Source organism: Synechococcus sp. W65.1, assembly GCF_047461615.1.
Taxonomy (GTDB): domain Bacteria; phylum Cyanobacteriota; class Cyanobacteriia; order Thermostichales; family Thermostichaceae; genus Thermostichus.
In genome coordinates, this window is the sequence record NZ_JANSHI010000011.1 from 1 (window position 1) to 55,984 (window position 55,984).

The 55,984-nt window shown below is 60.0% G+C and carries 53 protein-coding genes, 1 tRNA gene and 3 pseudogenes (1 of these 57 cut by a window edge); 29 read left to right on the plus strand and 28 right to left on the minus strand.

From position 1 onward, the window contains the following. The 6 genes from NW806_RS07385 to NW806_RS07410 all read left to right on the plus strand — a co-directional run. Positions 1-573: glutamine amidotransferase-related protein (locus tag NW806_RS07385; protein ID WP_414410594.1), on the plus strand; the 573-nt coding region annotated here is incomplete at its 5' end. A gap of 27 nt (positions 574-600) precedes the next feature. After that, positions 601-765, plus strand: coding sequence for a DUF2256 domain-containing protein (locus tag NW806_RS07390; protein WP_414410595.1), 165 nt, complete (start codon positions 601-603; stop codon positions 763-765). A gap of 49 nt (positions 766-814) precedes the next feature. Continuing rightward, on the plus strand, positions 815-1,291 hold the full coding sequence (locus tag NW806_RS07395) for a phosphate-starvation-inducible PsiE family protein (protein WP_414410596.1): 477 nt from the start codon (positions 815-817) through the stop codon (positions 1,289-1,291). 200 nt (positions 1,292-1,491) lie between these two features. Beyond that, positions 1,492-1,566, plus strand: a complete 75-nt coding sequence (locus NW806_RS07400) for a hypothetical protein (protein ID WP_414410661.1) — start codon at positions 1,492-1,494, stop codon at positions 1,564-1,566. A gap of 256 nt (positions 1,567-1,822) precedes the next feature. Then, positions 1,823-3,124, plus strand: coding sequence for a gas vesicle protein GvpJ (gvpJ, locus tag NW806_RS07405; protein ID WP_414410597.1), 1,302 nt, complete (start codon positions 1,823-1,825; stop codon positions 3,122-3,124). 119 nt (positions 3,125-3,243) lie between these two features. Beyond that, positions 3,244-4,809: an NAD(P)H-quinone oxidoreductase subunit N gene (locus NW806_RS07410; protein ID WP_414410662.1), complete on the plus strand. Its 1,566-nt coding sequence runs from the start codon at positions 3,244-3,246 to the stop codon at positions 4,807-4,809. Positions 4,810-4,892: 83 nt separating this feature from the next. Here the strand turns inward: NW806_RS07410 and NW806_RS07415 are convergent, their stop codons facing one another. The 6 genes from NW806_RS07415 to NW806_RS07440 all read right to left on the minus strand — a co-directional run bounded on the left by NW806_RS07415 (position 4,893) and on the right by NW806_RS07440 (position 8,789). Next, positions 4,893-5,462: a photosystem I assembly protein Ycf4 gene (locus NW806_RS07415; RefSeq protein ID WP_414410598.1), complete on the minus strand. Its 570-nt coding sequence runs from the start codon at positions 5,460-5,462 to the stop codon at positions 4,893-4,895. A gap of 77 nt (positions 5,463-5,539) precedes the next feature. Beyond that, entirely contained in the window at positions 5,540-6,607 is a 1,068-nt protein-coding gene (locus NW806_RS07420) for an S-layer homology domain-containing protein (protein WP_414410599.1), read from the minus strand. Next, entirely contained in the window at positions 6,595-6,909 is a 315-nt protein-coding gene (locus tag NW806_RS07425) for a DUF3181 family protein (protein ID WP_414410600.1), read from the minus strand. The genes NW806_RS07420 and NW806_RS07425 overlap by 13 nt, the downstream gene beginning before the upstream one ends. Positions 6,910-6,960: 51 nt before the next feature. Further along, entirely contained in the window at positions 6,961-7,419 is a 459-nt protein-coding gene (locus NW806_RS07430) for a hypothetical protein (RefSeq protein ID WP_414410601.1), read from the minus strand. A 132-nt stretch (positions 7,420-7,551) separates the two neighbouring features. Continuing rightward, entirely contained in the window at positions 7,552-8,124 is a 573-nt protein-coding gene (locus tag NW806_RS07435; RefSeq protein ID WP_414410602.1) for an anti-sigma factor family protein, read from the minus strand. A gap of 2 nt (positions 8,125-8,126) precedes the next feature. Next, positions 8,127-8,789 carry a sigma-70 family RNA polymerase sigma factor gene (locus NW806_RS07440; RefSeq protein WP_414394390.1) on the minus strand — a complete coding sequence of 221 codons (663 nt, stop codon included), beginning with the start codon at positions 8,787-8,789 and terminating at the stop codon, positions 8,127-8,129. A 169-nt stretch (positions 8,790-8,958) separates the two neighbouring features. Here NW806_RS07440 and NW806_RS07445 point away from each other — a divergent pair, with 169 nt between their 5' ends. Then, the gene (locus NW806_RS07445; RefSeq protein ID WP_414404881.1) at positions 8,959-9,681 is read left to right on the plus strand and encodes a Crp/Fnr family transcriptional regulator; all 723 of its coding nucleotides are present in this window, start codon (positions 8,959-8,961) and stop codon (positions 9,679-9,681) included. An 88-nt stretch (positions 9,682-9,769) separates the two neighbouring features. Here the strand turns inward: NW806_RS07445 and NW806_RS07450 are convergent, their stop codons facing one another. Continuing rightward, positions 9,770-11,572: an aminopeptidase P family protein gene (locus NW806_RS07450; protein ID WP_414410603.1), complete on the minus strand. Its 1,803-nt coding sequence runs from the start codon at positions 11,570-11,572 to the stop codon at positions 9,770-9,772. Between the two features lie 90 nt (positions 11,573-11,662). Beyond that, positions 11,663-12,037, minus strand: a complete 375-nt coding sequence (locus NW806_RS07455) for a rhodanese-like domain-containing protein (RefSeq protein WP_414410604.1) — start codon at positions 12,035-12,037, stop codon at positions 11,663-11,665. 182 nt (positions 12,038-12,219) lie between these two features. Between NW806_RS07455 and NW806_RS07460 the strand changes: the two genes are divergently transcribed. Further along, positions 12,220-13,017, plus strand: a complete 798-nt coding sequence (locus NW806_RS07460; RefSeq protein WP_414410605.1) for a hypothetical protein — start codon at positions 12,220-12,222, stop codon at positions 13,015-13,017. A 203-nt stretch (positions 13,018-13,220) separates the two neighbouring features. Then, positions 13,221-15,986, plus strand: a complete 2,766-nt coding sequence (gene ileS / locus NW806_RS07465; RefSeq protein ID WP_414410663.1) for an isoleucine--tRNA ligase — start codon at positions 13,221-13,223, stop codon at positions 15,984-15,986. Here the strand turns inward: ileS and cysK are convergent, their stop codons facing one another. Continuing rightward, a complete protein-coding gene (cysK, locus tag NW806_RS07470) occupies positions 15,987-16,964 on the minus strand; it encodes a cysteine synthase A (protein WP_414410606.1) in 978 nt (325 codons plus the stop codon). 146 nt (positions 16,965-17,110) lie between these two features. On the opposite strand from cysK, the gene dxs reads away from it, so the two are divergent. Next, on the plus strand, positions 17,111-19,072 hold the full coding sequence (gene dxs, locus NW806_RS07475; protein ID WP_414410607.1) for a 1-deoxy-D-xylulose-5-phosphate synthase: 1,962 nt from the start codon (positions 17,111-17,113) through the stop codon (positions 19,070-19,072). Here dxs and NW806_RS07480 read toward each other — a convergent pair. The 3 genes from NW806_RS07480 to fbp form a co-directional block, all read right to left on the minus strand. Next, the gene (locus NW806_RS07480) at positions 19,041-19,967 is read right to left on the minus strand and encodes a tetratricopeptide repeat protein (protein ID WP_414410608.1); all 927 of its coding nucleotides are present in this window, start codon (positions 19,965-19,967) and stop codon (positions 19,041-19,043) included. The genes dxs and NW806_RS07480 overlap by 32 nt on opposite strands. Before the next feature lie 100 nt (positions 19,968-20,067). After that, entirely contained in the window at positions 20,068-21,609 is a 1,542-nt protein-coding gene (gene zwf, locus NW806_RS07485) for a glucose-6-phosphate dehydrogenase (protein WP_414410609.1), read from the minus strand. 37 nt (positions 21,610-21,646) lie between these two features. Beyond that, complete coding sequence (fbp, locus tag NW806_RS07490) at positions 21,647-22,645, minus strand: class 1 fructose-bisphosphatase (protein ID WP_414410664.1); 999 nt, start codon at positions 22,643-22,645, stop codon at positions 21,647-21,649. Positions 22,646-22,901: 256 nt separating this feature from the next. Here fbp and ilvD point away from each other — a divergent pair, with 256 nt between their 5' ends. Then, the gene (gene ilvD, locus NW806_RS07495; protein ID WP_414410610.1) at positions 22,902-24,599 is read left to right on the plus strand and encodes a dihydroxy-acid dehydratase; all 1,698 of its coding nucleotides are present in this window, start codon (positions 22,902-22,904) and stop codon (positions 24,597-24,599) included. 136 nt (positions 24,600-24,735) lie between these two features. Here ilvD and NW806_RS07500 read toward each other — a convergent pair whose 3' ends face one another. After that, entirely contained in the window at positions 24,736-26,781 is a 2,046-nt protein-coding gene (locus tag NW806_RS07500) for a PhoX family protein (RefSeq protein ID WP_414410611.1), read from the minus strand. Between the two features lie 244 nt (positions 26,782-27,025). On the opposite strand from NW806_RS07500, the pseudogene NW806_RS07505 reads away from it, so the two are divergent. Beyond that, a pseudogene (locus tag NW806_RS07505) lies at positions 27,026-27,778 on the plus strand (dihydroxy-acid dehydratase); the annotation flags it as partial. A 47-nt stretch (positions 27,779-27,825) separates the two neighbouring features. Here NW806_RS07505 and NW806_RS07510 read toward each other — a convergent pair. Continuing rightward, entirely contained in the window at positions 27,826-28,233 is a 408-nt protein-coding gene (locus NW806_RS07510) for an ArsR/SmtB family transcription factor (protein WP_414410612.1), read from the minus strand. Positions 28,234-28,341: 108 nt separating this feature from the next. Here NW806_RS07510 and NW806_RS07515 point away from each other — a divergent pair, with 108 nt between their 5' ends. From NW806_RS07515 to NW806_RS07530, 4 genes and pseudogenes are all read left to right on the plus strand, one after another. After that, positions 28,342-29,058: an MBL fold metallo-hydrolase gene (locus tag NW806_RS07515; protein ID WP_414410665.1), complete on the plus strand. Its 717-nt coding sequence runs from the start codon at positions 28,342-28,344 to the stop codon at positions 29,056-29,058. A 97-nt stretch (positions 29,059-29,155) separates the two neighbouring features. Beyond that, a pseudogene (locus tag NW806_RS07520) lies at positions 29,156-29,482 on the plus strand (DUF29 domain-containing protein); the annotation flags it as partial. Between the two features lie 159 nt (positions 29,483-29,641). After that, entirely contained in the window at positions 29,642-30,223 is a 582-nt protein-coding gene (locus NW806_RS07525) for a rhodanese-like domain-containing protein (RefSeq protein ID WP_414410666.1), read from the plus strand. 65 nt (positions 30,224-30,288) lie between these two features. After that, complete coding sequence (locus NW806_RS07530; RefSeq protein ID WP_414410613.1) at positions 30,289-32,007, plus strand: SulP family inorganic anion transporter; 1,719 nt, start codon at positions 30,289-30,291, stop codon at positions 32,005-32,007. Here the strand turns inward: NW806_RS07530 and NW806_RS07535 are convergent. After that, complete coding sequence (locus tag NW806_RS07535; RefSeq protein WP_414410614.1) at positions 31,982-33,238, minus strand: hypothetical protein; 1,257 nt, start codon at positions 33,236-33,238, stop codon at positions 31,982-31,984. The genes NW806_RS07530 and NW806_RS07535 overlap by 26 nt on opposite strands. Positions 33,239-33,427: 189 nt before the next feature. Between NW806_RS07535 and trxA the strand changes: the two genes are divergently transcribed. Both trxA and lipB read left to right on the plus strand, forming a co-directional pair. Then, a complete protein-coding gene (gene trxA, locus NW806_RS07540) occupies positions 33,428-33,760 on the plus strand; it encodes a thioredoxin (RefSeq protein ID WP_414394061.1) in 333 nt (110 codons plus the stop codon). 79 nt (positions 33,761-33,839) lie between these two features. Next, entirely contained in the window at positions 33,840-34,556 is a 717-nt protein-coding gene (gene lipB, locus NW806_RS07545) for a lipoyl(octanoyl) transferase LipB (RefSeq protein WP_414410615.1), read from the plus strand. Between the two features lie 14 nt (positions 34,557-34,570). Here the strand turns inward: lipB and NW806_RS07550 are convergent, their stop codons facing one another. After that, complete coding sequence (locus NW806_RS07550; RefSeq protein WP_414410616.1) at positions 34,571-35,089, minus strand: tetratricopeptide repeat protein; 519 nt, start codon at positions 35,087-35,089, stop codon at positions 34,571-34,573. 42 nt (positions 35,090-35,131) lie between these two features. Beyond that, positions 35,132-35,713, minus strand: a complete 582-nt coding sequence (locus NW806_RS07555) for a Uma2 family endonuclease (RefSeq protein ID WP_414410617.1) — start codon at positions 35,711-35,713, stop codon at positions 35,132-35,134. Positions 35,714-35,861: 148 nt separating this feature from the next. Here NW806_RS07555 and purB point away from each other — a divergent pair, with 148 nt between their 5' ends. The 3 genes from purB to NW806_RS07570 all read left to right on the plus strand — a co-directional run bounded on the left by purB (position 35,862) and on the right by NW806_RS07570 (position 39,601). Next, entirely contained in the window at positions 35,862-37,157 is a 1,296-nt protein-coding gene (gene purB, locus NW806_RS07560) for an adenylosuccinate lyase (RefSeq protein WP_414394053.1), read from the plus strand. Positions 37,158-37,166: 9 nt separating this feature from the next. Further along, positions 37,167-38,147, plus strand: a complete 981-nt coding sequence (locus NW806_RS07565) for an aspartate carbamoyltransferase catalytic subunit (protein WP_414410618.1) — start codon at positions 37,167-37,169, stop codon at positions 38,145-38,147. 86 nt (positions 38,148-38,233) lie between these two features. Then, entirely contained in the window at positions 38,234-39,601 is a 1,368-nt protein-coding gene (locus tag NW806_RS07570; RefSeq protein WP_414410619.1) for an FAD-binding oxidoreductase, read from the plus strand. On the opposite strand, the gene NW806_RS07575 is transcribed toward NW806_RS07570, so the two are convergent. From NW806_RS07575 to eda, 3 genes are read right to left on the minus strand one after another with little or no spacing between them, the layout of a single operon-like run. Next, a complete protein-coding gene (locus tag NW806_RS07575; RefSeq protein ID WP_414394048.1) occupies positions 39,598-40,041 on the minus strand; it encodes a diacylglycerol kinase family protein in 444 nt (147 codons plus the stop codon). The genes NW806_RS07570 and NW806_RS07575 overlap by 4 nt on opposite strands. A 37-nt stretch (positions 40,042-40,078) precedes the next feature. Continuing rightward, positions 40,079-40,585 carry an rRNA maturation RNase YbeY gene (gene ybeY / locus NW806_RS07580; protein ID WP_414394046.1) on the minus strand — a complete coding sequence of 169 codons (507 nt, stop codon included), beginning with the start codon at positions 40,583-40,585 and terminating at the stop codon, positions 40,079-40,081. Positions 40,586-40,612: 27 nt separating this feature from the next. Then, complete coding sequence (gene eda, locus NW806_RS07585) at positions 40,613-41,245, minus strand: bifunctional 4-hydroxy-2-oxoglutarate aldolase/2-dehydro-3-deoxy-phosphogluconate aldolase (protein WP_414410620.1); 633 nt, start codon at positions 41,243-41,245, stop codon at positions 40,613-40,615. A 301-nt stretch (positions 41,246-41,546) separates the two neighbouring features. Here eda and NW806_RS07590 point away from each other — a divergent pair, with 301 nt between their 5' ends. Then, the gene (locus tag NW806_RS07590; protein WP_414410621.1) at positions 41,547-42,641 is read left to right on the plus strand and encodes a murein hydrolase activator EnvC family protein; all 1,095 of its coding nucleotides are present in this window, start codon (positions 41,547-41,549) and stop codon (positions 42,639-42,641) included. Here NW806_RS07590 and NW806_RS07595 read toward each other — a convergent pair. Continuing rightward, a complete protein-coding gene (locus NW806_RS07595; RefSeq protein WP_414410622.1) occupies positions 42,632-43,282 on the minus strand; it encodes an ABC transporter ATP-binding protein in 651 nt (216 codons plus the stop codon). The two genes, NW806_RS07590 and NW806_RS07595, sit on opposite strands and share 10 nt — an antisense overlap. 27 nt (positions 43,283-43,309) lie before the next feature. Next, positions 43,310-43,558: a hypothetical protein gene (locus NW806_RS07600; protein WP_414410623.1), complete on the minus strand. Its 249-nt coding sequence runs from the start codon at positions 43,556-43,558 to the stop codon at positions 43,310-43,312. A gap of 148 nt (positions 43,559-43,706) precedes the next feature. Here NW806_RS07600 and NW806_RS07605 point away from each other — a divergent pair, with 148 nt between their 5' ends. Then, positions 43,707-44,237, plus strand: a complete 531-nt coding sequence (locus tag NW806_RS07605; protein ID WP_414404904.1) for a low molecular weight protein-tyrosine-phosphatase — start codon at positions 43,707-43,709, stop codon at positions 44,235-44,237. A 121-nt stretch (positions 44,238-44,358) separates the two neighbouring features. Continuing rightward, on the plus strand, positions 44,359-46,602 hold the full coding sequence (metE, locus tag NW806_RS07610) for a 5-methyltetrahydropteroyltriglutamate--homocysteine S-methyltransferase (RefSeq protein ID WP_414410624.1): 2,244 nt from the start codon (positions 44,359-44,361) through the stop codon (positions 46,600-46,602). A gap of 129 nt (positions 46,603-46,731) precedes the next feature. On the opposite strand, the gene nuoK is transcribed toward metE, so the two are convergent. The 5 genes from nuoK to NW806_RS07635 all read right to left on the minus strand — a co-directional run bounded on the left by nuoK (position 46,732) and on the right by NW806_RS07635 (position 50,683). After that, complete coding sequence (nuoK, locus tag NW806_RS07615) at positions 46,732-47,037, minus strand: NADH-quinone oxidoreductase subunit NuoK (RefSeq protein WP_414394380.1); 306 nt, start codon at positions 47,035-47,037, stop codon at positions 46,732-46,734. Between the two features lie 81 nt (positions 47,038-47,118). Next, on the minus strand, positions 47,119-47,727 hold the full coding sequence (locus NW806_RS07620; RefSeq protein ID WP_414410625.1) for an NADH-quinone oxidoreductase subunit J: 609 nt from the start codon (positions 47,725-47,727) through the stop codon (positions 47,119-47,121). 120 nt (positions 47,728-47,847) lie between these two features. Continuing rightward, positions 47,848-49,185, minus strand: a complete 1,338-nt coding sequence (locus NW806_RS07625) for a TPM domain-containing protein (protein ID WP_414410626.1) — start codon at positions 49,183-49,185, stop codon at positions 47,848-47,850. A 282-nt stretch (positions 49,186-49,467) separates the two neighbouring features. Then, complete coding sequence (locus tag NW806_RS07630; RefSeq protein WP_414410627.1) at positions 49,468-50,214, minus strand: lipoyl protein ligase domain-containing protein; 747 nt, start codon at positions 50,212-50,214, stop codon at positions 49,468-49,470. Between the two features lies 1 nt (position 50,215). Continuing rightward, positions 50,216-50,683, minus strand: coding sequence for a YbjN domain-containing protein (locus tag NW806_RS07635; protein ID WP_414404909.1), 468 nt, complete (start codon positions 50,681-50,683; stop codon positions 50,216-50,218). A gap of 115 nt (positions 50,684-50,798) precedes the next feature. On the opposite strand from NW806_RS07635, the gene NW806_RS07640 reads away from it, so the two are divergent. Next, entirely contained in the window at positions 50,799-51,551 is a 753-nt protein-coding gene (locus NW806_RS07640; RefSeq protein WP_414404910.1) for a 5'-methylthioadenosine/adenosylhomocysteine nucleosidase, read from the plus strand. A 603-nt stretch (positions 51,552-52,154) separates the two neighbouring features. Here NW806_RS07640 and NW806_RS07645 read toward each other — a convergent pair. After that, positions 52,155-52,228, minus strand: a tRNA-Pro gene (locus tag NW806_RS07645). Positions 52,229-52,438: 210 nt separating this feature from the next. Between NW806_RS07645 and rpsB the strand changes: the two genes are divergently transcribed. The 4 genes and pseudogenes from rpsB to queG all read left to right on the plus strand — a co-directional run. Continuing rightward, positions 52,439-53,230, plus strand: a complete 792-nt coding sequence (rpsB, locus tag NW806_RS07650; protein ID WP_414410628.1) for a 30S ribosomal protein S2 — start codon at positions 52,439-52,441, stop codon at positions 53,228-53,230. A gap of 309 nt (positions 53,231-53,539) precedes the next feature. Continuing rightward, positions 53,540-54,205: pseudogene (gene tsf, locus NW806_RS07655) on the plus strand (translation elongation factor Ts); the annotation flags it as partial. 195 nt (positions 54,206-54,400) lie between these two features. After that, the gene (locus NW806_RS07660; protein ID WP_414410629.1) at positions 54,401-55,807 is read left to right on the plus strand and encodes an amidohydrolase; all 1,407 of its coding nucleotides are present in this window, start codon (positions 54,401-54,403) and stop codon (positions 55,805-55,807) included. Between the two features lie 2 nt (positions 55,808-55,809). Beyond that, a protein-coding gene (gene queG / locus NW806_RS07665; protein WP_414410630.1) for a tRNA epoxyqueuosine(34) reductase QueG crosses the window boundary here: on the plus strand, positions 55,810-55,984 show its beginning. Its footprint extends 884 nt past the window's final position; 175 of the gene's 1,059 nt are visible here — the first part of the coding sequence; its start codon is at positions 55,810-55,812; the stop codon falls past the right edge of the window.

The window sequence follows — 55,984 nt, forward strand, 5'->3', positions numbered from 1 at the left end:
GGCAACCGGGGCATCGAGGGCAAGGTGGCCACCATCCGCCACGTGCGGGAGCGGGGCATTCCCTTTCTGGGGCTGTGTTTGGGCATGCAGTGTGCGGTGATCGACTGGGGATGCCATATTGCCGGCCTGGAGCGGGCCAACAGCTATGAGTTCGATCCCGACACTCCTCATCCCGTCATCAGCTTGCTGCCGGAGCAGAAAGATGTGGAGCACCTGGGGGGAACCCTGCGCCTGGGCCTCTACCCCTGCCGCATTCTGCCCGACACCCTGGCAGCCAAGCTCTATGGTGAGACAATTGTCTACGAGCGCCACCGCCATCGCTACGAGTTCAACAACGCCTACCGCAGCCTGTTCCTCGAGTCTGGCTACGTGATTAGCGGTGTTTCGCCCGACAACCGTCTAGTGGAGATCATCGAGCTGCCCAGCCACCCCTTTTTCATCGCCACCCAATTCCATCCCGAGTTTCGCTCCCGCCCCAACCGCCCGCATCCCCTCTTTTTGGGCCTGATTGAGGCTGCTCTGCGCCGCCGTTCCCAGCTTCAACCGCTGCTGCAGTTGCAAAGTACAAGTTGATCCAAGGGTTGTTGTCTCCAGCACGCTATGCCCCGCCACCGGAAAAAGTCGGATCTGCCTAGCAAAATCTGCCTCACCTGCGGCAGGCCCTTTACTTGGCGCAAGAAATGGGCTGATTGTTGGCCAGAGGTGAAATACTGTTCCGAGCGTTGCCGCAACCATCGCCCCAGGGGAGCCCGCTCCTCCTCCTAGGCGGCCAGGACGGATAATGGTGGGGTCGAGGAGGGGACAAAAGGGCAGCATGCGGTTTCTCAAGTGGCTGTTGCACAATCCCCACGAAACCGAAGAAGAGGATCCCTTTTTGCGGGCCATCACCCGCATCGAAAGCCTGATCTCGAAGCTACTGTCAGTTTTGATGATTGGGCTAATCGTGGTGGCCGTGGTGGACTTGGCCCGCTTCTTGGTGGCTGATCTGCTACGGGAGCCAATCGGGTTTTTCTCCACCACTTTGATTGAGATCTTTGGCCTCTTTTTGAATATCTTGATTGCCCTGGAGATTTTGGAGAACATTACTGCTTACCTGCGAAAGCAGGTTGTGCAAGTGGAGCTGGTCATTGTTACCTCTTTGATTGCGGTGGCGCGCAAGATCATCATTTTTGATTTCGAGAAGCTGGGGGGGTTGGATCTGATTGGCCTGGGGGCAGCAACTCTGGCTCTGTCGGTAAGTTACTGGCTGGTGCGACGAGCTAAGCTCCCATCCAAGTTCGGTCAAGACTAAGCTTCCCAATAGTTTGGCAAAAAACCTGCAACAGCCCGCGCCAGTGGTGCTTGGCTCGGCCAAATCCTACACGGCTATGAGGGGAGCCACTGCCGGCACGATAGTTCTGGAGCTTTTCCTGCAAGAAGCTTCCCTTACTGTCAGCTTCGTCTTTTTGGGCCAACGCTCACTTCTACGATGGCTTCATCTTCCAGCGCGGGATTCGGGGCTTCATGGCCCAAGGCGGGGATCCCACAGGCACAAAGCAGGGTAGGAGGCTACTGCTGTCCCGATGAGCCGTTGCAACGTCCCTACCCCCGGGCGATCTTGGCGATGGCCAATGCCGGCCCTAACACCAACGGCAGTCAGTGACTATTCCCTACCTCCCAACTCCACCATCTTTGGCCAACTGGCCCGCAGGATTGCCCGCTAAACCCGGTGGAGAGCAAGCCCATTCTCATCTCGGAATCCCATTAGCTTGAGCTAATCTCGTGGAACAGTTTGATTGATCCTTAGCTGGGTTTTTGCAACTTGCCTTGAGGGGGATCCCGTATGGAGTTCGCTAGCCCCCGGCGAATGTCCCCCCGCATTCTGGTTCTGGATTTTGATGGCGTGCTCTGCGATGGGCGGGCAGAGTACTTTGCCTCCTCCTGTCGTGTCTGTGCCCAGGTGTGGGGCCTGGCTCCTGCGCAATTGCAGCCGTTGCAGCCAGCCTTTAACCAGTTGCGCCCGCTAATCGAGACGGGTTGGGAGATGCCCCTGTTGCTCTGGGGGCTGCAGCAAGGGATCCCGGAAGACGCTTTGCGCCAAGACTGGCCTGGCTGGCGACAGCGGTTGTTGCAGCAGGCGGGGGTTTCCGAGAGGGCTTTGGCCCAAGCGCTGGATGAGGTGCGAGATCGCTGGCTTGCAGAGGATCGGCAGGGGTGGCTGGAGCTGCACCGCTTCTATCCGGGGGTGACAGCCTGGATGCGCCAAGTACAGGCTGCCGGCGAGCCGCGCCTAGCCATTCTCAGTACCAAAGAGGGGCGCTTTATCCAGCAGCTTTTGCTCCGCGAAGGGATCCAACTGCCGCGCCACCGCATCCTGGGCAAGGAGGTGCGCGCTCCCAAGGCCGCCACCCTTCAGCGGCTGCTAACTGCAGCTCAGGTAGCGCCCGAGGAACTCTGGTTTGTCGAGGATCGCTTGCAGACGCTGCGCCAGGTGCAGAGCGTACCGGAGCTAGAGCCGGTGCTCCTGTTTTTGGCTGGCTGGGGCTACAACCTGCCGGAGGAGCGAGAAGAGGCCGCCCGGGATCCCCGCCTGCATCTCCTTAGCTTGGAACAGCTCTCCCAGCCTTTTGAGCAGTGGTTGATCCCGCCTCCTCCTTCCTCTGGTCTTGCCATCAGCCCAGCGGAACCGCAAGAGCTGAGCCGGGTCCAAGCTAGCCCTGACCGGAAACGCCTGGAAGCTGGCCTTGCCTCCCTGGTGCTGACCTTGGTGGAGCTGCTGCGCCAGTTGATGGAAGCTCAGGTGGTGCGGCAGATGGAGGCCAATCGCCTTTCGCCGGAGCAGATCGAGCGGGCCGGCAGCAGCCTGCAAGCCCTGCGGCAGCAAATTCGGCAACTCTGCGCCCTGCTGGAGATTGACCCGGCAGATCTCAATCTGGATTTAGGGGATCTGGGCACGCTTCTGCCCCGCCAGGGAGACTACTACCCCGGCCAGCCCGACGGCGAGGGATCCCTCTTGGAACTCTTGGATCGGCTGATCAACACCGGGATCGTCGTCGACGGCGAGCTCGACCTGGGCTTGGCGGACTTGAGTCTTATCCACGCCCGCCTGCAGTTGGTGCTTACCTCCAGCGCCAAGCTTTCTTAGACCCAGGGAGTGTCGATGGAGACGATTGAGAGAAGAGATGCCAGAAGCAAGATGGGGAGGCCGGAAATCGCGGTATGCTGGCTTTGGATCCCGTTAATCTCTCTTCACAGTTTCCTCCTATGGATGTTTTTGCCCCAACCGGAAACCTGCATGCCGGCGCCATTTGGCCGGAGGTGGTGGTCACCCTCACGCTGTTGCTCGTCCTGGCAGTGGATCTGGTGGGCGGGTCGGCAGCGCGCAGAAGTTTGCCAACTCTTTCCCTCTTGGGGTTGATGGGAGCCCTGGTGCCCCTGGTGCTGCAGTGGCAGCAGCCCCAGTTGGAGAGCTTCTTGGGCAGCTTTGCCGCGGATCCCGTGAGCATTCTCTTCCGTAGCCTGGTGGTGGTGACAGCAGCCCTGACGGTGATGATGGCGGAGCGCTACCTCACCCAGGCAGGCACGTCCACGGGCGAGTTCTATGTGCTGCTCCTCACGGCCACCTTGGGGGGAATGTTCCTTGCGGGAGCGATGGATTTAATCATGGTGTTTGTCTCGCTGGAAACGCTGAGCATTGCCAGCTACCTCATGGCTGGCTACACGAAGCGAGATCCGCGCTCCTCTGAGGCTGCCCTGAAGTACCTGCTGACCGGCGCTAGCAGCACGGCCATCTTCCTCTACGGCATGTCGCTGCTCTATGGCCTGTCGGGGGGGCAAACCCAACTGTCGGCCATCGCGCCCCACCTGGCCAATGCTGGCCTAGCAGGGATCCTGGCCTTGGTGTTCTGCCTTGGGGGCATTGGCTTTAAGCTGGCGGCGGTGCCCTTCCACCAGTGGACTCCCGACGTCTACGAGGGATCCCCAACGCCGGTGGTGGCCTTTTTGTCGGTGGGATCCAAAGCAGCAGGCTTTGCCCTGGCCATTCGCTTTCTGGCTACCGTCTTCCCAGCCATGACGGAAGAGTGGCGGGCGGTGCTCTCAGTGCTGGCTATCTTGACCATGGTGCTGGGCAATGTGGTGGCCATTGCCCAAACCCGCCTCAAGCGCCTGCTGGCCTATTCCTCTATTGGGCAGGCGGGCTTTGTTTTGATTGGTTTGGTGGCAGGCACGGAAGCGGGCTACGCCAGCTTGATTTTTTACCTGATGGTTTATCTAGCCATGAACCTGGGCGCCTTTCTGTGCGTCACCCTGTTTAGCCTTAAGACCGGCACTGACGAAATCAACGAGTACAGTGGCCTTTACCAGAAGGATCCTTTCCTCACCCTTTGCCTTAGCATTTGTCTTCTCTCCCTGGGCGGGCTGCCGCCACTGGCCGGCTTTTTCGGCAAGCTCTATCTCTTCTGGGCTGGCTGGCAGGCAGGAGAATACACCCTGGTGCTGGTGGGCCTGGTTACTAGCGTCATCTCCATCTACTACTACGTGCGAGTGGTGAAAACCATGGTGGTGAAAGAGCCGCAGGAGACGTCGCTTTCGGTGCAAAACTACGCCGAGACCGACTGGCAGGCAGAGGGCATGCCGGCTCTGCGAGTAGGCATGGTGTTGACCCTCGTGGCCACCATCTTTGCTGGCATCCTCTCCAATCCCCTGTTTACCCTCTCTGTTCAGGCAGTGGAGCGTAGCCCGTTTTTGGGGTTCCCGACAGCCCAGGCTTTTGCTCCCGAGGCAGCCAGCCCTGCAGCTTTGCCTAGCTACTCGGGCCGCAATTCCTAAAAATGCCCCCACCCCTCTCCCTGTAGGAGGGGGAATTAAGCGTTTCAGCCTTGCCCCGCCACCGTCTGCAACTGAGTCGAACCTCAAATACCCTCTAGGCTGACATTAAGAAAGCGGGCAATCTCGGCGGCTTGGTTTTCAATCTCGGCCAAAGAAGGCGGCTGCCCAACGCCGGTGAGGGGGATGTCACCGCGTCCTTTCACTCGCAAGTAGATAGCTCGGCGGGGGTTGAGGCCTTCTCGCAGCTCCACCCGCAGGCTTTGCACCTCGGCAAAGTCATACTCCAGACGAACTTCGCGGTTTTTGCCCGGAAAGCCCTGCCGCACCAGCGTTATCTTTTGGGTACGGCGGTTGAACTCGTTGTAGCCGCCCCCCAAGTTCCAATACAGGCTCAGCCATTGGTACAACCCTGCCAGGAAGCCGAGCACACCGTAGAAGAGCATGGCAATGCCCTGGGGAAGGAACACCAGGCTGGCGGGGTCGGAAAAGGGAAGCAAATTGCGGTGGAAATAGCTGGAAAGACCAGCCAGGGTAAAGCCCAGACCCCCTGCCGTCAGAACCACTGCCCAAAAGTAAACGCTGGGCCGCCGCGACCCAATGACGGTGTAGCGCAGCAGGTCTTCAGAGCGAATTTCGGGAACAGTTGCAGACACCGCCGGAATCCCTTTTTCCAAAGCTGGCTTCTCCCATTCTATTGGGCGGCTCGACCTCTTGCTGGGATCCCGCTACTTCAGGGTTGAGACTCGCGGGGCGTAACGATTTTCCCTACCCCTGGGGTAACTGCCGGAGGTTCAGCAGGGGAGGGTTCGGAAGTGGGGGAAGAGGTTGGTTCCGGCTCGGCTGGCAGGGGAGAGGATTCGACGGCAGGAGTTGGACTTGGGAGAGCCGAGAGCTGGGCTACGGCCTCTTGAGCCGTCCGCTCTCCAAAGGCAGACAGGGCAATTGCCACTTCCCCACGGCTAACTGGCTGGAGGGGGTTAAAGGTGCGGATGGGGCCGAAGGTGCGCAACACCGTGGAGGCATTCTCTAGGCTGCGATCTGCCACTAGGGGAGCAACAGCCTCGTCGGGGATCTGCGCCGCATCGGTAAAGCCCCAGCGCTCCTCCAGCTCTGCCCGGGAGCCCTTGATCTGGCCGGGCGGCAAATCCAAAGGCACCTTCATGCGAATTAACTCGGCTCGCGACAGCAGGCTGTTGGGGCGAAACTCGCGATTGGCATCCCCAGCAGCGATGCCGGCAGCCCCCAGGGCCTGGATGTAGCGGAAGTTGGGATCCTCCTCCGGTACATCCAAAAAAAGAGGGCGCTCCGAGGGGGATCCTATGCGGATTTGGCGGCTGGGCTCGTCAGCGTGAATGGCGTTGTTGGCTAGCACCAGCCAGCGGGCAAACTCTCCTCGACGCACGCTGCGCTGCGGCTGAAACTCGCTGCCGGCAATATCGGCAAAGATCCCCAGCCGATCCAGGTAATAGACCGACTGGGCCACTAGGGATCCGGGCTCCAGATCCGTGAAGCGGCTGCTGAGTTGAGTCGGCAGAGGTGTCAAGGCAACAGGGGGAGAGGTGGAGGGTGAGGGGAATTCTGAGAGAGGCCTTGGCGTCGCCGGTTGCTCTGCAGAGGGAGGAACAGACAGATCCACCGGTCGCACCGCCCGTTTCAGTCGTTCTCCCCACTCCGTTCCCTGACAAGCTGACAGCAGTCCCAGCAGCAAGAGCCAGGTGATAGCCGGGGACAGCGATTGTTTAGGCCGCTTGGAGTGGTGTTGCTGGTGCAATGCTTTCTCTCCCTCTACTGCGCCCATTTGCGGCTAAACTCCTCCAGCACATCCAGCAGGTTCAGCAGGCTTTGCATGGGCAGCAGATCCACCAGAGGCAGCTCTTTGCGCCCGCCCCCCACCTTCACTGGGATCCCTTGCAGGATCTCCGTGACGGCATTCTCATCCACCTTGCCTGCCATCACCTGAGGGGCCAGCCGCTCCGCCAGAACGGTATGCAGGTGGGCATCCCGCAGGTAGAGGTGCCACCGGGCTACATCGATGTAAACTTCCTTGCCAATGGCAGCGGCCAATTGCTCGATCTCGGGGTTGCTCGGCACTTGGGCCATGGCTCAGCTTCGCTACTGGTTGCCCTGCGTTGATCATAGCCTGGCCCCACTTTAGGGAGAGCTGGCGGCAGAGCGGCGCGGTAGAGGCAGGGCGAAGTTCTCTTGCAACTGCCGCAGCAGCAACAGGTGCTCCAGAGCCAAGCGATCCCGTTCGAAGCGCAACTGGCTGAGTTGGGCCTGGGTCTGGCGAATGTCCTCTACGTTGGCGTCCCAGGTTTGCAAAAGGCGGTAGAGGCGGTCTTGTTGGCTGGCAATCTGCTGGTTCAAGCGGGCTAGGCGGCGGCTAAACTCCCTATCCATTTCTGCCGCCAGCTCGGGATCGGGAAGGAGGGGCAGCTGAGCCCAATCGATGCCCAGCTTAGTCGAGGGTGGTGGAGGCGCTTCTACCTCTTTGAGAAGGGGGAAGTTGGGGAAAGGGGAAAGCTCTATCTCACCAGAGGGCGGCTGGTTTTTTCGAGCAGGAGCCTGAGAGCTGGCCGGCGGCGGAGTGGGCTGGGAAGCGGACTTCAAGGCGCTGGGGTTTGCCTGGGCTGGCCAGGATCCCAGACTGCCCAGCCAAAGACAAACTGCTAGCCCCCAAGCTTGGCAAACCGCTGTTCTCACCCTGTGTTCCTCACTTCAAGCTAGCTCAAGCCAATTAGCTCACTCCCAGCTCAAGTCGGTTGGGGAGTTGGGCAGCGACTCGAATAAAATTGAGTAGGCGTCTTGTTTCTGTCCTGGCTCAAATAGATAGCGTTGGGCAACCCAAGCAGAGGCGGGCACAATTGCCACCCGCACTGGCGGATCCTCCAGAGACACCAACGGCTGAGGGTGAAGCCAGCGCCAGCCCGCCCAGCCCGCTCCCGCCAGGGCTACTGCAGCCGCTGCCACTTGTCGCCAAGGAAAGCCGCTGCACCGCCGCCAGCCCAGAGCAACCTCTGGCCTTCGATCCAGCTTCTCGAACACACGGCTAATCAGCAGCTCCGTCTGAACGGGATCCAGGGTTGGCGCTTTGAGGTTAGCCAAACCGGCCTGTAAGGCCGACAGTTGGCTGTACAGTTGCTGCGCCTGGGGATCGCTGGCTAGCCAGTCCTCCACTTGTCGCGCCTCCTGGGGGGACAGTTCTCCATCCAGGTAGGCGCTTAGCTGCTCAAAGCGCTCCTCCACCGGCGGCAGCTCCGCGGGGGGAGGGGAGGCGGCATCCTCGCGGTCGGGGTTGAGGTTGGGGCAAAACATAGTCATTCGCCATTGAGGTAGGGCTTCAGGATGGACTGCAAGCGGGCGCGGGCCCGGGCAATGCGGGATTTAACAGTACCCAGAGATACCCCCGTAATCTCCGCAATTTCCTCATAGGCCATCCCCTGAATTTCTCGCAGCAGGATGGCTTGGCGAAAGGCCTCAGGCAGGTCGTGGACGGCTTGGTGCAATCGCTCGTAAAACTCGCAGGTGGCGAGGTGGTCGTGGGGGCTTGGGCTACTGCTGGGCAGCTCCCATTCCATCTCACTCTCTTGCGTGGAAATCGAGGCATCCAAAGAGAGGGGTTGCTGCTGGCGCCTGCGCTTGCGCAGCTCGTCGTAAACCAGGTTGGTGGCAATCCGCCCCAGCCAACTGCGAAACTTTGCTGGCTCCTGCAGATGTTTGAGGTTGCGGTAGGCCCGGATCCAAACTTCCTGGGCCAAGTCCTGGCGATCCGGCCAGTTGGGCGCAAGATGGTAGAGAACCTTATCTACGTAGGCCTGATAGCGGCGTATGAGCTCGGCAAAGGCCTCGCGGTGGGGCCGGGATCCCTGCTGACACAGCAGTACCAGCTCCCGATCGGCAAGCTTTTCTGGCAGCACAGGCTCCTTCCTCAGTGAGGCTGACCAGCACTGGCCGCTGATGTTGCTGAGGGCAGCATCCATAAGCATCCCCAGAAAGAGATCCCCTCCCAACCGGAACCTCTACTTGAGAGACGAATTCAGGACAACCGGGTTCCCTTCCTATCTTTGGCGAGAGTACCCTTGCAGGATAGCTCTTGGGCTGGCAACTGGGCTACAGTGAGCTTGCGGTAGAGTAGACGCCCGATCTGGCATGACTTCCGACGCCGCTGCTGTTCTTTCTGAGCTCAAGGCAGTGCCGACGCTGGCGGAACTTTCGGCCACGTCTTTGCAGTGGCTGGGATCCCAGGTAAAGCTGCGGGACATCCCAGCAGGGCAGGCGCTCTTGATGCAGGATGCCTGGGGCAGCGTTGTTTATTTGATCCTATCTGGCTGGGTCAAGGTGCGGCGAGCTCTGCGGATCCACACCGCCGAAGGAACCTGGGACAGCGCCCAAACCCTAGCTCTACTCGGGCCCGGCGCCTGGGTAGGGGAAATGGCGGTGTTGGACGAAGCGCCCCGCTCGCGGGATGTGCTGGCCTTAACCTCGGTGCGGGCTGCCGGGATCCCAGCGGCAACTTTCAAGACGCTGATGCTGCAGGAGCCGCGCCTGTGCTACCAACTGGCTCGCAGCCTCTCCCGCCGTCTGCGCCTAGCGAATTTGCAGGCCGACCTGGAGCAACAGAGCCCTCCTGTGCGGGTGGTGCATGCGCTGGTGCAACTGGCGGAAGCCTTTGGCGAGAAGACTGAGCAGGGAGTGCGCATCATCTACCCGCCCCTCCAGGATTTGGCCGACCTCAGCCAGGTTAACCAGGAAACAGTGGCGGCAGTGCTGAACCGCTTGCAGCAGCAGGGGATCATTCAGCCCCTGCCAGACCAACAGTCTCTGCTCCTAATCCAGTACCCCAAACTCGTAAAAGCAGCCCGCCTGCTCTAGTTAGCTGGGGCTGCATCCAGGAAACTTGCTCCTTGCAAGCTGTGGTTTGCGAGAGCTTGCGCTAGCGGCAAGACCCGTGGCATAACGGCTAGCTGGCAAGACCGCAGGCCCACTCTAGCCAAGAGGCATCCTCTTCTGAGAGACTGGCCTGGTGCAGGGCGTAAACCTGGCGGTGATACTCATCAAGCCAAGCCCGCTGTGCCGCGTCTAGGAGATCCCAATCGATCAAACGCCTGTCAAAAGGGATCCACGTCAGAGAGCGAAAGCCCATCCAGCCCTCTGGCTCGGGGAGGGCAACCACCTCGTAGAGGTTCTCCAGGCGAATCCCGCCCCAGCCTGGCTGGTAGTAACCTGGCTCGATGCTGGTGATCATGCCTACCTTGAAGGGGGTGCTGGCGCGGCGGTGGATCCCATTGGGCCCCTCGTGGACGTTCAAAAAGGCGCCGACGCCGTGGCCAGTGCCGTGGCCGTAGTCTAGCCCTGCCTGCCAGAGGCTGGAGCGGGCAATGCCATCCAAAGAGAGGCCGTAGGTATCGGGGGGGAAGATCTGGCGGGCGCAGTGAATGTGGGCTTTGAGCACCTCGGTGTAGCGCCGCTTGCACAAGGGATCCGCGGGTTGCGAGCCAATCCAGAGGGTGCGGGTAGCGTCGGTAGTGCCCCCCAGGTAGTGGGATCCCGAGTCCAACAAAAACAACTCGCCTGGCTGCAGCAGCTTCTGAGGATCCGGGGTGCCGTAGTGAACGATAGAGCTATTGGCCCCGGCCCCAGCGATGGTGTTAAAGCTCAAGCCAACCCAATCCCCTTCCTCGCGGTAGTGGGCCTCCAGGGTGGCTGCCACATCGGCTTCGCTGATGGGGATCCCTGCTTGGATCTGCCGGTCGATCCAGGCGAGCGTGCGGATCTTGGCCCGGCTGGCTTTGCGGTTGGCTAGCCGCATCTGCTCCAGCTCGGTGGGGTTTTTGACCGCCTTGAGGACATCCACGGGGTGATCCAGCTCGCGACAGGGGATCCCGTGCAGCAGCTCTTGCGTGCCCTGAGTGGTCTGCTTGGGATCCAATCCCACCGGCCCGTAGCGCTCGGCCCACTGGGGCAGTTGTTCCGGGTAAGCCTCGTAGGGCCAGAGCTCTACCTCCGCTTCGGCCAGCACTTGCCGAGCCGAGGGAGTAAGGCGCTCCAGATCTGTGAAGAGGGCAACCCTCTCCAGGGCAACCAGCGCGTAGGCGCGGAACACCGGGTTGTAGGGGATGTCAGAGCCACGCAGGTTCAATAGCCAGGCTACCTGGTCCAACTTGGTTAAGGGCAACAGGCCTACCCGCTTGCGGCGCATCTCCTGGCGCACCTGAGCCAGCTTGTCGCTGGGGGTGGCCCCGCAGAGCTGGGCAGGGACAGGATAGATGGGTTGTTTCAAAAGAGGTTGGCTAGATTCCTTGGCCAGCTTATCTAGCGGGTTTTCGCGAACCGGCACCAGCAGCACTCCCCCGGCTTGGGCGTGGGCTTGTAACTGGCGGTAGGTGGCTACGGACACCGTAAAGGGATCCACCCCCAGGCGAAAGCCAGATCCTAACTCCTCTACAATCTCCATCAGGCTGGGCTGATCCGGCAGACCGCCTTTGATCACCGTAAACAGGTTGGGATCCACCTCCCGCTCGGCCTGCTCGTGGTAGCGGGGATCTACCCACAGCCAAGCCCTGTCCCGGCTAATCAAAGCATCGCCCACCGAGCCAGTAAAACCCGTGATCCACTGCCGCCGCTTGCGATACTCCAGCAGGTACTCGTTGAGGTGCTCATCGGCGGAGGGTACCCAAAACCCATCCAAATTCTGTTCTTGCAAAAGCTGGCGCAGCTGCTGCAAACGGGCAGCAATCTCCAGGCGGGGCAAGGTTTGAGGCATGGCAGAGGCAACGGAAGAGTCCACGCTATCGGCCCTAGAGACCATGTTACAGACGTCCCCTTTCTCCTTGGGAAAGCTGAGCAAGAATTTCTAGCACTCTTCGGGAAAGCCAGCCTCTCGCCAGGCGCGGATGCCGCCGTCCATCGAAAACACGCGGCGGTAGCCCATCTTCTGCAAGTTATCGGCTGCTAAGGCTGAACGAAACCCACCAGCACAATAGAGGACAATCTCCGCCTCTTTGTCTGGGATCACCTTCTCGATGTCCCGCTCAATAATGCCTTTGCTCAAGTGAATGGCGCCAGCAATGCGACCTGCCTGCCACTCCGATTCTTCCCGCACGTCGACTAGGTAGAAGGGATCCCCTTGCCGTTGTTTCTGCCTGACTTGCTCGACGGTCAGCTCTTGGATGCGGCTTTTGGCCTCGTTGACCAAAGCCAAGAAAGCAGGAGAGTGAGGGGACGCCATGGAACCTCGCCGATGCAACCCAATCTCCAGAATAAACCGGGCTTTAGGGGTGTGGATAGTCGCTCGGCCAAGTTGGGCCGGATCCCTACCCGGACAGGCTAAACTAAGCACAGACCTGCCCGCCGGAGGCCCACAGTTTGAGCTCTCGATCCGCCTTTTCCCAACTGCTCTGGCCCCTTGCCTTGAGTTTGAGCTGGGGGATCCCGCTTGCAGGCAAAGTGCTGGCCCAGACTCCCCCGCTGCGCCTAGAAAGCGGGCTGCAAAGGCAGGTTTCTGCCCCTGCGCCAGCGGCTCTGGTCGAGTGGCTGAACGAGCAAATAGCCGCGGCTAACCGACGGGACTTGCCGAAGGTGATGGCCGGCTACAGCCCCGACTTCCGCCACCGCGACGGGTTGGATCGGCAGGGGGTGGAAGAGGCCATTCGCAAGCTGTGGGACGCGCATCCTGAGCTGACCTACTCCGCCCAAATTGTCTCCTGGCGGCAGATAGGCCCTGAGATTGTAGCTGAGATTGCTAGCCAAGTGCAGGGATCCCAGGCTTCGGGGCGGGGGGAGTTTCAGGTAAAGGCTTCCGTCCTGGTGCGCAACCGCTACCGCCCGGATGCCGCCAATCCAGGACAACTGCTGCTGGTAGAGCAAGAAGTGCTGCGGGAGTCGAGCACGCTCACCTCCGGCTCAGCACCCCCCACCGTTACTTTCAAGCTGCCGGAGGTGGTCAAGCCGGGATCCACCTACTCGCTGCAGGCCATTGTGGCCGAGCCCCTCACCCAATCTTTGCTGTTGGGCGCTGTGGCGGAGCGGCCCGTTGCCGGGGCAAGCTACCTGGATGTCACTTCGTTTGCCCTCGAACCTCTGCAGGCGGGCGGGATCTTCCTGCAGGCGGATGCCCCCCCAGAAGCGGGTGCTGAGTGGATCTCGGTGATGCTGGTTAACCAAAGTGGCCTGGTTGTCGAGAGCCGGCGCCTTACCGTTCAACCCTAAGAGATAAGGAACCCCAAGCAAGCCAGACTCCTGGCAGAAAGCCGAGGTGGCCGTCTGGATCCCTTTCCCTCAGGCCAGGGAGAGGAAGCCTAGAACACGACTGAGAACCAGGCAACGGCGTAGGATAGAAAAACGCCCTTTAGCCTGCTCAAGTTGCCGTGGACTACAAGAGTACCCTCAACCTGCCGCAGACTCAGTTTCCCATGCGGGCGGAGGCCGCTAAGAGAGAGCCCGCCATCCAGGCTTTTTGGCAGGAAGAACAGATCTACCAGCGTCTGTCGGAAACCAATCCGGGGGATCCCTTTGTCCTGCACGATGGGCCACCCTATGCCAATGGCGACATCCACATGGGCACCACCCTCAACAAGATCCTCAAGGACATCGTCAACAAGTACCACCTCCTGCGAGGGCGCAAGGTGCGCTATGTACCTGGCTGGGACTGCCACGGCCTGCCCATCGAGCTGAAAGTGCTGCAAAGCCTCTCCCCCCAGGAGCGGCAGAGCCTCACCCCCCTGCAACTGCGGCAAAAGGCCAGAGAGTACGCCCTGCACTACGTCAACGTGCAGCGGGCCAGTTTTCAGCGGCTGGGGGTATGGGGAGATTGGGATCGGCCCTACCTGACCCTATCGCCGGAGTACGAGGCGGCCCAGATCGAGGTGTTTGGCCAGATGGTTCTCAAGGGCTACATCTACCGCGGCCTCAAGCCCGTCCACTGGAGCCCCAGCTCCCAGACGGCCCTGGCAGAAGCGGAGCTGGAATATCCCGACAACCACATCTCCCCCAGCATCTACGTGGCTTTTCCCTTGCAAAGCCTCAGCCCGGCGGCGCGGCCGGTTTTAGAGCCCTTCCTGCCAGGCCTGCGGGCGGCCATCTGGACGACTACCCCTTGGACGATCCCGGCCAACCTGGCTCTCTGCTTTAACCCCAAGCTTACCTACGCGGTGGTGGAGTCTCCCCGCTTTGGCCTGCTGCTCATTGCCGCCGCTTTGCGGCAGCGGCTGGAAAAAGTCCTGGAGACTCCCTTGGAGGTCAAGGCCACCCTGCCGGGATCCGCTCTGGAATACTGCCAGGGACGCCACCCCCTCTTTGACCGCCCTAGCCTCTGTGTTTTGGGAGACTATGTGACCACCGAGTCCGGCACCGGCATTGTCCACACGGCGCCAGGGCATGGGGAAGAAGACTTCAAGACTGGCCAAAAGTACGGCCTGCCCATCCTCAGCCCCGTGGACGAGCAGGGGAGGTTTACCGCAGAAGCCGGCCCCCAGTTTGCCGGGCTAGATGTCCTCTCCAAAGAACCGGAGACCAGCGGCAACCTGGCCGTGATTAAGGCTTTGCAGGCTGCCGGTGCCCTGCTCAAGGAGGAGCCCTACAGCCACAAATATCCCTATGACTGGCGCACCAAAGAACCCACCATCTTCCGGGCCACCGAGCAGTGGTTTGCGTCCGTAGCCGGCTTCCGGGAGCTGGCCCTGCAGGCCATCAAAACCGTGAAGTGGATCCCGCCGGAAGGGGAAAACCGCATCACCGCCATGGTCAAGGAGCGCTCCGACTGGTGCATCTCCCGCCAGCGGGCCTGGGGGGTGCCCATCCCTGTTTTCTATGACGAGGAGACTGGCGAGGCTCTGCTGACTGCCGAAACCATTGACCACATCAAGGCCATCTTTGCCCAAGAGGGATCTGACGCTTGGTGGAAGCGCCCAGTAGAAGAATTGCTGCCGGAGCAGTACCGCCGCAATGGCCGCACCTACCGCAAGGGCACGGACACCATGGATGTTTGGTTTGACTCCGGCTCTTCCTGGGCGGCGGTGGCCCAGGCGCGCGGGTTGGGCTACCCCGTGGATCTCTACCTGGAGGGTTCGGATCAGCACCGAGGTTGGTTCCAGTCCAGCTTGCTGACCTCAGTGGCGGTCAATGGCTGTGCCCCCTACAAGGCGGTGCTCACCCACGGCTTTGTGCTGGACGAAAAGGGCCAGAAGATGAGCAAGTCCTTGGGCAACGTCATCGATCCCCTGGTGCTCATCAACGGCGGCAGCAACCCTCAGACGGATCCCGCCTACGGGGCCGATGTGCTGCGACTGTGGGTTTCCAGCGTGGACTACTCCGGCGACGTGCCCCTGGGCAAGACCATTCTGGGGCAGATGGCAGATGTGTACCGCAAGATCCGCAACACAGCCCGCTTTCTGCTAGGCAACCTCTATGACTTTAACCCGGCCCAGGATGCCGTTCCCTTCGAAGCGTTGACCGAGTTGGATCGCTACCTCCTGCACCGCCTAAAGGAGGTGGGCGAGGAGATCACCGAAGCTTTTGACAGCTATCAGTTCTACCGCTTTTTCCAAGCAGTTCAGAACTTCTGCGTGGTGGATCTCTCCAACTTCTACTTGGATATTGGCAAGGATCGCCTCTACATCAGTCACGCCCGCAGCCTGCGGCGGCGGCAATGTCAGACGGTGCTGTCCCTGGTGCTGGAGAACTTGGCCAAGGCCATCGCCCCAGTGCTTTCCCACCTCGCCGAAGAGATCTGGAGCTACCTGCCCTACCCCAAGCCCACCCGTTCGGTGTTTGAAGGGGGCTGGATGCGACTGGCAGAGCAGTGGCGGGATCCCCAGCTAGCTGCCACTTGGGAAAAGCTGCGGGCAGTGCGGCAGGAGGTGAACAAGGCGCTGGAACAAGCGCGCACCGACAAGCTCATCGGCGCTTCCACCGAAGCCAAGCTCATCCTCAAGGTGGCGGATCCCCACCTGTACGCTCTTCTGGAAGAGCGGGCCGCCGAGCTGCGCTACCTGTTTATCACTTCCCAGGTGGAGCTCATCAAGGCAGAGACTGAGGCGGCGGAGCTGCAGGTTGTCGTTCAGCGGGCAGAGGGCAAAAAGTGCGTGCGCTGCTGGAACTACTCTCCTCGGGTGGGGGAATTTGCCGAACATCCAGAGCTGTGTGAGCGCTGCGTAGCGGCCCTAGCTGGCGAGTTTTGACTACCTGATCAAAGGCTGCGGCAGCCGCGAGTCCGACTCTCGCTCCAGGTCGCGGAAGAGAGGCGTACTGAGGTAGCGCTCGCCAAAGCTGGGCTGGATCATCACAATTAGCTTGCCGGCGTTTTCCGGTCGCCGCCCCACCTGGATAGCGGCAGCCAGGGCTGCCCCAGTGGAAATGCCGGAGAGGATCCCTTCTTCTCTGGCCAGGCGGCGGCTGTAGACCATGCTTTCTTCGTCGTCTACGGCAATCACCTCATCCAGGAGATCCCGCCGCAACACCTCCGGCACAAACCCTGCCCCGATGCCCTCGATGCGGTGAAAGCCGGGCCGTCCCCCGCTTAGAACCGCGCTTGCCTTGGGCTCGACGGCCACTAGCCGAATGGAAGGTTTCTTACTCTTGAGAAACTCGCCCGCCCCGGTAATGGTGCCGCCAGTGCCCACCCCCGCTACCAGGATGTCCACCTGGCCATCGGTGTCCTCCCAGATCTCGGGGCCGGTAGTGCGGGCGTGGATTCGGGGATTGGCCGGATTGGTGAATTGGCCCAGCATGTAGGCATTGGGGGTGCGGCGCACGATCTCTTCCGCCTTCCAAATGGCCTCTCCCATGCCACCGGCGCTGCTGGCTAGATGCACCTCTGCCCCGTAGGCCTTCAACAGCAGCCGCCGCTCCAGGCTCATGCTCTCAGGCATGACAATGATGAGCCGGTAGCCCTTGGCCGCTGCCGCCATAGCTAAGCCAATGCCCGTGTTGCCGGAGGTGGGTTCCACCAAAATGGTCTTGCCGGGGGAAATTAAACCGGCTTGCTCAGCTGCCTCGATCATGCTGACGGCAATGCGGTCTTTTACCGAGGCCGCCGGGTTGAAGCTCTCCAGTTTAACCACAATCTCCGCCAGGCATCCCTCCGCCTGCGGGATCCGGTTGAGCCGCACCAACGGCGTGCGACCGATGAGTTGGGTGATGTTGTCGGCAATCCTCATGGGCAGGCAACCTCGAAAAGCGGGGCCTTTGTCCGATGCTAACCCTGCAGCGGGAGACATCCAGCGAAGTTTTGAAAAGACTCCAGCCAAGCCCTCTTGGAAAGCCATGATCTAGAGTGAGATCACACCGGAAGGACAGATCCCCTATGCACCTGAGTGAAATCACTCATCCCAACCAGCTCCGCAACCTAAGCCTCAGCCAGTTGCGCAGCTTAGCCCGCCAGATCCGCGAAAAACACTTGCAAACGGCTGCCAACTCTCCCGTCGGCTGTCACCTAGGGCCAGGGTTGGGGGTGGTGGAGCTGACCTTGGCGCTCTACAAAACCCTTGACCTGGATCGCGACAAGGTTATTTGGGATGTGGGGCACCAAGCCTATGCCCACAAAATGCTCACCGGCAGGTATCACAACTTCCACACCATTCGCCAAAAGGGGGGGATCTCCGGCTACCTGAAGCGCAGCGAAAGCCGCTTCGACCACTTTGGGGCCGGCCACGCCTCCACCAGCATCTCGGCAGCCTTGGGTATGGCCATTGCCCGCGACCGGCGGGGGGAAAACTTCAAGGTGGTGGCCATCATCGGGGACGGCGCCCTGACCGGGGGCATGGCCTATGAGGCCATCAACCACGCCGGCCATTTGCCCAAGACCAACCTGATGGTGGTTCTCAACGACAACGGCATGTCGATTTCCCCCAATGTGGGGGCGATCCCGCGCTATTTAAACCGCCTGCGCCTCAGCCCGCCAGTGCAATTTTTGGCCGACAGCCTGGAGGAGCAACTAAAGAACCTGCCTCTAGTTGGCTCCAGTCTCAGCCCCGAAATTGAGCGCATGAAGGAGACGGTGAAGCTGGTTACTGCTGTGCAGAACAACAAGGCCGGCATCATCTTCGAGGAGCTGGGCTTTACCTACGTGGGGCCGGTGGACGGGCACAACCTGGCAGAGTTGTTGGATGCTTTTGAGTTGGCCCATGGCCTCTCTGGGCCCGTGCTGGTGCATGTGGCCACCGTCAAGGGCAAAGGCTACCCACCGGCAGAGGCTGAGCAGGTAAGCTATCACGCCCAATCCCGCTTCGACCTGGCCACCGGCAAACCCTATCCCCCCACCAAACCCACTCCCCCCAGCTACAGCAAGGTCTTCGGCCATACCCTTTGCAAACTGGCGGAGCGGGATCCCCGCATCATTGGCATCACGGCAGCTATGGACACTGGCACTGGCCTAGACAAGCTCAAGGAAAAACTGCCGGATCAGTTTGTGGATGTGGGGATCGCGGAGCAGCACGCGGTCACCTTGGCTGCTGGCATGGCCTGTGAGGGGATGCGCCCGGTGGTGGCCATTTACTCCACCTTCCTGCAGCGGGCCTACGACCAGATTATCCACGATGTCTGCCTCCAAAAGCTGCCAGTCTTTTTCTGCTTGGATCGGGCAGGCGTGGTTGGACCTGACGGCGCCACCCACCAGGGCATGTACGACATCGCCTATCTGCGCTGCATCCCCGAGATGGTGCTGATGGCCCCCAAAGACGAAGCGGAACTGCAGCGCATGGTGGTAACCGGGATCCAGTACACCCAAGGACCCATTGCCATGCGCTACCCGCGCGACTCTGGCGTTGGGGTGCCCTTGGCGGAAGATGGCTGGGAGCCCATTCCCATTGGCAAGGCGGAGGTGCTGCGCAGCGGCGGCGATGTGTTAGTCCTGGCCTATGGGTCGATGGTCTATCCCAGCTTGCAGGCCGCGGAGATCCTCAAAGAGCACGGCATCTCCACGACGGTAGTCAATGCCCGCTTTGCCAAGCCCCTGGATACAGAGCTAATCCTGCCCCTAGCCGAACAAAGCCGCCTGGTGGTGACGGTGGAAGAAGGCTGCCTCATGGGCGGGTTTGGCTCGGCAGTGGGGGAAGCCCTCCTGGATGCCGATATCCGGGTGCCTCTTTTGCGCCTGGGGGTGCCAGACATTTGGGTAGAACATGCTACCCGTGAAGAGTCTCTTGCAGACCTTGGCCTCAACAGTGTCGGTATTGCCGAGCGGATCCGAGCCAAGCTTGAGAAGCGGCAAAAGCCAGTGGCCGAGGGATCCCGGGCTACTCTCCTGCAAGACCCATCTGGCGGTTGAACCGGTCCACAGCAGCCTGCTGTAGGGCCTCTACCACTGCCCGTGTTCGCAGGAGAACTTGCACATCTCGCAGCAGGTTATCCCGCCACAGGTTCTCCCGCAGCACCTCTAGCCGGGCATAGCTGGGATCCAAGCGCACGGCTTTGGCCCCCAGTTCTTCCGCCCGCTGGGTTTGGCCGCGAACGTACAGGGCTGTAGCCAGGGCCAGGTAGGGCTCGGCCACCGCCTCGTTCATCTCGATGGTGCGTTCCCAGCGCTCGATGGCCGCCTCCAGATCCCCTTGCTCGTAGTCCACCAGGCCAAGGTTGTTCATGGCAGGCCAGTAGGCGGGATCCAACTCCAAGGTTTTCTCATATTCCCGCCGGGCGGGATCCCATTGGTCAAGCATGAGGTAGGCATTGCCCAGTTGAAAGCGGGCGTTGGGGTTATCCGGCTGCAAGGCAACAGCCCGTTCCAGGGCCTCGGCGGCGGCAAAGTAGCTGCCCTGCCGCAAGTAAGCCACTCCCAGGGAGTAGAGGACACCCCCATCCTGGGGAGCCAGAGCGCGGGCCCTTTGCAGCACCTGCACGGCCTGGGCAGAGTTCCCCAGCTCCAGATAGACGTTGCCCAAAGCGTAGAGCAGCTCGGAAGAGGTGGGCACCATGGCCACGGCCAGTTGCAGGCGGCGCAACGCCTCTTCGGTCTGGCCAAACTGGGCTAGCCGCAGCGCGTTGGTGGCCAGTTGCAGCCCCTGGGCCTGCATCAAGTCCCCATTGGGCAGGGGCACATGGAGCAAGACCTGAGCCCGCGCGGGATCCCCTCCCCCTACCCCCAAGACAAGGGCAAGGCCCGCCGGCAAGGCTAGGCAAAACCGGAACGACAGCGACGGCATGATACCCACGCAAAACCAGGCCATGCCCATGTTAGCCGCAATCGCTGTTTGAAATGTCTGCTCTCGCCCTCTTGGCGCTTTATCAGCCCCAGTCGCTACCTGAGCCAGGTTTTGCTGCAGGAAACTAGAGACGTCGCCACCGCCGCCCAGACTGGGCCAGCAGGTCTTCGGCAGCCTTGGGCCCCCAGGTGCCGGCCTCATAGGTGTACAGCGGCGGCGCGGTATCATAGCCAGGTGGCGTCTCCCAGGCCGACAAAACGGGCGTTACCACCCGCCAGGCAGCTTCCACCTCGTCGGCGCGGGTAAACAGGGTGGGATCCCCCAGCAGGCAGTCCAACAGCAGGCGCTCGTAGGCATCTGGCGCGCTCGACCCAAAGGCTGTCCCGTAGCGAAAATCCATTTCCACCGAGCGGGTGCGGATCTCCGGCCCGGGCATCTTGGCCTCAAAACGCAAGGAGATGCCCTCGTTGGGCTGGATGCGCAGCACCAAGATGTTGGGGCTCACCTCCCGCGTGGCCGAAGGAAAAAGGGATAGGGGCACCTGCTTAAAGTAGATGGCCACCTCGGAAACCTTCTTGGCTAGGCGCTTGCCCGTGCGCAGGTAAAAGGGCACCCCTTTCCACCGCCAGGTGTCGCATTCCAGCTTCAGGGCGGCATAGGTGGGGGTCTGCGAGTTGGGGTTGACATTGGGCTCTTGGCGATAGCCGGGCACTGGCCTGCCGCCAATCCAGCCGGGGCCATACTGGGCCCGCACCGCTGCGGCTGCCACGTTGCGAGTGTCGGCCAAACGGGTGGCCTGCAGCACTTTGGTCTTTTCATTGCGCACCCCATCGCCGCGCAACGAGACGGGCGGCTCCATGGCCGTCAGGCAATAGATCTGCATTAGGTGGTTCTGCACCATGTCCCGCAGGGCACCAGCAGCGTCGTAGTAGCCGGCCCGATCCTCCACCCCTACCGTTTCCGCTACCGTAATCTGCACATGGTCGATGTAGTTGCGGTTCCAGAGAGGCTCAAAGATGGCGTTGGCAAAGCGGAAGACCAGCAGGTTTTGCACCGTCTCTTTGCCCAGGTAGTGGTCGATGCGGTAGACCTGCTCTTCCTGACAGATGCGCTGCACAAGGCGGTTCAGCTCCTGGGCCGAGGTGAGGTCGTGGCCGAAGGGCTTTTCAATCACCACCCGCGTCCTGGTTGGATCCGCCAGCATCCCCGCTGCCCCCAACTGCTGGAGGGCCTGGGCATAGAAGTCCGGCGCCACTGCCAGGTAAAACACGCGGTTGCCACGGGTGCCCCGCTCTTCGTCCAGTTGGCTGAGAAATTGCTTGAGGCGCAGGTAGCCCTCGGCATCGCCAATATCCAGGCGACAGTAAAACAGGCGGCTGGCAAAGTCTTGCCAGAGGACTTCTGGCCCCAGATCCTGGGGGGCAAACTCCTTCAGGGCTGCCCGCATCTTGTCCCGATAGGCCTCGTGGCTCCAGTCGCGGCGAGCCACCCCCACCAAGGTAAACTCCGGCGGCAGCCGTCGCTGGACAAAGAGCCGGTAGTAGGCCGGGATCAGCTTGCGGGCCGCCAGATCCCCGGAAGCGCCAAACTGCACCAGAATGCAAGGATCCGGAATGCGCTCTTGGTTGAGGCCAACGCGCAAGGGGTTTTCCGCCAGGGCCACCATAGAGTCGGCTCAGCTTGGGTGGATAGGGAGAGAGGAGCTAGGGCTGCAGAGAACCTTCCAGACAGCGCAGCACCTCTTCCACGTTCTCGCGGCTGCCAATGATGAGGGGCACCCGTTGGTGGAGAGAGTGGGGCACGATGTCCAGGATGGCCTCGGTGCCAGTGGTAGCCACGCCTCCTGCCTGCTCGGCCAAAAACGCCAGCGGGTTGGCCTCGTACATCAGCCGCAGCTTGCCCTCGGGTTTCTTCTGGGTACCGGGATAGAGATACACCCCTCCCTGCAACAGGATGCGGTGAAAATCCGCCACCAGAGCGCCGCTGTAGCGGGAGGTATAGCTACCTTGGCGATGGGCGTAGCGGATGAAGTTTTGGATCCCCTCGCTCCACTGGCAGAAGTAGCCCTCGTTGAGGCTGTAGACGGAGCCACGTTCGGGAATGCGGATGTCGCTTTGGGAGAGGATGAACTCGCCCAAGCTGGGATCCAGCGTAAAGCTATGTACCCCCTTGCCGACGGAATAGACCAGTTGGGTGCTGGGGCCGTAGAGGATATAGCCAGCAGCCAGTTGCCGGCGGCCCGGCTGGAGGAGATCTTGGTGGTCAGCCTCAGGGCGATCCTCCAGGGGCTGAAGGACAGAGAAAATGGAGCCAACGCTGAGGTTGGCCTCGATATTGGAGGAGCCATCTAGGGGATCGACAAGCAGCGCCAAGCGGCTGAGGGAGCAGTTTTCCGGCAGGCGGGCCGGCGTTTTCAGCTCTTCTGATACCAGCCGGCACACCAGGCCGGTCTGCTCCAAAGCGCGGATGAAGGCCCGGTTGGCGTAGTCGTCCATCCGCTGCTGCTCTTCCCCCTGCACATTGACGCTGCCGGTTACCCCCAGCGTCCCCTCGATCAGCCCTGCCTGGCTGAGGCGGCGGGCGATCATCTTGCCGGCCAGAGCAATGCGGTTCATCAGGGCGCTGAAGTCTTGGGCCTCAGGGGTAAAGCCGCTAAACTGCTGCAGCACATGCCGGGAGAGGGTGAGCACATCCCGCGCCATCTCGCGTTCGGCGCTGCTGGGCACTACGGGCGGAGAAGAACTGACCACCATAATCGCAGGCTTCCTCAGGATTCTTACTAGCTAGGCTGGCCAATCCCGACAGCGAGAGCCGAGAACTTACAGGGTTGCTTTAGATTTGGCCTGCCGGCAGGGTTCTCGTTCGGCTTGCCTGGCGAAAAACCGAGTAGGATAGGTTCTACTTGTTTTTTTTGAATTGGATCCCAGCGCGGGCTTATTGTCCCGCTCTTTACCTATGATGGCCAACCCTCCTTTTCCGCTGCGCAGCCAAGTGGTCACCCAGGGGGTGCAGCGCTCTCCCAACCGCGCCATGCTCAGGGCCGTGGGCTTCCGTGATGAGGACTTCGGCAAGCCCATCGTCGGCATTGCCAACGCCCACAGCACCATCACTCCCTGCAACATCGGCATCCAAACCCTGGCCGAGCGCGCTGAAGCTGCCCTCAGGGCCGCCGGCTGCATGCCTCAGGTCTTCGGCACCATCACCATCAGCGACGGCATTTCCATGGGTACGGAGGGGATGAAATACTCCTTGGTGTCGCGGGAGGTGATCGCCGATTCTATCGAGACGGTGGTCAACGGCCAGAGCATGGATGGTCTCTTGGCCATCGGCGGCTGCGACAAAAACATGCCGGGGGCGATGATCGCCATGGCCCGTCTCAACGTGCCCGCCATCTTCGTCTACGGCGGCACCATCAAGCCGGGGCATTACAACGGCCGCGACCTCACCATTGTCAGCGCCTTTGAAGCAGTAGGGGAGTACAGTGCTGGCCGCATCTCTGAGGAAGAGCTGCTGGCAGTCGAGCGCCACGCCTGCCCCGGTGCCGGATCCTGCGGCGGCATGTACACGGCCAACACCATGTCCAGCGCCTTTGAGGCTATGGGCATGAGCCTGCCCTATTCCTCCACCATGGCGGCAGAGGACGAAGAGAAGGCCGAAAGCGCCGCTCAATCGGCCAAAGTCTTGGCCGAAGCCATCAAAGCTAATATCCGGCCGCGGGACATCATCACCCGCCAGAGCATCGAGAACGCCATTTCGGTCATCATGGCCGTAGGGGGATCCACCAACGCCGTGCTCCACTTCCTGGCCATTGCCCACGCCGCAGAGGTGCCCCTGACGCTGGATGACTTTGAGACCATCCGCGCCCGCGTGCCTGTTCTCTGTGACCTCAAGCCCTCGGGCCGGTTTGTAACCACTGATCTGCACCGGGCCGGCGGGATCCCGCAGGTGATGAAGATCCTGCTCAACCACGGCTTGCTGCACGGCGACTGCCTCACCATCTCTGGACAAACAATTGCCGAAGTCCTGCGGGACGTGCCGGACGAGCCCAGCCCAGATCAAGAGGTGATTCGCCCCTGGCATAGCCCCCTTTACCCCCAAGGGCACATAGCCATCCTCAAAGGCAACCTCGCGCCTGAAGGGGCAGTGGCCAAGATCAGCGGCGTCAAGAATCCGAAGATCACGGGGCCAGCGCGGGTCTTCAACTCGGAAGAGTCCTGTCTGGAGGCTATCCTCGCCGGCCAGATTCGACCGGGGGACGTAGTGGTGATCCGCTACGAGGGCCCTAAGGGCGGCCCTGGCATGCGGGAGATGCTCTCCCCTACTTCGGCCATCATCGGCGCTGGTCTAGGAGATAGCGTGGGGTTGATTACCGATGGCCGCTTCTCTGGCGGCACCTACGGCATGGTGGTGGGCCATGTGGCTCCTGAGGCCTACGTAGGCGGCCCCATTGCCCTGGTGGAGGAAGGGGATCTCATTACCATCGATGCCCCCGCTCGCCTGTTGCACCTGCATGTTAGTGAGGAAGAGCTGGCCCGCCGCCGCGCCCGCTGGGCTCCGCCCGAGCCCCGCTACAAACGGGGTGTTCTGGCCAAGTACGCCAAGCTGGTCTCCAGCAGCAGCCTGGGGGCGGTGACGGATTTGAACTTGTGGGATTAGGCCCTTCACCCCCGGCCCCTCTCCCTCAGGGAGAGGAGAGGTTTGAGTACGACTCTTGCAGGAACAGAGACAAGAAAGCGGCAGAGATGAAGGATCCCTGCCGCTGGGTTTTATGGGCTGACGGCCTCAGAGACAACTAGGTACCGATGATCCCGCCGTCATTTTTGGTGATCACCACCACCGCCGAGCGGGGGTAGAGATTGGGGTCGTAGTCTGGCCAGCGGGAATTGACCTTGCCGGCAGCAAAGTCGTCCGCGCTGGTGCTGGCGCCTGGGTGCTGCACGTTGATGAACATGGTGCGCTGATCGGGAGTGGTGACCACACCGGTGATCTCCTGCCCAATCGGCCCGGTTAAAAAGCGGCGAATTTCCCCTGTATCCGGATCGGCAGCCAACATTTGGTTGTTGCCAAAAGGCGCAAACTCCTCTTTGTTGAGATTGCTTTCGCTGGTGTCGGTCTGGATCCAGAGGCGACGGCTGGCGTCGAACCACAGCCCATCGGGAGAATTGAAGATGTTGTCTGCGTTGAGAGGCTGCCCTGACAGGGTACGGCTGTCGGCGGAGGGGCCGGCCAAGACAAAGATGTCCCACTCGAAGCGGGTGGACTGGGGACTGCCCATCTCTTTCCAGCGGATGATGTGGCCCCACTGGTTCTTGGGACGGGGGTTGGCGGCGTTCACCTGGTCTGGTTCCCGGCGGCTGTTGTTGGTCAGGGTGAAGTAGACCATGCGGGTCTTGGGATCCACCGCTCCCCATTCGGGCCGATCCATCTTGGTGGCGCCGACGAAATCCGCCGCCGTGCGGGTGTTCACCAACACGTCCGCCTGGCTGGTGAAGCCATTCTCGGGCGTGAGGCCGTTTTGCCCAAACACCAGCGGGATCCACTCCCCTGTGCCGTCTTCGTTGAACTTGGCCACGTAGAGGGTGCCTTTATCCAACAGGTGGCCACCTGCCGTCTCCTTGCGGTAGGGCTCGGCAGAGACGTACTTGTAGATGTACTCGAAGCGGGCATCGTCCCCCATGTAGAGCACAATCGGCTGCCCTTCCACCGGCGGCTGGAACACCACGCCCTCGTGGGCAAAGCGGCCCAGAGCCGTGCGCTTCTTGGGCGTGCTGCTGGGATCAAAGGGATCGATCTCCACCACCCAGCCGAAGGTGTTGGGCTCGTTGCGGTAGTCCTGGGTGGGATCGGCGCCCGTGGGGGTGGCGTTGAAGCGGATGAACTCGTCGGCTTTGTTGCTGGCCAGCTCCCAGCCGTAGCGGGAGGTCTCGGTGCTCACGCCGTAGCGCTTGTGCTCGCGGGGCAGGTTGGGCTTTTGATCCGGCCCTTTGCTGGTGTTGGTGAAGTAGCCGGCCCAGTTTTCTTCGCAGGTGAGGTAGGTGTTCCAGGGGGTAACGCCGTGGGCGCAGTTGTTCAAGGTGCCCCGCGTCATCGTGCCATCGGGGCTGAACTTGGTCTTGACGAAGTCAGATCCCCGCACAGGCCCGTGGATCTCCATGAGGGTGAGGCCGGTAATGCGGCGGTTGAGGCGATCCCGCACCACAGTCCAGTTGCCGTCCCCCTGCTGCTTGATGTGGACAATGCTCACCCCGTGGGCGTTCAGCTCTTTGAGTACTTGATCGGGATCGCGGCTGCCGTCGGGATTGACCGGATAGTCCTCGTCGTCAAACTTTTGCCCCTTGGCGGCAGCGTGCATGAAGCGCGGCTCCACATACTCGTGGTTGATCACCAACAAGCCCTCATCAGAGCGGCCCTGCCAGGGATCCTTCCCATCAATGGGGAAGAAGTGCATGCCGTCGTGGTGGCTGCCCACCTGCATCCCTTGCTCGGCGCCGGTGTTTTCCAGCTTGAACTGTGGGTAGGTGCCGGTGATGGGGGTACCCCAGGCCAGCAGCGGTCGAGCCGTGTAGCCTTCGGGCACCACCACTTTGTCTTCTGCACTCACGGGGATCGCCTTGAAGCCCAGCAAGGAGCTGCCGCTGGCCGCTTTGGCAGATTTGGAAGCGCCGTTTAGCGCCGGCAGGCCGAAAAAGGTGGCCACTGCCGCCGCAATGCCGCCCTGCAGCACTTGGCGCCGCTGCAGGCGGGTTTCCAGAATGCTGCTGAAGGTAGGGTTGGGCGAATGATTGCACAGAGGCTCGTCCCCATGACGGAGCCGGGGGCCATGCGGATTGCTATTCACTTTGGTTCTCCTCTTCTCTTGTCTTGTCGGTCTTCTAGAAGCTAGATGTTTTACAAAAAACATCTATTCCCCGCGTGACTGTTTTCACGCATAAGGATAGGCACTACAAAACTAGTGGCTCGAAGTTAAGGAGAGACCAAGCCCAGGTTAAGCCTTGCCGATTTGGAGAATTTCTTTAGATCGACGTAACAATTTTTTTTTAACGATTTGTTGCGATGAGGCAGGGCATTGCTGCGGCTGCCTGTCAGGATCTTTTGATCTGCACCGGGCCGGCGGGATCCCGCAGGTGATGAAGATCCTGCTCAACCACGGCTTGCTGCACGGCGACTGCCTCACCATCTCTGGACAAACAATTGCCGAAGTCCTGCGGGACGTGCCGGACGAGCCCAGCCCAGATCAAGAGGTGATTCGCCCCTGGCATAGCCCCCTTTACCCCCAAGGGCACATAGCCATCCTCAAAGGCAACCTCGCGCCTGAAGGGGCAGTGGCCAAGATCAGCGGCGTCAAGAATCCGAAGATCACGGGGCCAGCGCGGGTCTTCAACTCGGAAGAGTCCTGTCTGGAGGCTATCCTCGCCGGCCAGATTCGACCGGGGGACGTAGTGGTGATCCGCTACGAGGGCCCTAAGGGCGGCCCTGGCATGCGGGAGATGCTCTCCCCTACTTCGGCCATCATCGGCGCTGGTCTAGGAGATAGCGTGGGGTTGATTACCGATGGCCGCTTCTCTGGCGGCACCTACGGCATGGTGGTGGGCCATGTGGCCCCTGAGGCCTATGTAGGCGGCCCCATTGCCCTCGTGGAAGAAGGGGATTTGATCACCATCGATGCCCCTGCTCGCCTCCTCCACCTGCATGTCAGCGAAGAGGAGCTGGCCAGCCGCCGCGCCCGCTGGGTTCCGCCCGAGCCCCGCTACAAACGAGGTATTCTGGCCAAGTATGCCAAGCTGGTCTCCAGCAGCAGCCTGGGGGCGGTGACCGATCTGAACTTGTGGGATTAGACGAGAGGGGAGTTCGGGCTGCTGGGCTTTCTCCTGGCACTACCCCCTCAAGAGCTCTCGCTGCTCAGCCTGCTGGAGTGAAGGGCCGCCAGCGGCTCCCATTGCTGGGCTTGCTGCTTAAGCCGCTTAATCAACTGCTTGCACACCACCTCGCACAGCTCAAAACAGACGGGATCTGCAATTTGGTAGTAGACACTCACGCCCTTGGGCTCGCGGCTGACGATCCCTGCCTGCGCCAGGATCTTGAGATGTTTGGAAACGTTGGCCTGGCCCATGCCAGTGGCCTCTAGGATTTGGGTGACGTTCTTGGGCCCCGAGCGCAACTGACACAGGATCTGCAGGCGGCTGGGCTCCGCCAAAACCTTGAAGTACTCCGCCACGCTGGTCAGCACTTCTGGCGTCAGGGTCAACTGGCGCTCGTCTTTGCCGCCTTTCGCGAGCTCGTCCCCATCCATAGACCGTCTTGAGGGCTGTGCTGGCTTGATTTTAACACTAAATGGTTATATAGTGTTTCCAGAGGCCCAAATTGCGTTCAGGTCTTTGCCAACAGACAGAAGGGTAACATTCTATTTCGCCAACTGTTCGACGCCGAGACGAGCACTTACACCTACTTAGTTGCAGACCCAAACACCCGCGAGGCCGCGCTGGTGGATCCCGTATTGGAGCAGGTGGAGCGGGACTTGAAGTTAATTCGAGAGCTGGGTCTGACGTTGAAGTACTGTCTCGAGACCCACGTTCACGCCGACCACATCACCGGCACGGGCAAGCTGCGCGAGTTGACCGGCTGCCAAGGGGTGGTGCCAGTCCAGGCCAAAGCCCAATGTGCCGACCGCTTCATTGGCCATGGGGAAACGCTGCAGGTGGGATCCATCACCATCGAGGCCATCGCCACCCTGGGCCACACCGACAGCCACATGAGCTATCGCGTCCATGGGGATCGCATTCTCACCGGAGACTCCTTGCTCATTCGCGGCTGTGGGCGCACGGATTTCCAAAGTGGGGATCCTGGCCTGATGTACGACCACGTTACGCAGCACCTGTTTACCCTGCCAGACGAGACGCTGGTCTATCCCGGCCACGACTACCGTGGGCACACCGTCTCCACCATTGGCGAAGAGAAGCGCTGGAACCCCCGCTTTGTGGATCTACAGACGGGCAAGCTGCGTTCGCGGGAGAGCTTCATCGCCTTGATGAACAGCCTCAACCTGCCTCAGCCCAAGAAGATCCAGGAAGCCCTGCCCGCCAACGAGCAGTGCGGCCAAGTGGCAGCCGCGGTTTAGTGGGGCAAACCCTCTTGGGTGGGAGAGCCTGGCTGTAAAGCCTGCGGGGCTAGCTAGACTTCTCCGAGCTGGCGGGTCAGAAGGGGGAGGGTTGAGAGTGGATCCAGAAAGTCTCTATGAGAAGGATTTCTATGCTTGGACTCAGCAACAAGCTCAATTTCTGAGGAAGCGGGCTTGGGAGAAGCTAGACCTGCCCCATTTGATTGAGGAGATGGAATCGTTGGGCAGGCAACAGCGGCAAGAGCTGCGCAACCAGCTGGGGGTTTTGGTGGGGCACCTCCTGAAATGGGAGTATCAGCCGCAGGCTAGATCGGTAAGCTGGCTTCTTACCCTACAGGTGCAGCGACAGGAGGTTCTAGATCTGCTGGAGGAAAACCCAAGCTTGAGGCCCTATTTGCCGGAGGCCATCTCCAAGTCTTACCTGAGGGCGCTCCAGCTAGCCCTGGAAAGACCAAGCTGCCCAGAAAGACTTTTCCCAAGACGTGTCCTTACGCTCCCGAGCAAATCCTGGATAGCCAGTTTTACCCTGGCGAGCCCAGCAGGTTGCTTGAGGAAGAAGGTTAGTTACCCGAGGAGGAAACCAATGACTGTAGCCCGACAAAATCCTACGCCTTCCGCTCAGCAGGAACGGGATCCCCGTCTCAAGGAGATCGACGCCCTGACCTTAAAGCAGTGGCTGGATCAAGGGCGGGTACAGCTCATCGATGTGCGGGAGCCGGCAGAGTACCATGACGAGCGGATCCCGGGGGCGATCAACATGCCTCTATCTACCTTTGACCCGGCCAGGGTGCCGGCCTCGACGCCGGAAAAACCGGTAGTGTTGCAGTGTCGCATGGGCAGTCGCTCCATCCGCGCTGCCTGTCAGTTGCTAGACCACGGCTGGCCGGAGGTGCTTAGTCTAAAAGGCGGGATTGAGGCTTGGAAGGCTGCCAAGCTGCCCACCACCCGCACCCGCAACGCGCCCATTTCGCTAATGCGGCAGGTGCAAATTGCGGCGGGATCCCTGGTGCTCACCGGAACCTTGCTAGGAGCCTTTGTCCATCCGGCCTGGCTGGTGTTGAGCGGCTTTGTGGGAGCTGGGCTGGTGTTTGCCGGGATCACCAACACCTGTGGTCTGGCGCTGCTTTTGGCCCGCATGCCCTGGAACCGAGGTCAGGCCCTATGAGCGGGATCCCTTCCTCTTCCAGACAGGGAATCCCGGCGCGCTACCTGCCCTTTACCAGGGATTCCTTGTGGTGGCTTCGGTATCGGCCAGAGGATCTGCCAGGGGATCTCATTGCCGGACTGGTTACAGCCACTCTCCTAGTGCCCCAGAGCATGGCCTATGCGCTGCTGGCCGGGCTGCCTCCCCAGACAGGTCTCTACGCTGCTATCCTGCCGGTCATCGCCTACGGCTTTCTAGGATCCAGCCGGGCTTTGTCGGTGGGGCCGGTGGCCATCATCTCCTTGCTGGTGGCATCGGGCTTGGAGCCGCTGGCTGAGCCGAGCAGCCCGGAGTATGGCCGGTTGGCGCTGGGCTTGGCTCTAGAAGCGGGCCTGATCCAGGTAGGGGTAGGGCTACTGCGGCTGGGGTTTTTGGCCAATTTCTTGAGCCGCTCGGTGGTAACGGCCTTTGGCAGCGCCGCAGCCCTAATCATCGCCTTCAGCCAGCTCCGCCATCTGTTGGGGGTGAAGATCGCCAACACCGAGTCCTTCTGGCTGCTGCTGCAACGGCTTTGGCAGAGCCTGGAGGGGGTAAACTGGGTCACTCTGGGGCTGGGGCTGTTGGCCATCACCCTCTTGGTGTACGCCCAGCAGAAGCTCCCCGCTCAACTGCGCCGCCGGGGGATCCCACCCCTCTGGGGCCTACTTCTCACCAAGGGCGCGCCGCTGGGAGCCGTCTTCCTGACCACGCTGCTGGTGTGGGGGTTGAACCTCTCGGAAAGAGCAGGAGTGGCGGTGGTGGGATCCATTCCGGCGGGTTTGCCCCCCCTGACCTTCCCTTGGCTGAGCTGGCCAGAGTGGCGAGCTTTGCTGCCCACAGCCTTGGCCATTAGCTTGGTGGGCTTTACAGAAAGCTATGCGGTAGGTCAGTCGCTGGCCAGCCAGCGGCGGCAGAAAGTGGATCCCAACCAGGATCTGGTGGCCCTGGGGGTGGCCAACCTGGCCGCAGCCGCAAGTGGTGGCTACCCGGTAACGGGTGGGATCAGCCGCTCAGTAGTTAACTTTCAGGCCGGGGCCAACAGCGGCCTGGCTTCGGTGGTGACGGGATCCCTGATAGCCCTGGCGGTGAGCTGGCTGATGCCTCTGTTTACCTTCCTGCCCCAGACGACCCTAGCAGCTATTGTGCTGGTGGCAGTGCTGGGACTGGTGGATTTTCACCCCTTGCTGCAGAGCTGGCGCTACGACCGCGGCGATGCCTTGGTTTGGTTGGTTACCTTTGCCAGTGTGCTGGGGATCGGGGTGGAGCCGGGGATTGGGCTGGGAGTGCTGGTGTCTATCCTCCTCTTCCTCTGGCGGGCCAGCCGTCCCCACATCGCCATTGTCGGCCAGGTGCCTGGCACCGAGCACTACCGCAACGTGCTGCGCCATGAGGTGATTACCGATCCGCGCATCCTGGCAGTGCGGGTGGATGAAAGCCTGTTTTTTGCCAACGCCGCCTACCTGCAGGAGTATCTGCTGCAAGAGGTGGCAGCGCGGCCAGCAGTGGAACAGGTGCTGCTGGTGGCCAGCGCCATTAACTTCATCGACGGCAGCGCTTTGGAGGTGCTGACTCGGTTGGTGGAACGTCTGCGCCAAATGGGGGTGGGCTTTGCCCTGGCCGAGGTGAAGGGGCCGGTGATGGATCGCCTCAAAATGGCGGGGTTTGTGGAGAAAGTGGGCGCCGAGCGCTTCTTCTTGTCCACCCACCAGGCGATGCAGGCTCTCAAATCCCAGGTGACCTCTATGCCGGCAGCCGCTTCCGGATGAGCACAATCGGCGTTTGCTCTGCCGCATTGCCCGCCGGGTTCTTGCGCAGAGCCTGCTCCACCAGCTCCCGCTCCACACCTAGGCTGGCCGCCAAGACGTTGACTTCGCCCAGGTCGTTGGCATCCACAATGGCCACCTCGTAGCCGGTCTGGGCGTGGAGCTCGGCCACCAGCTTGGCTGGATCCCGTGGTCCCAAGACAATGAACTGGTCATAGGGGGGCAAGGTGCCGGTGACATCGTCGATGAGATCCGCCTGCTCCCCCGCCAGGGCATAGAACACCCCTGGGATCCCCAGCAGCTTAGCCAGGGATCCCGCCACAAAGGCCCCCAGTACTCGCCAGGTCCCCGAACAGTCAATGAGCGTCTGCATCCCGTAGCAGCTTGAGAGGCTGGTCTTGGAGGGGAAGAAGTAGCACAGGGTGCGAGCCAGCCAGCCGGGCTGCACCTGCAGGGGATGGCGAAAGTTGCCCTGCACAATGGCTACAGCACTCTCGGAAAGGGCCACGACATCGCCGGGTTGGAAGTGGGGGCCCACGTAGCGCCGCAACACCTCAGCCAGGTCATCGCTGGGGGTGAGCAGATGGGTGGGAATGGCAGCCCAACTCACCGGCCCCTGCTGCTGCCAGCACAGCTCCGGTAAGGGATTCACTTCCTGCAGCGGCAAGATGAGGTGGCTAGTCTTGAGGGTACGCCGCTGCCGCCCGTACTGGACGTAGTCCAGCTCCAGCCAGGCCGAGCGCAAATCTGCCAGTCCTTCCCCCCCTAGTTCAATCTCGACTTCTAGGCCAGTCTGGCTTTGGGGGGTGACGATGTAAGCCTGCCAGTAGTTGTCTTGGCGAGGAGGCAAGTCGGGGTGACGGGAGCGGAGGCGAATTTGGGTATGGATCCCCTCGACGGAGCTGGTGCTGAGCAGATGCAGTCGCGGCTCCACCTGGGCCAAGGTGACCTCAAAAAGGGGGTTGAGATTGCGGGCCACGAAGTCAGCCTGGATGAGCCAGCGGTCGGGGCTGAGGCGGTTGAGGCGCCAGCTCTGCGGCTCCACCACCAAGCAGTCGGCAGGGCGGGTTCTTAGCCAGTACAGCAACGTCCCCCCGCTCAAGAGCAGGCCGGCCGCCACCTGGATCCAGGCCGAGGGATCCCACAGCCAACGCCAGATCCCCCAGAAGCTCAAGAGCATCCCACCCAGTACCCCGGCCACCACACCTCGGCTCACTATCCGGATTGTTGCCATCGGGATCCCACTCCTTCGTTAAGCCCTGCTAAAGCCTCTCCCTTCCTTCAAGTTCGCTCCCTAGACTACAGGTACCGGCCAAGCCCTAGCCCTCCTACCGGGAAACCGAAAGCAAGCTGTAGCAGAATCTCTACCCACATTTCCATCTCAAACACTTAGACTGCAAATAGGTTGCATTCTTTGGTTGCCATGGCCCAGAAACAGTGGTTCAAAAGCTTTGACGACATGATCCAGGGATCCAAAACTCCCATTCTGGTGGATTTTTACGCCACCTGGTGTGGTCCCTGTCAGGTAATGGCGCAGGTGTTGGAGCAGGTGAAGCCCCAGGTGGGGGACGCCATTGCTTTCGTGAAGGTAGATATAGACAAGTACCCCAACATTGCCGCTCGCTGGGGGATCTACGCCGTGCCGACCCTAATCTTGTTCAAGGACGGGAGGCCGGTTGACCGCATCGAGGGACTGCTGCAGCCTCGCGCCTTGGTGGAGCGGTTGCGGGCGCAGGTCAATCTGTCGGTAGGCTAGGTCCCGGCCGACGGCTACTTCCTGGATAGGCAGCGGGGGCGGCACTAGGTCTTTGCCAGGGCTTGAGGGCTATTTGGGTGTGCCAGTTCTACACGTCCACCTGCCGGGAGAGGTGCCCTACCGCAAAGCCTGGGCTTGGCAGCAGACCAGACTGACCCAGATGATCCGCAATCCCCAGCTACCGGATGGGCTACTGTTGCTTACCCACCCGCCGGTGTACACCCTGGGGGCAGGGGCTGATCCCAAGTTTCTCAAAAGCCTCCCTGGACAGATAGGATCTCCGGACACTCAGCCAGAGTCCCCTGCTACTGGAGGGCCGGAAATCCTGCGGGTGGAGCGGGGCGGCGAAGTGACCTACCACGGGCCAGGGCAGTGGGTGGGGTATGCAATCCTCAACCTCAAACGCCACTGTCTGGATATCCACTGGTACCTACGCCAACTGGAGCAGGTGGTCATCGAGACTGTGGCTTACTTTGGCTTGAGGGGGGAGCGGATCCCTGGCCTAACGGGGGTTTGGGTGGAAGGGCACAAAGTGGCCGCCATTGGCATCAAGGTCTCCCGCTGGATCACCTACCACGGCTTTGCCCTCAACGTCTGTCCAGATCTAGCTGCCTTCGAGGCCATCGTGCCCTGTGGGATCCCTGACCGACCTGTGGGATCCCTGGTGCAGTTTTGTCCGGAGGTGACGATGGCTGCTGTGGCCCCAGTGCTGGTGAAGTCTTTTTGTGAAGTCTTCGGGCTGCAGGCCCAGGCAGTTTCCCTAGAGGAGTGGCTGGGGGGCAAGGAAGAAAGCTGAACTTAGCCGGTTGCTTACTCTACCCCCAATTGGCGCAGCAGTTGCTGAATGATGGTTTGATCGGCAAAGGTGCCGCTTTTGGAAAAGAGAACCAACGCCTGGCGAAAGTCGGCCATAGCGGCCTCTCGCTTCCCCATTTGCAGGTGGGCTATGCCACGGCTGAAGTAGGCTTCCGGGATCCCCGGATCCAACTGGATGGCCCGCTCGGCATCGGTCAGAGCTTCTTGGGGCTGGCGCAAGGAGTTGTAAACGTAGCTGCGGTTCACGTAGGCCGGCGCATAGGTGGGATCCAACTGCACTGCTCGATCCAGATCTGCCAAAGCCGCCACCGGATCCCCCCGTAACAACTTGAGGGATCCCTGCCAGTTGAACTCAGAAGCCGTTTTGGGGCCTGAAGTACTCTCAGCAGGAGTTGGCAAAGAGAGGGCAGGGGCAGCAGCCAAGAATGCTGTTAGGAAACTGATCAGGGCCACCCTTCCCAATCGACGCTTCATTGGCTCTGCACTGCTGAGGATCCCAAGCCACTCCAGCATAAACTGTCTGCAAGAGGGGCAACTCTTGAACCTCAATTGGACTTAAAAGGAAAGCTTCTGGAATAGATGAGAAACGGGTAGGGCAAATCCTGGAATGACTTCTTCACCCTCGAGAAGATCTACCGATTTGAGGAGACGATCGGGCTCTTCAGAGCTGCGATACACCAGGATGTAGTGCTCAATGGGGTGGACGAGCCAAACCAGGCGGCTGCCATTTTCAAAGTACTCCACCAGCTTGTCATGAATTTCTTCGATTGTATTGCCGGAAGAGAGCACTTCAACAGCCAGATCGGGGGCACCCTCTAAAAATCCTATGGGCAGTTCGGTCATGCCCTGCAAGCGTTCTTTGGCAAAAAAAGAAATGTCAGGGGAGCGCCAATTGCCACTCTTCATCTTAAAAGCAGTGCTGGAATCTAAAACGACTCCCAGCTTCTTGGACAAAACGTAGGGGGCTAAAGCCGCTAATAGGAGACTGCAGACATAACCATGGAGTGCCCCTGCACTTCCCATATCAATTGGCTTTCCATCAACAACTTCATAGCGATGCCCCTCTTTGGACAACGCCATGAAAGCTTCCGCTGTCCAAGATCTTCCTTCCTGCGATAGCGCAGCTCCAAGGGTCATCTGCAAACTCCCTGTTGCTTCTAGGTCAATTTCCCGCTCTTAAACAGTCTGGCGGCAGCGTAGGTCAAAGCTGCGGGGATAACTCAAGCGGGGAGGCCAAACGCTAGAATAGCTTGGCTTATCCTATCGTACTGACGGGAAAGGCACCTTGATCGAGCGCTACACTCTGCCGGAAATGGGCCAGATCTGGTCCACCGCCCACAAGCTCCAAACCTGGCTGCAGGTAGAACTGGCCGTTTGTGAAGCCCAGGCGGAGCTGGGGCGGATCCCTCAAGAGGCCCTGCAGGAGATCAAAGCCAAAGCCGCCTTTGACCCAGCACGGGTTTTGGAAATTGAGGCGGAAGTGAAGCACGACGTCATCGCCTTCTTGACCAATCTCAACGAGCACGTGGGTGAGGCGGGACGTTACATCCACCTAGGCCTGACCAGCTCGGATGTGTTGGATACAGCCCTGGCCCTGCAGCTAGTGGCCTCTGTGGAGCTCCTGCAAGCTCGCCTAGCGGATCTCATCGCTGCGCTGCGTGAGCAAGCTCGGCAACACCGCTACACCCTCATGATTGGCCGCACCCACGGCGTCCATGCTGAGCCCATCACCTTTGGCTTCAAGCTGGCCGGCTGGCTGGCCGAGTGCCTGCGCCATCAGGAGCGCCTGGCGCGCCTGCGGGAAGTGGTGGCCGTGGGAAAGATCTCTGGGGCTGTGGGCACCTACGCCAATGTGCCCCCCCAGGTGGAGCAGTTGGCCTGCGCCCGCTTGGGCCTCAAGCCGGATACGGTCTCAACCCAGGTGATCTCGCGGGATCGCCACGCCGAGTATGTGCAGACTTTGGCCTTGATTGGGTCTTCCCTGGAGCGCTTTGCCACCGAGATCCGCCACCTGCAGAGGACGGAGGTGTTGGAGGCCGAAGAGTACTTTGCCCCCGGCCAAAAAGGCTCCTCCGCCATGCCTCACAAGCGCAACCCCATCAAAGCCGAACAACTGACAGGGATCGCCCGACTGCTAAGGGGGTACGCCCTCTCGGCCCTAGAAAACATCCCCCTCTGGCACGAGCGGGACATCTCCCACAGCTCGGTGGAGCGGGTAATCCTGCCCGATGCTTCCATTCTCTGCCACTATCTGCTGGTCAACATGGCGGATCTGGTGCGCCACCTGCAGGTTTACCCTGCCAACATGGAGCGCAACCTCACCCTCTACGGCGGTGTTGTCTTCAGCCAGCAGGTGCTTTTGGCTTTAGTGGAAAAGGGCTTGAGCCGTGAGGAAGCCTACCGTCTTGTCCAAGAGAATGCTCACCGCGCCTGGAACCAGCCTGGCGGGGATTTCCGCGCCAATCTGCTGGCAGATCCCCGGGTGATGGCCCACCTAAGCGAGGCGGAGTTGCAGGCCTGCTTTGACCCGCAGCGGCACCTTACCCACCTAGACGAGATCTTTGCCCGCCTAGGCATTTGAGGATCCCCTATGGTTTGGCAGCGGCAGCACGTTTTGGGCCTGGCGGATTTTACTCCGGAAGAATACCAGATCGTTTTGCAAACCGCCGCCAGCTTTCAGGAAGTGTTGACCCGGCGGCTGCCCAAGGTGCCCACCCTGCAGGGAAAGGTGGTAGTGACGCTGTTTTTCGAGCCTTCCACCCGCACCCGCAGCAGCTTTGAGCTGGCGGCCAAGCGCCTGTCAGCCGATGTGCTCAACTTTTCCCCCGGCACCTCTTCCCTGGCCAAGGGGGAAACCATTCTGGATACAGTTCGCACCTTCTTGGCCATGGGCTCCGACGTGCTCATCGTCCGCCACGCCCAGGCCGGGGTGCCGCAGCAGTTGGCCGCCGAGATCGACCGGCGCGGATCCCATACGGGGGTGTTGAATGCGGGGGACGGCCTGCACGAACACCCCACTCAAGGGCTGCTGGATTTGTTTACCCTCTGTAGCCATCTGGATCCCCAGCGGCCTCGCCTCGAGCTGCTCCAGGGGGTGAAAGTGGCCATTGTCGGCGACATCCTCCACTCGCGGGTGGCTCGCTCCAACATCTACGCCCTGGTGGCTGCTGGCGCAGACGTCCACCTGGCCGGCCCACCTACCCTGCTGCCGAAAGACTTTGCTCAGTTTGTACCCGGCCATACCCTGCCAGTGCACTGGCAGGTGGAGCCAGCCCTGGAAGGAGCCCGCTTTGTCATTGCCCTGCGCTTGCAGCAAGAGCGGATGAGCGAATTCCTCCTCCCCAGCTTGCAGGAATACCACCACCTTTTCGGCCTCACCCGGCAGCGGCTGCGCCTGTGCCACCCAGAAGTAAGGGTCTTACACCCCGGTCCGGTTAACCGCGGCGTCGAACTCAGTTCTGAGGTGATGGAGGACCCCGACCTCAACCTCATCGAGCGGCAGGTTGCCCACGGCGTGGCGGTGCGCATGGCGCTGCTGTACCTGATGGGGGGCGGGCGGATCCCGGCCTAGAGCCCAGCTCTACCGCTAGTCTGGCTTGCTGGCGGCTCCTTGTTGGTAATGATGGGATCAAGACCTTACCCCTAGAGAGGATCCCTATGACCATTGTCGCCGCTGAAAAGCTGCAGGGCTTGCTCTCGGAGCTGGCCGACATTGAAACCATTACTGATCCGTCAGAAGTGGCCAAGTTGTCCCTGGACTTTTACCACTACAGCCCTGTGCTCAGCCGGCAGTTGAGCGACAAGCGAGGGGATGTGGTGGTGCGCCCAGCAAACGAACAAGAGGTCAAGCGAGTGGCAGCAGCCTGTGCCAAGTGGCGGCTTCCTCTCACCGTACGGGGGGCGGGCACTGGCAACTACGGCCAGTGCATTCCCCTAGCTGGCGGCGTGATCCTAGAGATGAGCAAGCTCACTCAGGTGATCTGGGCCAAGCCGGGGCTAGCGCGGGTGCAGGCAGGGATCAAGCTGGCTGCCATTGACAAACACACCCGCGAGATGGGTTGGGAGATCCGCATGGCTCCTTCCACCTACCGCACAGCCACCATCGGCGGCTTCATTGCCGGGGGCAGCGGCGGCATTGGCTCCGTTACCTACGGCCAACTGCTGGATCGAGGAAACATTCTAGGACTGCGGGTGGTGACGGTGGAGGAAGAGCCGCGGACTCTGGAGCTGCGGGGAGACGACGTGTTCAAAGTCAGCCACGCCTGGGGCCTCACCGGGATCATCACCGAGGTGGAGATCCCCCTGGCGCCGGCTTACCCGTGGGCAGAGCTGATTGTAGCCTTCCCTCCTGAGGGGGGGTTTATGCCCTGCGCCCGGTTTGGCCAGGCTCTAGCCGCTGCCGATGGCATCCTAAAAAAACTCATCAGCCTGCATGCTTGGCCGATCCCCAGCTATTTCGCGCCGCTACGGGGTTATTTGCCGGAGGGATCTGCGGTAGCCCTGTTGATGGTGGCCGAATGCAGCCTGGAGCCGCTGCTAGAGCTCATCCGGGAGCATGGCGGCCAGGTGGTCTACAACAAAACGGCCCAGGAGGCCGCCAAAGGGATCTCGCTGGGGGAATTTTCCTGGAACCACACCACTCTGCACTGCCGCAGTGTGGATCCCAATTTGACCTATCTGCAGTCGATTTTCCCGCCTGACCGGGAGCTGAAGCTGGTGCAGCATCTGTACGAGCACTTTGGCGACGAAGTGCTGATGCACTTGGAAATGATTCGCCTTGGCGGACAGGCCACCCCCGTGGGTCTCCAAATTGTCCGCTTTACCACCGAAGAGCGGCTCAACGAGATCATGCGCTACCACGAGGCCCAGGGAGTGTTCATCGCCAACCCCCACACCTTCATCCTCGAAGAGGGAGGCCGCAAGGTGATGGATCCGCGCCAGGTCCGTTTCAAAGAAGAGGTGGATCCCTATGGGCTGCTCAACCCGGGCAAGACGCGCACCTGGCAAGGCCGAGCCTCTGCTTAAAAGGGGGAAGGCAGATGCTGGGGCAATAGCAGCAGCAAGGGCGGGAGAAACAGCCAAGCTGCCACCGCCACAGAAGCCAGCGCTGCCACCAACACTGCCCCAGCAGCACAGTCTTTGGCAACTTCTGCCAGCAGGTGATAGCGACTGCCCAAGGTGAGATCCACCACTGCTTCTAGGGCAGTATTCACCAGCTCGAGAGCCATCACCAGCCCACTGGTCAGGCTGATCAAGGCCATCTCCACGGCGCTCAACCGCAGGGCCAGGCCCAAGCCAAAGGCCAACACCGCTGCCAGGAGGTGGATGCGAAAGTTGCGCTGGGTGCGAACGGCGTACAGCAAGCCCCTGCCCGCATAGTAAAAACTCTTGCCCAGGTTGGTGGCCACGCACCAAGAAAGGGGGCGCCGCCAGGGATCCTCCCTTGGAGACTCAACCGGGGCCATAGAATCATCTGCCCAGCGCAGGGGCGAGGGAAAGCGACTAGGGCTGTCGGCCATGAGCCACCTCCAAATCTTCTTGGATGGCAGCAAGCAGGTTTTGCTGTTGCTGCAGCATGCGCTGTAGGGAAAGTTCATCGGGGTGATCCCACCCCAGAAGATGCAGCAGCCCGTGACTGGCCAGCCAGGCCAGCTCGTGGGACAGTGAGTGTCCTTGCGCCTTGGCCTGGGCGCAGGCGGTAGGCACAGAAATCACAATATCCCCCAGTAGACGCACTCCTGTTAGCTTCTGCACCTCCACAGGAGCAGCCATTTCCTCAGCGGCAAAGGCCAGCACATCAGTGGGGGCGTCGATGTGACGAAACTCGCGGTTGAGCTGGCGAATGCGTTCGTCGGAAGTAAGGCAGAGGCTGAGTTCGCAGGGATCCGTCACCCCCAGCTTACCCAACCAAACCTCAAACCAACGTCGCCAAGTGGCCTCCTCAATGGGGCTGGGGACCTGCAGCTCCAGGTACAGATCCAGAAACCCCTCCATGCAGCTCTCGCTCACACCATGCCCCCTATTCTACTGGCTTGCTCAAGTTAAGCTCGGCTTGGGAGCTGGGGCTGCCTTTCTCTGTTCGACAAGCTGCGCCAGCGCTTGCCGTAGCCGATTTTCCAACCTCTGTTGGCTATCGTTAAACAACTCCGCCGGGAACAGATCCCCAGCAAGGCCGACGGCCCAGGCCCCTGCCCGCAAGTACTCCGCAGCATTGGCTAGGGTAACCCCGCCGGTTGGGATCAAAGGCAGGGATCCCAGCACTGGCTGGAGGTGGCGCAAGTAGCGGGGCCCTCCCAGGCTTTCTGCTGGAAACACCTTCACTGCCGCTGCCCCTGCTTGCCAAGCTCTCCAGATCTCGCTGGGGGTGAGCGCACCGGCAACGATGGGCAGCCCCACCTCCTGGCCCCAGCAGATGAGGTTCTCGTCGGTGAAGGGGCAAACACAGAACTGGGCTCCTGCCTGCCAAGCTTGCTCTGCCATCTGCCGATTGAAGACACTGCCCACCCCTACCCAACACTGCGGGTGCTCCCGTCGCAGGTGGCTAACTAGCTGCAAATACTGGGGAACTTGCGTGGTGATTTCGATGTGGCGGATCCCGGCTCGGATGGCCAGAGTGGCCCCCGCCAGGGCTTGGGCGTAGCTGGCCAAGAGGCGAATCACGGCAATCAAGGGCTGCTGCCATAAGTCAAGTAGCCAGAGGTGCTGTGACCCATTCCTGAAACTGCGTTCAGAACTCTCGAAGGCCATCTTTTGCAGTTGCCCAGCTTAGGTTTACCACCATTTTCTGCACTGGAGCCCGGTTTTGCCTTACCAGCCAGTAGCCTGATAGGTCGCAAACGACCGCCCTTGGTATCTTTAGGGGCGGTAGCTGCTGAGAGTGGGGGGAGCGATGAGTCTCAGGAGGAAGGCAAGCAGCCTAAAGGCATGGGCAATTCTGGGGTTGCTGGCCCTCCTGCTGTGGGGAGGATGGATGAGGGTTGCTCCATCGCAGGCGCAGAGTGTCCACCAACTGCAACAGCGGCAGCAGCACATCCAACAGCAAATCCAGCGCACCCGGCGCCGTCTTGGGGAGCTGCGCCAAGCTGAAGAAGAAGCCCGCCGGCGCATGGGATCCCTGCAGCGAAACCTTCAACAGACCGAAGTTAGCCTGCGGGACAACCAATACCGGCTCGAGCAAGCCCAGAAAGGGCTAGAGCAAGCGCAGCAAGAGTTGCAAGAGCTGGAAGAGCGCCTGAGACGGCAGCAACGGGGTACGGCTGCCCGCTTACGCTACATGCAGCGGCAGGGAGCTGAACAGTGGTGGGCTTTGCTGCTCACCAGCCGTGACCTCAACGAGTTTTTTGACCGCCGCCACCAATTGCAACTGTTGATCGAGGCGGATCGGCAGTTAATCCAAAAGCTGCAGGCGATGGCCAAAGAGGTGGAGCAACAGCGCATTGCCCTGGAGGCGCAGCGCAACGAGATCTCCCTAATCCTGCAGGAGCTGGCGGCTCAGAAAAACCAACTGCAGCAGCAGGCTGACCTCCAAGAGCAGCTCATAAGCCGCTTGGCCAAAGAGCGTGCTGCCTACGAGGCAGCCCAACGGCGTCTGGAAGCCGACTCCCAACAGCTGACCCGTCTCATCCAATACCTGATCGCCCAACAGGCTCAGCAGCGAGGGGGCAGGGATCCTGTTCAGGGAACAGGCTGGCTGATCCCACCGGCGCACGGGCCGATCACCAGCGGCTTCGGCTGGCGGGTTCACCCCATCTACGGCATCCGCCGCTTCCACACCGGGATCGATTTTGGTGTGCCCACTGGCACCCCCGTGAGAGCGTCAGACCGAGGCACCGTCATCTACGCCGGCTGGTACGGCGGCTACGGCTACACGGTCATTGTCAACCACGGCGGCGGTATCACGACCCTCTACGCCCACAACAGCCGCATCACCGCAGGGGTAGGCCAAAAGGTTCAGCGCGGGCAAGTCATTGCTGCTTCCGGCTCCACTGGCCTTTCCACCGGCCCCCACGTTCACTTTGAGGTGCGAGTCAATGGCCAGCCGGTCGATCCCCGCCGCTATCTGTAGAGCAACGCCTCTGCCGGCAGGGGCTGCAGGGATCCCGCCTGCAAAAGCCAGCGCACATCGGCAATAGAAGACAGCTCCTCTGGGTCGTGGGAAACCACCAGCACCGTCCAAGTGGATTTCAGCCGGGCCAACAGCTCGATCACCTGCTGTCGCACCGACCAATCTAGCCCCGCTGTCGGCTCATCCAGCAGCAGCAACAGGGGGCCGCGAACAAGCTGCACCGCCAAGGCCAGGCGCCGCTGTTGCCCGCCACTGAGGCGGTTGGGGGAGCTCTGGAGAGGGATCCCTTCTAGTCCCACTTGTTTGAGGGCGTTCTCAACTTCCTTTGGGGTCAGCTCCGGGTGGCCAAAGCGCATTTCTTCCAGCACCGTCAGGCCACAGAAGTGCCGCTCGGGAAACTGAAACACCAGCCCTGCCAGGCTGCGCAGCTGCTGAGGAGAGAGCTCTGTTCCTCCCCAGGCAATCCGCCCGCGTGTGGGCCGCGCCAAGCCGGCCAAAATTTCCAGCAGGGTGCTTTTGCCAGCCCCACTTTTGCCCACAATCAGCCCCAACTGGTTCAAGCCCAGCTCAAAGGAGAGGTCGCGAAGAATCGGCTGGGGAAGGGCTGCCGGATGGTAGAAAAGGTGCTGCACCTGCAACATGGGCGCCTGAGCTGGAAGAGTTGAAGACTAAAGCCATTCTTCTAGGCGCCCAAGCTGCTCCCGGAAGCCATAGGTGAGTTCGCGGTACCACTCCCGCAGCTCAAATTGATCCACAGCCCGACGCAAAGCTTCTTGCGACCGCTCGATTGGGCGCAGGGCGGCAGGTGGGATCCCTTCTTGGGCAGCCCATTGTTCGAACAGAGCTAGCTCCGTTTGCAGGTAGAGAATAAGATTGGCCACATCCTGAGGATGGGGGTAGTGAGTGGCATCTGGCATAGAGGACTTAACCAGCGGAACTAGCTCCATTTTGGCCAAGAATCCACTCTGCTGCCGCCCAAACCCAGCAAGATTCGGGAGGAGGTTTTCTCCGCCCCTGCCTACTTCCGCGAGATAATACAAGGGAAAACGCTCACTGCTGTCACTCATGACCCAAAAGCTTTTGTTCGTGTGTCTGGGCAACATCTGCCGTTCTCCCGCTGCTGAGGGGATCACCAACTACTTGCTGCGCAGCAGCGGCTACGAAGAAGCCATCCTTTGTGACTCGGCAGGGACAGCCGCCTATCACATTGGCAGCCCACCGGATCGGCGCATGCGTCAGGTTGCCCAGCGCTACGGGCTAGAGCTGCAGGGCCGGGCCCGCCAAATCCATCCTCTGGATCTGCGGGAGTTCGACTTGATCCTGGCCATGGATCGGCAAAATTACCGAGATATCCTGAGCCTAGATCCCCAGAGGAAATACGCCGAGAAGGTGCGCCTAATCTGCAGCTACTGTCGTTCTCACACCGATGAAGAAGTTCCAGACCCGTACTATGGGGGCGAGGCTGGATTTCACTATGTCATCGAGCTACTTTGGGATGCCTGCAGCGGTCTCCTAGAGTCGCTAATCCCTGGGATCCAATGCCCGCCGTTGCCAACCCAGCCTTCCCAGCCTTCTGCATCCCCTCCTGCTGCATAGACAGGCCTGCTAGGTAAGCCCTAGAATAGTCGGTTAATGCCTAGAAGCTTCTCTACAACAACTAGCCCCTAGCAGAAAACTCTTTCCCAGCCGGAAGTGTACTTTTTGTAAGGGTGGAGCTATGACCTTTCCCACAGCAACTTTGGGTTACCCCCGAATTGGTAAAAATCGTGAGCTGAAGAAGGCGCTGGAGTCCTTTTGGAGTCAAAAATCTGACGCAACTAGTCTCCACCAAAGCCTGCAACAGGTGATGTTGGCCAACTGGCAAACCCAGAAAGATGCAGGTATTGACCATATCGGTATTGGAGACACTTCTCTCTATGACTTGGTTCTGGACTGGGTTGTATTTTTGGGACTGATCCCCAAGCGGTTTCGCCACTTGTCGGGTCTCGACCAGTACTTTGCCATGGCCCGAGGGAAAGAGAATATCCCGGCCCTGGAAATGACCAAGTGGTTTGATACCAACTACCATTACCTAGTGCCAGAGATCGATGAGGATACTCAACCTAAAGCGGATTTTTCTAGTTTCCTGGAAGTAGTTAACCAAGCACAAAGCCTTCTGGGACAAAGAGCTGTTCCCATCATTCTTAGCCCCGTAACCCTACTTTGCCTGAGTCGCCTCAAGGGAAGTTTGCAAGAGCATTTGCATCGTTTACTGCCCTTGTATGCTGAGTTGCTGAGGCAGCTCGCTGCGCGTGGCGTTACTGAAGTGCAGTTCCACGAGCCAATCTTAGTTACAAGCCGAGCAGAAGCCCTAAGAGAAGCAATTACAACTACGTATACCCAATTGGCCACTGCGGAGGTTCCAATTCACCTTGTAACCTATTTTGATGACTTGGGGAACACCTATCCCTGGGTTGTGGAATTGCCAGTGGCAGGCATTGGTCTAGATTTTACGCGGGGGAACAATTTAGAACTTCTGCAGACATATGGCTTTCCCCGGAGCAAGCAATTGGGCGTGGGTCTGGTTGATGCGCGCAACGTCTGGAAAATTCGTCCCCAGCGGGTGCTTTCTATCCTAGAGAGCATCCAAAAGGTTACCACCAATTTGCGAATTCAGCCTTCTGCGTCCTTGCAATTTGTGCCCTATGATGCCCGACGGGAAACCCACCTGCCCACTCCTCTGCGTCAAGTGCTGAGTTTTGCAGAACAGAAGCTAGAGGAAGTTGTCCTCCTGGCCCAGGGAGGTTCAGCAGCCCAAGAGCAACTGGCTGTCATTGAAGCCCAGTGGCAGGAATTTGCCCAGTTTAGCCCCCCAAATCCAACTGTACGGGAGCGAGTTCGCCAGATAACCCCCCAAAGCCTGGAGCGTGCTCTACCCTACGACCAACGCCGCCCTCTGCAGCCTCAACTGCCCTTTTTGCCCACCACCACCATTGGCTCGTTTCCCCAAACTGAGGAAGTACGACAACTGCGGGTCAAGCGCAAACGTGGCGAGATCACTCAGGCGGAGTACGAAGCAGCCATTGATGCGGAAATTGCCCGTTGCATCCGGTGGCAGGAGGAGGTGGGGCTAGACGTTTTGGTTCACGGGGAATTCGAGCGCACCGATATGGTGGAGTTTTTCGGGCAACAGCTAGAAGGCTTTGCCTTTACAGAACACGGCTGGGTGCAGAGCTACGGTAGCCGTTGCGTACGTCCACCCATTATCTATGGTGACGTGGCGCGCCGCCAGCCCATGACGGTGCGGGAGTTTCGTGTGGCCCAATCCCTGACTTCCAAAATTGTAAAAGGGATGTTAACAGGGCCCGTAACCCTATTGAACTGGTCTTTTGCACGGGACGATCTCCCAAGACGGGAGCAGGCAATGCAAATTGCTTTGGCATTGCGGGATGAGGTGGCTGACCTGGAGGCTGCAGGCGCCAAGATGGTGCAAATTGATGAGCCAGCCCTGCGGGAGGGTCTACCCCTAAAGCAAGAACGTTGGGATGAATACTTATCTTGGGCGGTAGACGCTTTTCGCTTGACTGCAGGCGTTGCTAAGCCGGAAACCCAAATTCACACTCACATGTGTTACTCAGAGTTTGGCGACATCATGCCCCACATTCAGCGCTTGGACGCAGATGTACTGTCCATTGAAAATAGCCGCAGCAACAACGAAACCCTGCGACAAATTGCGGAGGCAGGCTACCAACATCAAGTGGGGAATGGAGTTTACGACGTCCACAGCCCAGTAGTACCTACTGTAGAGCAGATTGTTCAACAACTGAAGACCGCTGTGGAGCTTCTGCCACTGCAGCAAATCTGGGTAAATCCTGACTGTGGACTGAAAACCCGCCGCTGGGAGGAGGTCATCCCTGCTTTGAAGAACATGGTGGCAGCAGCAAAAACGCTGCGGGAAGAAATCTCTTCCTCAGCCCAGTAAAACAACTTGCCGCCATAGAGAGGAGGCGGTGGTGGCAAGCTAGAGGGTTCTGCTACAGGCCACTACACCGCCTCTACTTTAGTTGGCAAGTGCTAACGGTGGGTGTTCTCCCGGCGCTAGCTTGATAGGCTACCACTTAAGCAGGTTAAATCTCTCCATATCAATGGTGGCGCGATTGCGGTAGATCCCGAGCACAATGGCCAAGCCTACAGCGGCTTCAGCAGCAGCCACGGTGATGACAAACACCGAGAACACCTGGCCGCGAATCAGAGCTGAATCGACAAAGTTGGAGAAGGCCATAAAGTTGAGGTTCACTGCATTGAGCATCAGCTCAATGGACATCAGCACCCGAATGGCATTGCGGCTAACGATCAACCCATAGATGCCAATGCAAAAGAGGATCGCTGCTACTACCAAGAAAAACTGCAGTTGCAACATCGCGATGAGCTCCATGTAGATACACAATGACAGGGGCCTCGGGAAAGCTCTAGGTTTTATGGTCGAGAGCAGTCAGCTTTAGCGGGTGCTCACCAGCTCTACCGGTCGTTCTGACTCTGATTCCAGCTGGGGTCGGGCCCGCTCCAGCAAGCTCAGATCCCCTTCTCCGGCTTGGGGAAGAACAAACTCCCGCCGCGCCAAGACAATGGCCCCAATCAACGCCATCAGCAGCAAAACAGAAGCCAGCTCAAAAGGCAGAAGATAATCGCTGAAGAAGTGGCCGCCGATCACCAACACACTGCTCAAAGGTTGGATCGGCTGCAGCGGCCAAGGGGTGTTCAAAGCCATCGCGGCTAGAAGGGCAAACAGACCCAAACAGACTACCGCCGTCACTCCGTTGCGCAGCCAGCCCAGCTTCAGAGGGGCAAAGGTGTAGCGCCGGTTCACCAGCATAATGGCAAACAGGATCAGTACGTTGACGGCGCCGACGTAGATCAAAACTTGGGCGGCAGCCACAAAATCAGCATTCAAAAGAAGGTACAGCCCGGCTATGCTCAGGAAAACGCCCCCGAGCAGAAAACCGGAATAGACAATGCTGGGGGCCCAAACCACGCCTAGCGCGAAGCCAATGGCCATCGCCGATAGCACCACAAACGTAACCAGTTGTACGCCTTCTCCGAGGGTCATGAGAGATCCGTCCTTAGCCAGTTTCTATTGCTGCTCCCTTACCACTGTACTGTCCTGGCGGATTTAAGAGAAGCCCGACTCCTTTTTCAGATCGTATAGAGAAATCTCTAGAGTTGGGTCTCACCAACTGTCGTCCGCTCCGTCATCTATGCTGCTACCGCCACCGAAGTCTGAATCTCCACCGAAGTCTGAATCTGTGTCTGTGTCGCTGAGCTCGGGGATGACCACCTCTCGCTCGCTGCGGTACCCGCAGATAGGACAGCTCAGGATTTCCAGCTTCAAGCCGCTAGAGGAATAGGTGGCTTCCCTGAGAACCTGTGTGGTGAGGTCAAGGGTGAGAGCTTGACACCGGGGGCAATAGAGGTGGCGATAAAATGCATTCTCGCGAACAACCACAGCTGCCCCCTGACAGCTAGGGCAAAACCAGCCGTAGTAGCTGGCTCTGCCCCGGCTTTTGGCCAAGCGATCTCCCGGGGAGAGGCACGTATCGAGAACTTGCGCCTGGATGGGGCGCATGGGTCGACCGCAGCTTTGGCAGACCACGGGCTGAAAGGGGATCCCACGCTTCCGGCTCAAGGTGCCGTCAGTGGCCATAGCAGCCACAACCGGCAGAGCGAACCCCAGCCAGTTGCCGCTGGACAATCCTAGGAACACGCCAAGGCAGAGGGATCCCGAATGGAGGAAGAGACGAATGGGGTCGCTCTGAACCGAAGAGAGCACAGCACCTGTTCTTGGATCTCTGCGTGTCAGGGAGAGGACTTGTCTTCCCCCTCGCTTAGCCCTTAGAGAGACGGGCATGCGAGAGCGCTGCCACCCCAGTCCCAAAATGATGATCCCCAGCAGCAGCAGGATCCCTTCCACCAGGGAAGAATCAATGCCCTGGGCCACTGCCCCAGAAGAAGTTGCAATCGTTGAGGTGGTAACTCCAGAAGCTGCCGCAGGAACATTTGCAACGGGCTGGCCCTGCAACACCGAGGTCAACTGCCGCACCCCCGCCAGAGTGCCGCCATCAAAATCCCCATTGCAAAACCGAGGCAGGATTTGCTGGTCGATAATCTGCTGAACCTGGCTGTCGGGGAGGATAGCGACCAGGCCCCTGCCCGTTTCGATTTCCACCCGCCGATCCCCTACCGAGATGAGAAACAAAACCCCGTTGTTTTGGCCTGCCTTGCCGATCCCCCAGTAGTTAAATAGCTGCGTGGTGAAGTCTTTTGGTGTTGCATATCCCTGAGTATTCGGCACGGTAACCACTGCCATCTCGGCACTGGTGCGCTGCTCAAGCTGAGTGATAAGACGGTTGAGCTCGTTTTCGGTGCTGCTGCTGAGGATGTTGGCGGTATCGGAAACCCACCCTCCATACTGACGGCGGGGGTTGGGCACTTGTTCAAGGGTAATGGCCCAAGCGGGCTGCGGCAGCAGGGATACAACTAGCAAAACTGCCGCCCAAACTTTCGGCATGGCTTACCTGGCTGAGCGCTGCCTTGGTTTTAGCACAGCTATTGGGGATGGAGAGGGTAGCAGTCTCTTGCTACTTTGCCTTTGGTGTTTGTCGACACAAAAAATAGCGCTGGGACGAGTCTTGGCTTTCCTCTTTTCGCAGGGGAAAGAGGCTAGAGCTCTAAGCAAGGGAAAATCTTCTTCGGTCTAGCTGCAAAGCCTTCCGGATTTTTCTGCACAACTCTTTTTCAGCAAGAGTCAAGCGATTTCTTGCTCCCTCGATGGTTGATTAGAAACCAGAAACTAAGCCAGCAGTGTGGGCCAGGCTTCTTCTTGCCATTCCACCTCAAAGCACTCCTGGGCCATGCGGAGAAAATGCTCAATCAACTCAGGGATCCCTGGCGCCCTTGGGCAAAGGTCGTACACGCCAATCACCTGCGAGCCGGGCAGGTACTGTTCCCACAGCTCTAGATTGGGCCGCAACAGGAGGGATCCCTGTTGCAAGATCCCCCAAGGTTGCCACAGTTGGGCGTTGCCCATGAGCTTTTTGCCTCGCCAGCTTAGATCGGCGCGGGTACGGGAGGCAAAGCAACTGATTTTATTGCGGTAGCCTGGATTTGGGGTTGGGCGGTTCTGACCATCCGTCCGGCTGGGAGCAGAAACAAGCGGATCCACTTCAACGCCCAGCGCGGCCAGCCCCTGAACCCAAAAGCGGCAGCAGAAGTCGTACACGCAGGCTCGCTGCAAACGGGGTAGGCGAGCTTGGAGGTAAGAGAGGGGCAGCACCAAGCTGTAGGTGAGCTCTGCCCCCTCTTCAGCCGCCTGATGCAACACCGCCCTTCCCCCCGTGGGCCGGCGCACCACTGGGATCCCTGGCGGGGGATCCCAAACCTGATGCCTGCCTAGAGAAAGGGTGAGCCGATCCCAGCCATAAAAGCGCAAGTAGGGCTTGGGGACGTGGCGCAGCCGCTGCAAAAGCCAAAAGTCCTGTTCCATCTGCCAGTTGCCAGCGGCCACGCGATAGGGCAGCCAAGAGCCCTGGGATCCCATCTCAAGCAGGCGGAAACTCTGCTCGGAGCGGCTCGTCGTACTCGTCGGCCAGGCTGGCTACAATGGTAATGGCGCGGGAGATCTCGCCTGCGGTGATCCCTTCCAGGGTGCGGTAGTGGTTTAACACCACCTGGTTGTTCCAGATGCAAAAGCGCGCTTCCAGAGTGTCGCTCCAGTTCTTCTCCAGCAGCTTCCGCATGAGCTTAGCCGGCTCCGCCACCGGCAGAGAGAGAACGGGAGACCACACCAACAGGGTATCTTCGGGGGATTCGCCGCTCAGGTGGACGAACACTTCCACGGTGCCGTAGGTGAATTTCCAGGTGTGCCCCTGCTCGTGGTTTTCGTAGGCGGCATCTTCTTTGAGGCTGGAAACCACTGCCGAGACTATTTCAACGTAGCGAGGGGGCTCTTCCACTAGTCCTGGAAAAACCTCTGAGGAACGTTCGATGAGCGGCTCGCTGTAGGCCATGGCCTTTTTCCCTACTCCCTGTCAACCACCTTAACTATACTCCCTAGGAGTCTGAGCTCCTAGCCGGATCCAGCTTGCGCCAGAATGGAGCTGCTTTGGGTTAACTGCAAGCGCTATGGCAACTGCATCTAGCCCATCCCAGAAAGCTATTGGTATTGTGGGGGCCTTGCCAGAAGAAGTGGCCATGCTCACCCAGGCCATGGAGACCCATTCCGTCCATACCTACTTGGGGCGGCAGTTCCATCAGGGATCCCTGGCTGGGCAGCCGGTGGTGGTGGTTCAAGGGGGGGTGGGCAAGGTGCGGGCGGCAACTACGGCAGCTCTGCTGGTGGCTCATTTCCCCATCGGGGGAATCATCTTTACCGGCGTGGCCGGGGCTTTGGCCGATCATCTCCAGATGGGAGATGTGGTGCTGGCCCATGCCGCCATCGAACACGATTTTGGCACTGGCCGCCCAGAGGGCTTTGTCTTGGGGATCGACTTCATTCCCGAGTTGCGCCATCCTCTAGCCGAGGCCGATAGGGCCCTCTACGACCTGATTGTGCCTCAGCTGGAGCGGATCCCTCTCCACCCTCTGCAGGGACGGCAACCGGCCATCCACCAAGGTCTAGTAGCCACCGGCGATGTATTTGTGGCCGACGCCAACCTACGGCGCCAAATTCGCGAGCGCACCGGGGCCCTGGTGGTGGAAATGGAAGGAGCGGCAGTGGTGCGGGTGGCGCAAGAAGCTGGGATCCCTTGTCTGTTGGTGCGATCGGTCAGCGATGTAGGAAGCGATACCGATTTTCTAACTTTTTTTCAGACAGCGGCTCTCAACTCAGCAGCGGTGGTTCACAGCGTTTTGCAAAGCTTGCCTCCTCCGCTCTGAAAGACTTATACAACTCCGGAAAAAAAGCGGACTTTTGCTCCAGAACGACCCGTAGCTAGCAGCAGAGCCCACCTTCACTACCCCACTAGTCCACAGGCGTCACTTCCCGTCGAGCTGACGAGAGTTGCTCCTTGCTCTTGATCGAGCACACAGGCTGAAGACGGAGCTAACTTTCGCCTAGGCAGAGTGCCTACCCGAAGAAATGGATCTGCTCGCCTACTAGCCTAGCTAATCCACGTGGAGGCAGAAGGTGCGTTGGCGAGGTTGCCCGGTGTGCCCCGAAGTGGCCTCCGGCCCGCTACGCGAACGGATGGAGTTCAAGTCGAGGACTAGAGGAAAGCCCTCATCAATCTAGCCGTGGGGAGGAAGCGCCGCCCGCTAACAGAAGTTACTAATCCTACTCCGGTGCAAGTGGCCAAGATAGAAGCCACCTAGCAGGCTTAAGAACCTCGCACCGCTAGCGCAAATGCTACTTTCTTCCCGGGAGCAGTTTCCCTGTTCGCGCCGGCGAGACGGAGCCCTCAACCTTTAGCCCCGGGGTAGCTTACCGCCAGAAAAAAGCTTTGGCCCCTGCCTTTAGACAGGGGCTCTCTCTAAGCTAAGTCGGAGCGAAAGGATTTGAACCTTCGACCCCCACTACCCCAAAGTGGTGCGCTACCAAGCTGCGCTACGCCCCGACGCACCTGTACCAGAGATCCTCTCTGGAGGTGCCCTACTAAGCTAGCACTAGAAACTGGATCTTGGCAAGAGCTCTACCCCGGCTGCCAAATCCTGCAAGGGACATGCTAGCCTGGTTAGGCTGTCAAAATCCCACACGCCTGAACCACCGGGTGCCCTTAACTGGGATCTGTTCAGGCGGAGGCTAACCCGTAGGAGATAACTGAACCATGAGCATTGTTACTTTGCCTCAACTGTTGGAGGCTGGAGTTCACTTCGGTCACAAGGCCAGCAGCTGGAACCCCAAGATGCGGCCCTACATTTTTGCTGAGCGCAACGGCATCCACATCATTGACTTGGTGCAGACAGCCCGCTACCTCAATGAAGCCTATGAATACGTGCGGGAGGGTGCTGAGAAAGGCTGGCGCTTCCTATTTGTCGGCACCAAGCGGCAAGCTGCTGGGATCATTGCCCACGAAGCCACCCGCTGTGGCAGCTACTACGTCAATCAGCGCTGGCTGGGGGGCATGCTCACCAACTGGGCCACGATGAGAACCCGTATTGATCGCCTCAAAGAAATCGAAGAGATGCAAAACAGTGGCCTGCTCGACCGCCTGCCCAAACAAGAAGCAGGCCGCCTAAGGCGTGAGTTGGCCAAGCTGGAGAAGTACCTAGGCGGCATCAAAAACATGCGCCGGCTCCCCGACGCTGTGATTATCGTCGATCAGCGGCGCGAAGCCAACGCCGTCCGAGAATGCATCAAGCTCAAGATTCCCATCATCTCCCTCCTAGATACCAACTGTGACCCTGACCTCAGCGACGTCTTCATCCCCGCTAATGACGATGCCATTCGAGCGATCAAGCTGATTGTAGGCAAGCTGGCCGATGCCATCTACGAGGGGAGGCATGGGCAGCTCGACACCGTCGAAGAGGAAGAGTACGACTACGAGGGGGCTATGGATCTAGAAGAGGACATTTTGGAAGATCTGGGAGACGAAGGCGAAGCCGACGAGGGCGAGTAGCCCCAAAGGGATTCCAGACCCCCTGGCATTCCCTTGCCTCCTTTCTGCCCCATACCCTTGGGGAGCTAGGTTTAGAATTATTTCCCAGGGGAGCGGCTGCGGAGCTTCCGACGGGGAGAGGGAACCCCTCCCGTGCTAGGCTACAAGAGTAAATAGCTAGCGGCGCGGCGTACTCTGGGGAGCTGCTTTTGTAACCCAGCTTGGAGATCTGTGGTTGGCTTGCCAACTGTAAGGCTGCTCAAAGCCCCTAGCTTTAGCCAGGTGCAGCTTACACCGCGCCATATCCTTCACTTTAGCTGAGGAACTCTCATGAGCGACACCAAGACCAGTGTCAAAATCGATCCCCAACTTGTCAAAAAACTGCGCGAAGAAACAGGCGCAGGCATGATGGATTGCAAAAAAGCCCTGGAAGAAGCTGGCGGCGACAGGGAGAAGGCTATCGTCTTGCTGCGCCAGAGGGGCTTAGCAGGAGCAGCCAAGAAGGCTGGCCGCATTACCGCTGAGGGAGTTGTTGATAGCTACATCCACTTCGGCAACCGGATCGGCGTTTTGGTAGAGGTCAACTGCGAGACAGACTTTGTAGCCCGTAACGAAGAGTTTAGAAAGCTGGTTCAGGACATCGCTAAGCAAATTGCCGCCTGCCAAAACGTGGAGTACGTCAGCATTGACCAGATCCCTCCTGAAGTGGTGGAGCGGGAGAAGGCCATCGAGATGGGCAAAGAGGATCTGGCTAGCAAGCCCGAGCATGTGCGGGAAAAAATTATCCAAGGTCGCCTTGAAAAGCGCCTGAAAGAGCTATCTCTAATGGATCAGCCCTTCATCAAAGATCCCTCGATCACCGTAGAGGAATTGGTCAAGCGACACATCGCCAAGCTGGGAGAAAACATCCGGGTGCGGCGGTTTGCTCGCTTTGTCTTGGGAGAAGGAATTGAGAAAGAAAAGACGGATTTTGCCGCTGAGGTGGCTGCCCAGGCAGGTCTGAACCCGGCCGAGCCCCAGCCGACACCAGCGGAGGCAGCTCCTCCCGAGCCTGCTGCAGGGGTTGCTGAACCTACAGCCGCGGAGGGTAAGCCTGCCAAGAAGAGCTCTACCAAGAAGAAATAGCCTCAGCCCAACTTTAGCCGCTAACCTTGGCGCGCTTGGCTCCGACGGCCTTTTCCTGTTCCCGCCATGAGCTACGTTTTGCGCAATGCGCTGATCCCCACTGCTAGCGGCTACGAGACGACAGATGTCCGCATTGAAGGGGAGCAAATCGCCGCTATCGGCAAGGGGTTGTTGGCAGGGGCGCCAGGCAGCGTGGAACTGAACGCTGACAACAAGCTCCTGCTGCCGGGCTTTGTTAACGCCCACACCCATTCTTCCGAGCTGTGGCAGCGAGGGATCATCCCGCCCTACCCGCTAGAACTTTGGCTAGCGCAACTGCACGAGTACGCGCCGCCGGATCCAGAAAAGATTTATCTCAGCGCCCTGGCGACGGCGGTGGAAACTCTGCTTAGCGGCGGCACGACCGTAGTGGATCACCTGATCCTCATTCCCGGCCAGGAGCTGGCCACTGTTGAGGCAGCCGTGCGGGCCTATCGGGAGGTCGGGATCCGCGCCTTCATTGGTCCGCTGCTTCAGGATCAGGCTCTCCCCGCTTGCCTGCCGGGTGGAGAAGGGGGGTCGGCAGCCTATCCCCTCTCTACCGCCGAGGTGTTGGCCATGCTGGAAGAGGCAGTTCAAAAGTATCACCGGCCTGAGGAAGGCATCAGCCTAATGGTGGCCCCCACCGGCATCCAACTCTGCTCCGACCAGCTGTTCGAAGGCTGTGCTGAGCTCAGCCAGAAGTACAACCTGCCTCGCCACGCCCACCTCTTGGAAACCCGCGCCCAGCAACTGCTGGCCCAGGAAAAGTACGGCTGTAGCGCTGTGGAGCATCTGGAGCGCCTGGGCTACCTAGACCGAAAAACTTCCCTAGCCCACTGCGTTTGGCTGACTGCAGGCGATATCGAGATCTTGGCCCGTGCAGGCTCGACGGTTGTTCACAACCCCTTAAGCAACCTGCGCCTGGGCAGCGGCATTGCCCCTATCTTGAAATACCGTCAAGTGGGGGTCAACGTGGCCTTTGGCTGCGACGGGGCGGCCAGTAACGACTCCCAGGATCTCCTAGAGGCGATCAAAATCGGCACCATCCTGCACAACGTCACCGATCCCGACTACCGGCACTGGATCTCCCCCCGCGAGAGCGTTGAAATGGCCTCCCGTGGTGGGGCCATCGGCCTGGGTCTGGGGGACAAGCTGGGATCTCTGGAAGTGGGCAAGCAGGCTGACCTGGTGCTCTATGATCTCACCCAACTGTCGCTGCTACCTCGCACGGATCCCATTGGGCTACTGGTGCTGGGCCGGCCCACCCAAGCAGTCCACAGCGTCTGGATCAGGGGAAAACAAGTGGTGGCCGATGGCGAAGTAACGACGGTGGATGTAGCGAAGCTGCGGCAGGAGCTATTTCGACACAGCTCCTGGGATCCCTTCCGCCGCTCTCAGCAGGCAGCCCAGCTGGAGGCCCGCTACCGTCAGGTGATGGGTTTGCCGGGGTAGTCATGGCGGGGATCCCTAGGGAGTCAGAGATTGACTGGGCCAAAGCCACCGAGCAGGTGAAGCAACAGGCGCGGGCGCTGGGCTTTGACAAAGTCGGCATTGCCAGCGCGGCAAACCCTCCTGATTGGGCAGGTCTACGGGCCTGGCTGGCTGCCGGTATGGCTGCCGACATGGCCT

Bases quoted from the DNA above. Each gene is read 5' to 3' on its own strand.
- NW806_RS07390 (WP_414410595.1), top strand. From the start codon at position 601: ATGCCCCGCCACCGGAAAAAGTCGGATCTGCCTAGCAAAATCTGCCTC.
- NW806_RS07395 (WP_414410596.1), top strand. From the start codon at position 815: ATGCGGTTTCTCAAGTGGCTGTTGCACAATCCCCACGAAACCGAAGAA.
- gvpJ (WP_414410597.1), top strand. From the start codon at position 1,823: ATGGAGTTCGCTAGCCCCCGGCGAATGTCCCCCCGCATTCTGGTTCTG.
- NW806_RS07410 (WP_414410662.1), top strand. From the start codon at position 3,244: ATGGATGTTTTTGCCCCAACCGGAAACCTGCATGCCGGCGCCATTTGG.
- NW806_RS07420 (WP_414410599.1), bottom strand. From the start codon at position 6,607: ATGGGCGCAGTAGAGGGAGAGAAAGCATTGCACCAGCAACACCACTCC.
- NW806_RS07425 (WP_414410600.1), bottom strand. From the start codon at position 6,909: ATGGCCCAAGTGCCGAGCAACCCCGAGATCGAGCAATTGGCCGCTGCC.
- NW806_RS07435 (WP_414410602.1), bottom strand. From the start codon at position 8,124: ATGTTTTGCCCCAACCTCAACCCCGACCGCGAGGATGCCGCCTCCCCT.
- NW806_RS07440 (WP_414394390.1), bottom strand. From the start codon at position 8,789: ATGGATGCTGCCCTCAGCAACATCAGCGGCCAGTGCTGGTCAGCCTCA.
- NW806_RS07445 (WP_414404881.1), top strand. From the start codon at position 8,959: ATGACTTCCGACGCCGCTGCTGTTCTTTCTGAGCTCAAGGCAGTGCCG.
- NW806_RS07450 (WP_414410603.1), bottom strand. From the start codon at position 11,572: ATGCCTCAAACCTTGCCCCGCCTGGAGATTGCTGCCCGTTTGCAGCAG.
- NW806_RS07455 (WP_414410604.1), bottom strand. From the start codon at position 12,037: ATGGCGTCCCCTCACTCTCCTGCTTTCTTGGCTTTGGTCAACGAGGCC.
- ileS (WP_414410663.1), top strand. From the start codon at position 13,221: ATGCGGGCGGAGGCCGCTAAGAGAGAGCCCGCCATCCAGGCTTTTTGG.
- cysK (WP_414410606.1), bottom strand. From the start codon at position 16,964: ATGAGGATTGCCGACAACATCACCCAACTCATCGGTCGCACGCCGTTG.
- dxs (WP_414410607.1), top strand. From the start codon at position 17,111: ATGCACCTGAGTGAAATCACTCATCCCAACCAGCTCCGCAACCTAAGC.
- NW806_RS07480 (WP_414410608.1), bottom strand. From the start codon at position 19,967: ATGGCCTGGTTTTGCGTGGGTATCATGCCGTCGCTGTCGTTCCGGTTT.
- zwf (WP_414410609.1), bottom strand. From the start codon at position 21,609: ATGGTGGCCCTGGCGGAAAACCCCTTGCGCGTTGGCCTCAACCAAGAG.
- fbp (WP_414410664.1), bottom strand. From the start codon at position 22,645: ATGGCGCGGGATGTGCTCACCCTCTCCCGGCATGTGCTGCAGCAGTTT.
- ilvD (WP_414410610.1), top strand. From the start codon at position 22,902: ATGGCCAACCCTCCTTTTCCGCTGCGCAGCCAAGTGGTCACCCAGGGG.
- NW806_RS07510 (WP_414410612.1), bottom strand. From the start codon at position 28,233: ATGGATGGGGACGAGCTCGCGAAAGGCGGCAAAGACGAGCGCCAGTTG.
- NW806_RS07525 (WP_414410666.1), top strand. From the start codon at position 29,642: ATGACTGTAGCCCGACAAAATCCTACGCCTTCCGCTCAGCAGGAACGG.
- NW806_RS07535 (WP_414410614.1), bottom strand. From the start codon at position 33,238: ATGGCAACAATCCGGATAGTGAGCCGAGGTGTGGTGGCCGGGGTACTG.
- trxA (WP_414394061.1), top strand. From the start codon at position 33,428: ATGGCCCAGAAACAGTGGTTCAAAAGCTTTGACGACATGATCCAGGGA.
- NW806_RS07550 (WP_414410616.1), bottom strand. From the start codon at position 35,089: ATGCTGGAGTGGCTTGGGATCCTCAGCAGTGCAGAGCCAATGAAGCGT.
- NW806_RS07555 (WP_414410617.1), bottom strand. From the start codon at position 35,713: ATGACCCTTGGAGCTGCGCTATCGCAGGAAGGAAGATCTTGGACAGCG.
- NW806_RS07565 (WP_414410618.1), top strand. From the start codon at position 37,167: ATGGTTTGGCAGCGGCAGCACGTTTTGGGCCTGGCGGATTTTACTCCG.
- NW806_RS07570 (WP_414410619.1), top strand. From the start codon at position 38,234: ATGACCATTGTCGCCGCTGAAAAGCTGCAGGGCTTGCTCTCGGAGCTG.
- NW806_RS07575 (WP_414394048.1), bottom strand. From the start codon at position 40,041: ATGGCCCCGGTTGAGTCTCCAAGGGAGGATCCCTGGCGGCGCCCCCTT.
- NW806_RS07590 (WP_414410621.1), top strand. From the start codon at position 41,547: ATGAGGGTTGCTCCATCGCAGGCGCAGAGTGTCCACCAACTGCAACAG.
- NW806_RS07595 (WP_414410622.1), bottom strand. From the start codon at position 43,282: ATGTTGCAGGTGCAGCACCTTTTCTACCATCCGGCAGCCCTTCCCCAG.
- NW806_RS07600 (WP_414410623.1), bottom strand. From the start codon at position 43,558: ATGCCAGATGCCACTCACTACCCCCATCCTCAGGATGTGGCCAATCTT.
- NW806_RS07605 (WP_414404904.1), top strand. From the start codon at position 43,707: ATGACCCAAAAGCTTTTGTTCGTGTGTCTGGGCAACATCTGCCGTTCT.
- metE (WP_414410624.1), top strand. From the start codon at position 44,359: ATGACCTTTCCCACAGCAACTTTGGGTTACCCCCGAATTGGTAAAAAT.
- NW806_RS07620 (WP_414410625.1), bottom strand. From the start codon at position 47,727: ATGACCCTCGGAGAAGGCGTACAACTGGTTACGTTTGTGGTGCTATCG.
- NW806_RS07625 (WP_414410626.1), bottom strand. From the start codon at position 49,185: ATGCCGAAAGTTTGGGCGGCAGTTTTGCTAGTTGTATCCCTGCTGCCG.
- NW806_RS07630 (WP_414410627.1), bottom strand. From the start codon at position 50,214: ATGGGATCCCAGGGCTCTTGGCTGCCCTATCGCGTGGCCGCTGGCAAC.
- NW806_RS07635 (WP_414404909.1), bottom strand. From the start codon at position 50,683: ATGGCCTACAGCGAGCCGCTCATCGAACGTTCCTCAGAGGTTTTTCCA.
- NW806_RS07640 (WP_414404910.1), top strand. From the start codon at position 50,799: ATGGCAACTGCATCTAGCCCATCCCAGAAAGCTATTGGTATTGTGGGG.
- rpsB (WP_414410628.1), top strand. From the start codon at position 52,439: ATGAGCATTGTTACTTTGCCTCAACTGTTGGAGGCTGGAGTTCACTTC.
- NW806_RS07660 (WP_414410629.1), top strand. From the start codon at position 54,401: ATGAGCTACGTTTTGCGCAATGCGCTGATCCCCACTGCTAGCGGCTAC.